Consider the following 57,671-nt stretch of genomic DNA (forward strand, 5'->3'; position numbering starts at 1 on the left):
TTTGGCTGTCTTCAGGATGCACGCTCTTTTGGCCGTGATTTCTTCTCCTGGTATAACCATGAACATAAACATGTGGGCATAAGCCTTTTAACCCCGGCTCAAGTCCACTATGGTCAGGCTGAACAGGTTATCTCCTCCAGAAATCAAGTTCTGAACAAGGCATATATGAAAAACCCCATGAGGTTCAAATACAGACAACCGCAACATTCCCAGCTTCCTTCTGAGGTTTGGATCAACAAACCCAGTACTAAAGAGAATGTTGCTTAAACTATTGTGAAATGTGTCTCACTTTCATTGACACGTTCCGCTGGAGGAAACATAATACAAAATACAAAGAAAAAAGACAGTTTTAGCCGCTGATAAGAGGTTTCTTTTGCCTTTATCTCCGTCAAGCTATGGAGATCTGGGGTTAAATCTCTTCTGGCTTCATTCTTAAGGCATCAAGGGCAAAGAAAGAAGAATTTTGACGCTGATTGGGCTGATTCCCACTGATAAATCAAAGTTCATCTTCGATCAGGTTGTCAGACATCAGCACCCTTTGCCACTTGAGCTTGTCCGGGTTTCCAAAATTTATCACATAGCCAAGAGCCAGGCCGGTGGCTTTGAGATAATTCAGGACCTGGGACAGGTGTGCATCATGAATTTCTTTTTGAGCCTTAAGTTCAACCAGTATGCGGTCATAACAGATCAGGTCGGCAACATATTCATGTGCCAGAGTATGCCCTCGGTAATATACATGCAACGCCTTTTCCGACTCAAAAGGTATACCTTGCTCTGCAAGCTCAATTTTGATGGCATCATGATAAATGACTTCCAGAAAACCTGGACCAAGTTCATTATATACGTCCATGGCAGCACCAATGATGGCGTAGGATTCCTTTTTGTACAGATAATTAGACATGATGTATCTTTATCCGCTAATGGCTTATAAATCAAAATGCAAAGATCAAAGACAATAAGATTTTTTTGCCGCTGATGGCGCTGATTTGCGCTGATAAGAGATTCTTATTTCTTCCATCTGCGGAGATCTGCGAAATCAGCGGTTAAACCTCTTCTGTCCTTAAGATCTTCCGCAGAGCATAAATGCCCTGCTGCTGGAGGAAACATAATACAAAATACAAAGAAAAAAGACAGTTTTAGCCGCTGATTGGGCTGATTCTCGCTGATCAAGAGGTTCTTATTTCTTCCATCTGCGGAGATCTGCGAAATCAGCGGCCAGACTCTTCTGCTTTACTCTCCAAGCATCAAGGCAAAGGATAAGAGTTCTTTTGTCGAGCCATTCAGGCAATGGTCGCCAGATGCACATTGTCCTGAGATCCAGCCAGATTCATCATGGCTTCTGTAAAGCCGGACTGGCTGAAGAAAACATAGTGCTTCTTGGAAACCTCCGGCAAAATAACGCTTTTGGCCTTTTCCTTCAAATGCCAGTAAACATCTGCATCCACAGGTCCTGCAGTATATTTGCACTCACCAAATACAGCATGTTCCAGGTTCTCACTGATGCCTAACAGATCTATCTCCACATCCCTGCTCCACCACCTGCCCGCCTGGATCAGCTGAATGTGCGGCAAATCCCCAAGCCCCTGCTGCATAAGCCACTGCCTGCATATGTCTTCGTACACAAAACTGACATGACTTGACCGGAATTGATCTTTGATCTTTTTAATAACTATTTCAGTATGCTCCATCTCCAGATAGCTTCTGTAGGGATGAACAAACTTGAACCAGAAGCTGATAAAATTGTCTGTAATCCGGTACAGGCCTTTTTTGCTTTTTTCCGGATTCTTTTCCGTGACCGGAACTTCTCTGACAATCAGATCCAGTTCCTGCAGAGTTTTGAGATATTTTGTCAGCCCGGACTGGTTAAGACCCAGGGCAGAAGCGATCTTGCCCAGCTTTCTGTTCCCAGCTGCAATGGTTTTGATCAGGGAAAAATAGGTTCCTGTTTCACCAAATTCTTTTTCCAGTAAAAACACCGGCTCTTCAAATAAAAAACTCTGCTTGGACAGGATATTTTTTTCCATGGCCTGAAAAATGTCCGGGTCTGGTGAAAACAGTTCAATATATTTGGGCACCCCCCCGGTCACAGCATAGTATTCAATAAGGTTGATGTCCTCGGACTGCCTGAAAAAAAGTCCATAATCCTGAAACCCGATCTGATCCAGCCTGATCTGCCCGGTCCGTCTGCCATACAGCGGACTGGAATAGGAGAGGGTCTGCTCGACCATCATGCCCACGAGAGAACCGCAGAGAATGACCATGACCCTGGACTCGGCCAGCATCTGATCCCAGATTTTTTGAAAAATCGAAGGAAAGGATACCCTGGCCTTTCCCAGGTATTGAAACTCATCAATGGCAATAATCTTCTTTTTATCCGGCTGATGCTTGTTAAGTACGGAAAAGATCTCATCCCATTCCAGCAGGACATCTTTTTTCAACAAGGGATTATGGGTGAAATCCGAGACTGCGTGCTGGAAATTCCTCCTGTTTTCCCGCTCTGATTCTTCTGTAGCCACAAAATAAAAAACATTCTTTTCCTGAATGAACTGCTTGATCAGGGTGGTTTTTCCTATCCTTCGACGACCATAAAGGATTACCAACGAGGCCCTGTCCTGGGCAAACTCATCCTCAAGAAATTGAATTTCCTTGTTTCTGCCAACAAAATGAGTCATGTCAAAACCATACTCACCCACATTGCCCCTGTCAATTATTATAATTTAATTTATTATAATGAAATTTATCTTTACCGGTGTTGGGCTGGATCGACTCTTGCCTTGGTAAAAAAAGCTCGGTTCCTGAGCATAGGGATACGTCCAGCCAGCCGCAGCTGCCAGGAATGGTGGTTTTCATGGTCAGACCTACAGGCCCTCAGGGCAGGTCCAAAATACTTTGGCACCCCCATGAAATCCCCTGGAGGGGACTCCGGCTCCATTAAGGTGACCATAGGGTGACCCCAAGTGGTTCCGTATCAGTGCCCGGTGACAGCTGCGCCTCACACTGCTAAACAAGGCCTGCTCAAGGCTGCTACTCATGCCAAAGGCAAGGCGTCTTGAAATATTTGGCAGATAATGGAACCTCTTATCAGCGTCAATCAGCGTGATCTGCGGTTAAACCTCTTCTGTCCTTGAAATCTTCCGCAGAGCATAGGTGCCCTGCTGCCGGGAATAGGAAAAAAGCAAAGAGCAAAGAAATTTTTTGCCGCTGATGGCGCTGATTCCCGCTGATCATCCTTATTTCCTATGAGGATTTCCTAATACCAGTCCACTGGGTAAAAATTATGATTTTAATAGATAAAAAACCAACAAAAAAACTTGTCTTTGTAACTCATTTTTCTTGTCTTTGTAACTGCCAATTACTTGTCTTTGTAACTCCTCTGTCTTTGTCTTTGTAACATAACCGTTTGGCTAAAAAATTAGAAAAACTGAAATCTCTTATTTTTTGCCAAACAAAAATTACTTTTTGAGCCACAAAATTTGCATCAACTATGATGGTCTAAATTGGTTCATTGTGCTTATAGCATAGTATTTAATGTGTAAACTAAAAATTTGAAATGGTTTATAATATGTTCATAAAATCCACTTTAACCGCCCTTGCTTAAATTCTCACATGGTCAATGTCTCACTCTCATTGACACAGAGGGCTGGAGGAAACATAATACAAAGAAATAAGACAGTTTTAGCCGCTGATCAAACTGATCTACGCTGATAGGAGAATTCCTTCTGGCCTTTATCAGGGTCAGCCTGTGAGATCAGCGGCCAGCTTCTTCTGTATTGGCATGGGGGTCAGACCCGCATAAGCTACTCATTTACCTTTCTTCTTGATCGTATGCTTGAACTTGAGCACCGCGAAGTTCAGCTCAACGACTGTTTCCGTATCCGTTGTCTGGAGTTCATCGTCAAGAATCTCGGCAATGATTTCTCCGCTTTTACGCATCAGGGACTGCTGTTCGGCCTTGTCCTGAACAGAGGAAAGGGTCTTGATGTTCCGGGAGAATTCCCTGATCTTGGCAAAAGTTTCAATGATGGCGAACGTTGTCTGGACTGCTTTGGGGCTTTTCAGAATCGTGGCCAGCATGTACAGGCCTTTTTCGGTAAAAGCCTTGGGCGGTACTGATGAGTGCTTAAGGCGTTTGAACCGGTCGAAATTTTCGACCAGTTCACTTTTCTCTTTGTGGGACAGCTCAGTGATGTAGTCCAAAGGAAAGCGGTCGGGATTATTCTTGACAGCCTCGTTGATCCGTTTGGTCTCCACGCCGTAGAGTTCCGCCAGATCACTGTCCAAAATGACCTTGACACCCCGGATTTCCAAAACTTTCGATTCAACGTGCTCGAATTTTACCATGTCCATGCTGATTCCTTCTATGTTAACTCTGCTGCTCAAAGGCTATTGCAGGTTCGGCCTGAGATGCATTCCCTCTGGCCTTTACCAGGGTCAATCAGCGTGATCAGCGGTTAAACCTCTTCTGTCCTTGAGATCTTCCACAGAGCATAGATGCCTTGCTGCTGCTGGAGGAAACATAATACAAAGAAATAAGACAGTTCTAGCCGCTGATGGCGCTGATTCCCGCTGATAAGAGGTTCTTATCTCTTCCATCTGCGGAGATCTGCGAGATCTGCGGCCAAGTCTCTTCTGGCTTCATTCTTGAGGCATCACGGGCAAAGAGTAAGATTTTTTGCCGCTGATCGCGCTGATTCTCGCTGATCAAGAGGTTGCTTGTGCCTTTGTCAGCATCAATATGTCGAGACCTGCGGCCAGACTCTTCTGGCTTCATTCTTAACACACTGAACAGAAAGAAAAAGAGCTATAATCTCTGACAGCACTGACCTGTAACGATCAGGATATTTTAGTTATTCTTATCAGCGTCAATCAGCGTGATCAGCGGTTAAATCTCTTCTGGCTTGAGATCTTCCGCAGAGCATAGGTGTCCTGCTGCCGCTGGAGGAAACATAATACAAAATACAAAGAAAAAAGACAGTTTTAGCCGCTGATGGCGCTGATTTGCGCTGATAAGAGATTCTTATTTCTTCCATCTGCGGAAATCTGCGAGATCAGCGGTTAAACCTCTTCTGCCTTGAAATCTTCCGCAGAGCATAGATGCCCTGCTGCCGAGGATGAAGACATAAAGCAAAAGCATTTTTGCCGCTGATCGCGCTGATTCTCGCTGATCAAGAGGTTGCTTGTGCCTTTGTCAGCATCAATATGTCGAGACCTGCGGCCGGAACCTTCTGGCTTTACTCTCCAAGCATCAAGGGCAAAGAAAGAAGAATTTTGACGCTGATTGGGCTGATTCTCACTGATAAAAGGACTGTATTTCTTCCAGAACAATTTTCCAGACCAAAGAACCAGTTTTCAGGCCGGATAAGCCAGGCTAGAACATCAGTACCACAAGGGCTGCCACAAGAAAGACCATGAATTTTTTGTAAAAATGAGAATTCCTGCGCAGATATGCCCTGTTGAGCAGGAACAGAGGAAATGTCTGAAAAAAGGCAAGCTGCATCAGTCTTCTGAATTCCTGGTCTACATATACTGTGTAGTGCAGGATGATGGGAGCGGTCAGGGCCATGCCCAGCAGAAGGATCTCAAGACTTCCCGGCCAGAGCACCCTGAGTCGCCTGGTGAACATGACCCTGGCTCCGACCAGGACCAGGGCAGCGCCGGAAAGGACTGACATTGCCGGGGTAAACCAGGTCCCAGGACCAAATGCAAGATTCAGAACCAGGATCAGAGTGTAGGTCAGAAAAAAAAGGACTGCATGATTGATCCCGGCCTTGGCTGTGTTCCCTCTCCAGGAAAAAAACAGCAGACCAAAGAGGATGGTGAAGACAATATAGTATTTCAGTTCCAGGGCCAGGCCAGGGGCTGCCAGGCACAACCCGAACAAAACACTCCAGAAGATCAGATAAAGGAGCCTGCTGTTCCGGGAAGTCCAGCCCATGACCTTTCTGCCTATTCTGGATGCCGGGGCAAGCCGCAAAATAAGAGTCAGCTTTCTGTTCTGATTAACACTTAGCTTTTCCACCAGGTAAAGGACCAGATACAAAAATCCATAAATGCCCAGCACCAGGTAGAACTGACTCCATTCAGGCCAGGGCCTGACAAACCAGGCCAGGATGCCCATGCCGAACATCAGGGCGTAGATACTGCTGACCGTAAGCTGATGGCTGAGTCCCATCTTCAGGAGGCGGTGATGAAGATGTTCCCGGTCCGGCCGGACCGGGCTGCGTCCCTGCAGAATCCTCCTGAACATCACATACAGGGTATCGGCCACAGGCAAACTCAGGATGATCAGGGCGGTCACCGGGCCGTAGTCATAAATGGCAGATGCCCCCTGCCCCTGAGTCAGGACGACGGCTGTACAGGCCATGACAAAACCGAGCAAAAGGCTCCCTGAATCGCCCATGAACAGCCTGGCCGGATGGGTGTTGAAGCGGAGAAACCCCAGAATTGTACCCAGAAGGGCAACCAGAATCACCAGGTAATTCCAGTTTTCCTGGGCATAGGCAAAGGGAATAAAAAAGATGCAGGCAATGCCGGCCAGACCCGCAGCCAGGCCGTCCAGGCCGTCGGACAGGTTAAAGGCATTAATAACACCGGTCATGGCTACTATGGTCAGCGCAGGAGAGAACCATCCCGTTGCAATGGAGCCTGTTCCCAGGATGTCCCCCAGATTGGTCACTGTTTTGCCGCTGAGAAGCATGAATACACTAACCGCAGCCACCTGCAGCAGAAACTTGCTCCTGGGCGATATTCCGGACCGGTCATCCATGACTCCGGCCAGAAAGACCAGGCCGGCCCCGCAGATAAAGGCCGCCCCATGGGAGTCCCACCTGAAAAAAAAGACCAGGATGGGGAAAAAGGCGGCTGCCATGGCCAGACCGCCCAGGCGGGGAACGCAGCCCCTATGGACCCTTCTGGAGCAGGGTCTGTCAATTGCGTTCATTTTTCTAGCCACCCGGACCGATACAGGACTAAGGACAAGGGTCAGGCAGAGGCTTGAAAAAAAGACAACTGTCAGGGCAACTGCGCCAGGCAGGGACTGGACCTGGTCAATCACGGCTTTCGCTTCCCTGTCTGAGCTGGAAAACGTACTGCCAGGACCATATCTTAAGCCTTCCTAAGACAAATGACTTTTGTGTTCCCAACATAGCCATTGCATATTTCATCTTAAGTGTGATTACAATGGACCAGGAACCTAAATTTTGGCTTATCCCTCTCCACCGGATGATCAGGGACAGACCAGAGCAGGAAAATTAAAAAGTACCAAAGTACCAAGATCCAGGTCTTTCATACATCCAGGGGCCTGGACAAGGCAGACATCCTGAAGAGGAAGGCTTGATTTCTCAAGACATAAAAGACAGGGAAAAAGAGATTTTAACCTTTCTTATCAGCAAAGATCTGCGTGATCTGCAGCCGGATTTTTCTGGGGCTTCGTTCTTAACACATCAAAGACAAAGAAAAGAGTTTCTTGCCGCTGACTGCCCTGATTCACGCTGATAAGAAGGCTAATTATTCTGGTTCCTGGACATTAATCAGTGGTTTTGACCAAAACCCACGGCTAACGTCGAAGGGCCCAGTCTTTTCAGCCGGCCAGGCAGAATAAAAACCTGGACCCTGGTTTAAGGCCCGTCCTTGATTCTCTTTCGGGCATTGGACACGAACTCAGCCAGAAAGACCCCGAAAATGCCCAGCATCCCGCCTAAAACCATGGACAACGCCAGGACAAGATGGACCCTTGGACTAACTGGCTGCTCTGGATAACCCGGCATGGTCAGGACAAGACTGGGGTAAGCGCGAACTGGATCCAGACCCAGTTCAAAATTCACCTGTAACCCGTTCAGGCTGCTCAGCTCTGTTAGCAGACGGCTCTTTTCCAGGTAGGCCAGAGTTGCTTCCGGACCTGAGAGCGATCCAAACTCAGCAATGGAGTCCAGCATTTCCTGGACCAGCAGGATCTGCTGGCGAACAAAATCCAGCCTCTCCCTGTGAGGCTTTATAAGGCGGTCAAAGATATCCTGATGCTCTTCAAGGGTCTGATTCAATAAGCTCTGGATCAGCTGATACACCTGGTCCTGATCCCTTCCCTGCACCTTGATGGCAAAATTATTCCTGCTTCTGCCTTCCAGACCGGCAGAAGCCAGAAAAGCCTTTTCCATGGCCAGCCCAGAGGCAGACTCTGCAAGCCGGGAAGAGAGCTTGACCCCGTCTTCCATCAGGGTCACACCCCCTGACTGACCAGCAAAAAATTTTTCATCAATCTGGCCGATCATGATTCTGGCTTCTGCTTCATAAATCCTGGGCGCAGCAGCCAGGTATGCCCCGGCCCCTGCAACAGCCAGGACAAAGATCATGACTCCCAGCCACCTCCTGCGCCATAACACCATGACCAGCTCCATCAGGTCGATTTCATCATCATAACTGACTGGTCCTGAGTTTTCCTTACATGTCATCCGAGTTCCCGATTTTTCCATTCCTGCTCCTGATTTGGCAGCAAGTTACAGTCCCGGCATCATTCAGAACTGTTTGCCAGCCTGTCTCTAGTCTTGACCAAAAAATTTAAACGTAATTTTAAGCAAAGAGTCCTCTCTGTTGCGTAAAGAACCCTCTTATTTGACCTGTCCAGGCTTGGGGCTGCAGGACAGAAAAAATAAAAACCCGGGAAAGAGATATAGTATTCATATCCATCAAGCCGGGGTATATAGAACAACCTGCTCGCCTCAGGGAAGAGGCCCTAATTTCATTCCTGCAACCAGTGGGAATGAAAAAATACCTTTTCCCGGTCTCTGTGGCGAGAGAAATCCCAACCAAGCCGTTTGTATGATTTTAGGCTTTACTTCCCTGGCATGAACATGTGAATCCCAGGAGCCTTGTTTAAAAATATTCAAGTTTTTTTTCAAGCAGTATTCAGCCGTTATAGTTTCGCTCTGACCTCTTTTCACCCATCTGTACCCTATCACTGGACAGATGGGGTTTCTACCGGTTCAGATGGATGCCGGGTTCACAATGACAAAGAAAAATCGCTTCAATTCAGGATCAAAATTCCCTGGGTTCAGGACCAAGAAGGACATCTCAAGAGCCATTTGTTAAGTAGCATGAAATTCGGGCCAATGTATGGCACAAGCCTAAGCCCCATTACCCGAGCCATCAGTTCACTCTTTATTCTTGTACAATCAGGTCATTTTTATTATGAGCATCCTAGTTGAATGACTAAAGCTGATCATCAGGTCTCTTTTTTGCCGATACATCAAGAAAAGGAATAATCGCCATGAAACATGAACTCCTGGAAAAGCTGAACAGCGGTCAGGCCAAGATCGGGATCATCGGCCTGGGTTATGTGGGACTGCCCCTGGCTCTTCGCTACCTGGAAGTGGGATATCCGGTCCTGGGGCTGGACATAGACCAGAACAAGGTGGACATGATCCTGGAGGGTCAGAGCTATATCAAGCACATCCCGGCCCAGCCCATTGCCAGGGCGGTCCAGGCCGGAACCCTTGAGGTCTCCACCGACTTTTCCAGGGCTGCAGAGGCTGACGCCCTGATCCTTTGCGTACCCACCCCCCTGGACAAGCACCGGGAGCCGGATTTAAGTTATGTTATTTCTTCCATGGAGGAGATCCTGCCCCACTTAAGGCATGAACAGGTCATTTCCCTGGAGTCCACCACCTATCCCGGGACCACTGAAGAAGAACTGAGACCCCGGCTGGAGCAGATGGGCTTTGTGGTGGGGCAGAACATCTATCTGGTCTATTCTCCGGAACGCGAGGACCCGGGCAACCCGGACTTCAACACCCGGACCATCCCCAAGGTCTGCGGCGGTTCCACTGTGGACTGCCTGGAAGTGGGCCTGGCCCTGTACGGCAAGGTCATTGACCGGGTCATTCCGGTCTCTTCCACTGGCACGGCAGAAGCAGTCAAGCTCATGGAAAACATTTTCAGAAGCGTGAATATCGCCCTGGTCAATGAGCTTAAGACAGCCTTCATGAAGATGGACATCGACATCTTTGAGGTGGTCAGGGCCGCTTCCACCAAGCCCTTTGGATACATGCCCTTTTATCCTGGACCAGGCCTTGGCGGACATTGTATACCCATTGACCCCTTTTATCTGACCTGGAAGGCCAGGGAGTATGATGTGGCCACCAGGTTCATTGAACTGGCCGGTGAAATCAACACCTCCATGCCCTACTTCGTAGTCCAGAGGGCCTCGGAAGTGCTTAATGAAAATGCAAAACCCCTGAAAAACTCCCGCATTCTGCTCATGGGCCTGGCCTACAAGGCCAATGTAGATGATGACCGTGAGTCCCCCACCTACCGGATCATGGAACTCCTGGAACAAAAGGGAGCAGAAGTCTTCTACAACGACCCCTTTGTCCCGGTAATAAAGCCGTCCAGGGAATACGCCCGTTATGCAGGACGAAAATCCGTGCCTGTGGACATCAGCGGATACGACCTGATCATTCTATGTACTGCCCATGACCAGTACCGGGACATCCAGGCCACCAGTTTCAAGACCCCGGTCCTGGACACCAGAGGCTTTTTCCAGGAAATACCCGGCCTGATCTTCAGGGCCTAGCAGGAGGCAGAATCTTGAAGTGTCCCAACACCGTCCCTTACCGGGGAAATATCAATTGCAGCCGCAGGGAGGATCTGCTTAACCAGAAAAGCATGGTCCTGTGGTTCACCGGCCTGTCCGGATCAGGCAAATCCACCATTGCCCATGCAGTTGAGGAAAGGCTGCACCAGCTGGGCCGGCTGACCTATGTCTTTGACGGAGACAATGTCCGCCAGGGGCTTTGCAGTGACCTGAGTTTTTCCCCTGAGGGCCGGGCTGAGAACCTGCGCCGCATTTCCGAGATGGTCAAGCTCTTTCTGGATGCCGGAATCATCTGCCTGACCGCCTTTATCTCGCCTTTGCAGGCAGACCGGGACCGCTGCAAAAGCCTGATCAATTGTGCCAAGTTCTTTGAAGTCTATGTCAAATGTCCCCTGGAAGTCTGTGAACAGCGGGATGTCAAAGGACTCTACAAGCTGGCCAGGCAGGGCAAGATTAAAAACTACACCGGCATTTCAGCTCCTTATGAAGAGCCGGATAGCCCGGACCTGATTCTGGAAACCCATAACTGCTCCCTGGATGAGTGCGTGGATCAGGTGGTGAACTTTGTGCTTAACGCCCAGGACAGCCCTGGATCCGGAAATCAGGGGCAGCCAGCCGAACTCTGATCCCTGACCACCCTGCGGATGACCCTGATCAGCTCTGTCAATGGATAGGGTTTGGCCAGGACCTCCACAAAGCCGTATTCCAGATATCCAGCCATGACCGGATCATGACTGTACCCGCTGGATACCACTGCCTTGACCCCCGGATCCATCTCCTTGAGCCTGGTCATGGCTTCCAGTCCTCCCATACCCCCCGGGACCGTCAGATCCATGATCACCACCTGATAAGACCGGCCCTGGTTCAGGGCTGCTTCATACTTTTCCACAGCCTCCAGTCCATGGGCTGCCACATCTACTTCAAACCCTTCAGCCTGCAGCAGTTCCTGCACAGACTCCCTGATCATCTCCTCATCATCCATGAACAGGACCCGGGCCGTAGTATCCTTCATATCCTGGTCATCCAGCCCTGGTTCCTGGATTTCCGGGCCAACCCCGGCAGGAAGATACAGGGTAAAGGTTGCTCCCCGGCCCTGTTCAGACCAGACCCGGACATGGCCGTCATGCTGCTTGACAATGGAGTAGACAATGGACAGGCCCAGGCCTGTGCCAGTGGCCCTGGTGGTGAAATAGGGGTCAAATATCTTGGAAAGATTAACCTCCGGAATACCCTCACCACTGTCTGTCAGAGACAGAGTCACATACCTGCCGGGCTTCAGAGGGATATCCTTTTGGGTTCCGGTCAGATCCAGATTGGTCCCCTGAACCTGGATGGCTCCGCCATCTTCCATGGCCTGGACCGAATTAAGGACCAGATTGTTGATAACCTGGCTGATCTGGCCTGGATCAACATGAACCATCCACAGATCCTCGGGCAGGGTGAAATCCGGCTTGACCCTGGTCCCGGCCAGAATGAACTCTACTGATGAACGGACCAGATCTCCCGGAGAAACCCAGCGCCTGACCGGAGCACCGCCTTTGGCAAAGGTCAAAAGCTGCCTGGTCAGATCACTGGCCCGCAAGCAGGCCTTTTCAGCCTGATCAAGTTTGGCCAGGGTATTTTCCAGTCCATGGGGCAGATGAATCCTGGCCAGATTGATGTGACTGCCGATGGCTGTGAGGATGTTGTTGAAGTCATGGGCCAGTCCCCCGGCAATCAGACCCAGAGACTCCAGCTTCTGGATCTTCAGCATGTCCTGTTCCATTTTGCGCTGTCCAGACACATCCCTGATGATCAGGATGCTCCCTTTGATATCTCCCTGAAAATCTCTGATAGGGGCACAACTGATGGCCACAAAGACCTCTTGACCGTCCTGATGGATGATCCTGGTGTTTCCAGCCATCTGAACCACATCGCCTGCGGCCAGGGCCTGAAGGGCCGGGTTTTCAACAGGCTGGCCGGCATCGACGTCCAGGGTCTGCAGGACTTCTTCCAGGTCCCGGTCTTCTGAGTCAGCCTTTGTGACCCCGATGATCTCTTCAGCCGCCGGGTTGATCAGCACCACCCTGGCCCGGATGTCCGTGACTATGACCCCGTCCCCGATGGAGCGCAGGGTAACGTCCAGCTGCTCCTTTTCCATGGCCAGCCTGGCCTCTGTCCGCTGCCGTTCCAGAACTTCCTGCTTCAGCGCCCTGTTTTTATCCAGAATCTCCCGGGTCCGGTTGATTACGGTTTCTTCAAGCTCCCGGTTGAATTCCTCAAGCCTGATCCTGTTCTCTTCCAGTCTGGCTGAATATCGATTTTTCTCTTCAATGGCCCGGTTCAGGTCCTGATGCTTTTTTTCCAGTCTGGAGGTCATTTCATTAAAGGCTCCGGCCAACTCACCCAGCTCGTCCTTCCTGTTGATGTCCACCCTCTGGTGCAGATCACCCTGGGCCACGGAACCAACACTGCTGGTCAATCTTCTTAGCGGGTTGATAAATGAAGCGGCTGTGACAAAACCCATGAGCAGGGCCACACCAAAGGCGGCCATGGAACTCAGGGTAATAAACCTGATTCCTTGAGATATGTTCTGGCTGATTATGGACGGGTCCAGGCTTACAGCCAGCAGGGCCAGGGATTCATCCTGGCTGCTTTTCAGGTCTGAATAGGCTACGGCCAGTTGGCTGCCGGCCAGCTGTTTGTAAAAAGGCCCCCTGTTTCGGTCCAGGGCAGACTGATCTGGTTCATCCCTCCAGAACCGGGTCACAAAAACACCCTGCTCATCCTGGAGGGTGCTGACCATCAGGCCCTGTCCGGACAGAGGAATGATGCTCAAATCCGTCAGAACCTGCTCCTTGATTGACTGCAGAAACCGGACCGTCACCGGAAAGGTGACCACCACCGCTCCCACGGGTTCCATGGTCCCGGGCTCAATCACTGGAACTGCGGACTGGACAGCCAGGCCCTTGCCCAGCAGACGCAGATCGGTCTGGACATTGAGTTCCAGGACCTCCTTGAGCAAGGGATCAGCCCTGGACAGAAAATATTCATCAATACCTGCCTGCTGAGCAAAACTCCGGCCCAGAAGAGCCCTGTCCCTGTCAAACACTTCCACCAGGCCCAAAAACCAGAAATCCCGGGAGGCATCCAGGAAACCCTGAATCTCTTCCTCAGGCATGGTTCTGACAATTGTCGCCAGATGCTGGGCCAGGGTTTCAGCCTGTCTGATATGCCTGATCAGAACCAGCTCAGCCTTGTGCAGGGAATTGAGCAGGTCCTGGTGCAGCACCTCCCGGTCCCGCTCTACATACATGTGCATGCTCCCCAGGCTGACCAGGGCCATGGGGATGATAACAGCCAGCACCAGGGTGATGGACAGCCTGGTCCGAATGGACAGCCTCCTGGAGTATTTCCAAAAATCCCTGATCACCCTTACTCTCCAACCGGCTTGATTGCTGCAGAATGGAGCCGCAGAATGCCATTGGGCTGGACAATGATCCCTGTCACGTTTCCGTGGGCAGCCACTACCAGGTTGGGATGGGCCAGGGGAATCAGGGGAATTTCCTGGCTGATCAATTCCTGCATGGCGTAAAGGAGCTGGGTTCGTTCCCCCGAGTCCAGACTGGCCCTGGCCTGATCCAGCAGTCTTCCCATTACAGGGCTTTGCCAGAAGGTGACATTGGTGGCCCTGCCTGGCGTGGTATTGTCCGGACCCAGGTTTGAATCCAGAAAATGAACTGGATCCCCTGTCTGGGGACTCCAGCCCAGCAGGGCCAGGTCATGCCTGCCTTCAACTATGCCCTGCACAAAAGACACCCAGTCCATGGCCATGATCTGGACCTGAATTCCGGATTCAGCCAGGCCTGCCTTAATAAGCCTGGCCGCTTCCACCGGCCTGGGCAGATACGGTCTGGCCGAATCCATGACCCACAGATTAGCCTTAAAACTCCCTGGCAGTCCTGCCTCCATCAGGAGTTCCCGGGCCCCGGCCGGATCATACCCGTTGCCCTCCAGATCCTGGCGGAAGCCCTCCATGGACGGGGGAAGCAGTCCAGAGGCAGGAACTCCGTGGCCCTGATAAAGGTATTTAACCAGGCCCTCCTTATTGATGGACCGGCTTATGGACCTGCGCACCAGGATATTGTCCAGGGGCGGCCTGTCAACATTCATGACCAGAAAGGATGTGCTCATGCCGGGTCTGGTGAACAGACGGATATCCGCCAGCCTGGTCAGGCGGGGCATATCTGTAGGTTCGATTCCGTCCAGCACGTGGATATCCTGGTTTTTAAAGGCCAGGAAACGATCCATGTTGTCCGGAAAAAATCTGTACACTACCCGGTCCAGGATGGGAGCCGGACCCCAAAAGGATGGATTTTTTTCCAGGATGACCTCCCCCCTGTCCAGGCCGTGGACATGCCTGAAGGGGCCGGTGCCCACGGGACTGGAGCCGAAGTCCGGGCCATGTTTCTCCACAGCCCCGGGACTGACCATGGCAGTCCCGGGATGAGCCAGATCGCTTAACACCGAGTCTGACGGATCATGGAACTCCAGGAGCAGAGTCAGCCGGTCCAGGACATTGATCCTCTGGATGTTTTTTCTGATTCCAGCCTCCAGGGCTGAGTCTTCCAGAAAATAAGGATGGTTCGGATCTGTCAGTCTGGCCAGGGAAAAGGCTGCAGCTTCAGCGTCAAACTCTGTTCCGTCATGAAAAAAAACTCCCGGCCGCAGAAAAAATATCCAGCTCCCCTTTTCTGGAGTGACAGCCCAGGACTGGGCCAGCCCCGGCTCCAGCCCTGTCCCGTTGTCCTCAACCCTGACCAGGGTTTCAAAAATATGGCTGCTGATCTGGGAGGACTCCCTGTCTCTGGCCAGGGCCGGGTCCAGGCTGACGGGCCGGACGCTCCTGCCCATGATCAGGGTCTGCTGGGGATCAGACCCGGCCTGAACCGGCAAAGCCGGCAGGACCAGGAACATGCAGAGGATCCATACAGCTGAATTCTTTTTCAATGGTCTCACCTGCTCACCGGTCAAGCCAGGCCTGGTAGTAGCGGTGCACCCCGGTGGGATGATAAACAATGTCCCTGGCCTCGGACCTTCTGGCCAGGACCTGGCGGGCATAAGCCAGGGGAACCCACGGGGCCTTTCTGTGGATTACTTCCTGCAATTCCCTGTAGTATCCGGCCCGGATCTCCATATCCATATCTTCTCTGGCCAGGGCCATGAGTTCCTGAGCCCTGGAATCCTCAAAAAAGGAAATATTGCTGGCCCTGGGCGGGACAGCATTACGGGCGTCAAAAAGGTTGTAAAAGAAATTGTCCGGATCCCCTGTGCCGATCCAGCCCAGCAGGGCCAGGTCATGCTCTCCATTGTACAGTCTGGCCAGATACTCGCTCCAGTCAAAGGTCCTGATCTCGGCCCTGATCCCCACCACGTCCAGGTTGGCCTGGATAACCCGGGCGGTCCTTTCCGGATCAGGCATATAGGGCCGGGCCGTTCTGGTGGTCCAGATGGTTGTGGCAAATCCCTTTTCCAGGCCTGCCTGGGCCAGAAGAAGCCCGGCCTTTTCCGGATCATGCTCCCAATCCCGGATCTGGTGGTTGTATCCCCACATGGTGGGAGGTATAGGATTCCGGGCCGGTTCGCCCAGGTCCCGGAACAAAAGCCTGACCAGGGCCTGCTTGTTGATTGAGTGATTGACAGCCTGCCTGACCAGGGGATTGCTCCAGGGATGCCTGGACGTATTCATGGCCAGATAACCCACGTTCAGCCCGGTAACATAGTCCAGCTCAAGGTCTGGCCTTCTTGTCAGATCCTGGACATCTTCAGGATTAATTCCGTCCATGCAGTGGACGCTTCCGGTTTTCAGAGCCAGAAGGCGATCCCTGTTATCGGGCATGACCAGGAAAACCACCTGATCAAGATAAGGCCTGCCCCTCCAGTAATCCGGGTTCCGGCTCAGGGTGATTCTTTTGCCCTGTTCCCAGTCCTGGAACACGAACGGACCTGTGCCCACTGGGTGGCGGTAAAATTCATCTCCCAGTTTTTCTACGGCTAACGGGCTGACAATAAAAGATGAATGCCTGGCCAGAAGATCCAGAAACGGAGCATATGGACGGTTCAGAGTCACCCTGACTGTTTTTTCATCCAGAGCCTTGACCCTGCTCACCACCTCCCAGGCAGTATCCATGCGCTGGAAGTCTTCACTGAAATAGGGATGCTCAGGATCAATCTTGCGCAAAAAGGAAAATTCCACAGCCCGGGCATTGAAATCAGACCCGTCGTGAAAGCGGACTCCGGAGCGCAGGTGAAAGATCCATTCCAGATTGTCCGGAGATCTTTCCCATTTTTCTGCCAGGGCCGGCTCAACCGCTGTCGAGTGGTTGGCATAGCGGACCAGACCGTCAAAAATGTTTTCAATGACCATGGCTGACTCATTGTCCAGGAACCTGGCCGGATCCAGATAAGTAGAATCCGCACTCCTGGCAATGATCATGGTGCCTCCGGGCCTGGGCTTGTCACCGGCCAGAACCCAGGATCCCAGAAGCCCGACCAAAAAAACATGGACCATCAGTTGAAATATGATTTTTTTCATAGCCAGACCATATAAACCCGTTTTAGTTCAACTTGCAACAACCCCTGATGCGTCAGCAAGTTTACCCCCCAGCCGACTGACAATTCTTTCCAGGTCCCGGAACAAAACAGGTTTGGCCAGATATTCGTCCATGCCTGCCTCCAGAAATCTCTCCCTGTCTCCGGCCATGACATGAGCTGTCAGGGCCACAATGGGCACCCGGGCTTTACCAGAAGGGTTTTGTTCCCTGATCCTTCTGGTGGCTTCCACCCCGTCCATGACCGGCATTTGTACATCCATCAGGATCAGATCAAAGTCCTTTTCCTGCAAAGACTTTAGCACTTCCACTCCGGTCCGGGCCAGACTGACCCGGTGACCGGCCTTTTCCAGGAATATTTTAAGGGCTGCCTGGTTGGCCGGGTCGTCCTCAGCCAGGAGGATATCAAACTTTGAACCAGCCTTAATGGTTTTTGTTTCCAAACCTAAATCCATTTCCTGTCTGCCAGCGGGTCTGTCAAACCCCAGGACAACATGAAAAGTACTTCCCTGGCCCGGGCTGCTCTCCAGGCACATATTGCCCTGCATCAGCCTGACCAGCCGTCTGACTATGGCCAGGCCCAGTCCTGCTCCCTGGTAGCGTCTGGTATGGGAACCGTCTGCCTGGACAAAGGGCGAAAACAGCCTGTCCACCATGTGTTCGGGAATGCCCGGGCCTGTGTCTTTGATGCTGAACATGAGTCGCAGATCCCGGCCTCTGGCCGGGGACAGGGCCTGGATCATCAGCTCGACTCTGCCCTGATCCGTGAACTTGATTGCGTTGCCCACCAGGTTGAAGAGAATCTGGCGGATCCTGGTCTCGTCTCCCAGGACTTCCTCCGGAACCAGAGGGTCAATCTGAAAATCAAGCTCAAGGCCTTTTTCCCTGGCCGCGACTTTAAACAGGTCCGTCATGGAATCCAGGACATCCCTGATCCTGAAATGAGCTTCCACCAGTTCCATCATCCCGGCTTCCACCCTGGAGATATCCAGAATATCCGACAAAAGTCTGTTCAGCCTGGATGCGGACTGGACAGCCAACAAGGCGTACTGCTCCTGTTCCAAATCCAGGCTGGAGTCCCTGAGCAGCTGCAGCATGCCCATGATCCCGTTCAGGGGCGTCCTGATCTCATGGCTCATATTGGCCAGAAACTCGGACTTGGCCAGGTTGGCTGCTTCAGCTTCCTCCTTGGCCCTGACCAGGGACTCCTGGTTCATCTTGCTCTGGGTGATGTCTTCCCGGATCAAAATCCCCCCGGCTACCGTGCCATTCTGAATGACAGGCACTCCCCGGATGCTGATCCAGCCGGAACCACCGCAGGCAAACTCAGGTATATAGACTTCACTCCGGTCATAGCTTTCTCCCTCCAGGATCTTCATGACCTCTCCGGCAATACCCGCCCTGACCAGGCCGGGCAGCTGATCAATGGACCGGCCCAGAAAAAAAGACTTGTCCAGACATCCTTTGGACAACTTCTCCAGATGCCATTCATTGACAAAACTCACCCGGCCCTGAGGGTCAAAGAGCATTATGGAGATTGGACATTTTTCCGCCAGGGTCTTGAACCTGGCCTCTCTTTCCCGCACAGCAGCCTCGGTCTGCTTGCGGAGCATGGCCTCTCCAATCCGGCCGGCAATGTCCTCCAGGGCGTAAATGGCTTCGCTGCTGAACTGGCCTGTTTTATGGTGGTTGACCTGGAGAATTCCGACCACTTCGGTTTTTCTGCGGATGGGCACCAGAGCCACTGATCCGTACCCAAAATGGACGCACTGGTTTCTGGGCCTTGATCTGGGATCTTCTGTTTCAGGCAGGTTGAGCACTGCAAAAGAGTCATTGGTCCAGCAGGTTCCCCTGGAGGTGAGCATGGGATTGGAAGAGACCTTCTGTCCGCCGATAACCAGGCCGCAAGTACACTCAAGATCCGGGGATCCGTCCGGGTTGCGACAGATGTCTCCGGATCCATCCCTGGTCAACAGGGAGTTTTCTTTTTGCAAAAATTCCCGGGAAAAACCCAGGTGAACCAGATAGGGATAGTCCTCACCCTGCTGAAGGCGGATACCTGCTGCATCACATCCTGTGATTTCCTTGACTGCAGCAATGATCTTTTGCAGTGAATCTTCCAGGCTGGAAGGCTGGTTCAACAGTTCCAGCACCCGGCTGGTCAGATCCCGGTAGGCCTGGGCCTGCTTCTGCCAGGTAATGTCCCGGCACAGTCCCATGAAACGGTCTCCGCGAATGGCCACTGCTTTCAAGGCCACCTGGATATCCCTGCCATCCTTTGTCCGGATAATGGTTTCCATCTCCCTGGTCCCTTTATCCTTGAGCGAGCCCAGGATGGCTGAAGCCTGACCGGGTCTGGTGGGCGAGGAAAGATCATGGATACTCATGCTCAGAAGCTCATCCCTGGCATATCCGGTCATCTGACAGGCAGCAGGATTAACATCAATATAATTGCCTGATCCATCAGTAATGAATATGCCCAGGGGTGCGTTTTCCACGTAAACCCGGTATTTCTCTTCCGACTCCTTGAGAGCTTCCCTGTCCCTTTCTCTGGAAAGCCTCCTGGCCATCAGGGTTCCCAGAAAGGCGGTTGCAGGAGGATAAATAAGCAGCACTGGCAGGGCTATGCCGGACAGGACCGGTCCAGCGATCTCTCTGGGCAGGGTCAGCATCAGGACCAGCATCAGGACATGAACCACCAGGCCGAACAAGTACAGTCCGGCCCAGGAAAGTCTTTCCAGGGAAGTCTTTTGCCTGTAGCGCCAGGCCAGGCCGACCCCTCCCGAACTCAGGATCACCAGGAGTCCTGTGACCACCCCTTCTCCCCCCTGAAAAACCCGGAAAACCGCTGCCATGAACATGGTGATCAAGGTTGGAATGGTCCCGAAAAAAAGACCGCTGATACTGATCAGGATGGAGCGGGTGTCAAAGACCACTCCGGGCAGCATGGGCCAGGCCGAAGCCATGAGCAGGATGCAGATCCCGCCAAGGGCCAGTCCTACCATCACTTTATGCAGTATGGTCCGGCCCGGACGCCAGCTCAGGGCAAAGAAGTCAAACAACAGAGCCGCCGCCAGAAGCAGGGCCGCATTCTGTACCAGACCGCCGAGACTGCCGGCTAAATCCATTATTTTCCCTCCACCGGGTATTTAGGCTGGCGGACAGACCTGGGTTTCATGAAGGTATCATCCCTGTTTTGACCTGTGTCTGGCCAGCGTCCGGATAAGATCTTCCATTTTCAGAGGCTTGGAAAGGTAGTCATCCATTCCGGCCTGCAGAAACCTTTCTCTGTCCCCCACCATGGCGTGAGCAGTCAGGGCGATGATGGGCACATTCTTTTTATTTCCTGGAAAGGAAGATTCCCTGATGATTCTGGTGGCTTCCAAACCATCCATTTCCGGCATATTAACGTCCATGAGGATCAGATCAAAGTCCCCTTCTTCCATGGCTTTCAAGGCCTGAAAACCGTTTTCCACCACCTGGACTGCATGTCCGGCTTTTTCCAGGAGGGTCCTGATCATGAATCGGTTGACCGGATCGTCTTCAGCCACAAGGATCCGGCTCCCCGGATCCAGAACCGGATCATTTTTGGCCTGGATCTGCTCCGGCAGGCAGGACATGGCAGGACGTACCGGGATCATGACCCTGATCAGGGTTCCCTTTCCCGGTTCACTCTCCAGGGAGATGTCCCCTTGCATCAGGTCCACCAGGCGCTGGACAATGGCCAGGCCCAGGCCCACCCCCTGATGCCTGCGGGACAGCGAACCCTCCACCTGGAAAAAAGAGCTGAAAATCCGGTCCTGCTCATGCTCAGGGATGCCAATCCCTGTGTCCCGGATATTGAACCTGACCATCAGCCTGTGGTTCTCAGTCCGATCCACCATCTGGACCTCCAGGGAAACTCCACCCTGATCCGTAAACTTGACCGCATTGCCCACCAGGTTGAACAGAATCTGCCTGATCCTGGCCTCGTCACCCCTGATTATTTCCGGCAGATTCCGGTCCATATGGTGGCGGATTGCAATGCCTTTTTCCCTGCAGACCACATGAAACAGCTCAGGAACCGATCTGACCAGGTCGTGGAGGTTGAAATCCTGCTCCAAAATCTCCAGCTTGCCTGCCTCCACCTTGGAAATATCCAGGATATCAGACAACAGCCTGGTCAGCCTGTCTACGGATTCCACTGCCAGGGAAACAAACTCATCTTGTTCCTGATCCAGAGAAGTGGACCTGAGCAGCTGCATCATCCCCATGATTCCATTCAAGGGTGTCCTGATCTCGTGACTCATATTGGCCAGAAACTCGGACTTGGCCCGGTTGGCTGCTTCAGCCTCTTTTTTGGCCTGCAGTATTTTGTCTTCAGCTTCTTTTCTGACCGTGATGTCGGAAAAAATGCATGCAAACCTGCCTGGAGACGGACAAAACGCAGTGACCTCAAAATAGCAATCCAGTTCACCGGAAAAGTTCTCAAAGGACATGCCCTTGCCGGTCAGCGCAACCCGGCCGTAGCGGTCGATCCAGTCAGCTTCCGTGCCTGGCAGAACCTCCAGGACTGTCCTGCCCACAACATCTCCGGCCTTGAGTCTGGTCAACCTCTCAAAAGCGGGATTCACATCCAGAAAACGGTAGTCCACGGGCCGGCCCTGTTCATCGCAGATTATCTCGTGCAGGGCAAAGCCGTCCAGCATTTCGTTAAAAAGGGACTTATAGCTTTTTTCAGCCTTGGTCCGCTGGACCATTTCCTTTTGAAGCTCACTGTTCATCCTGCTCAGTTCTCTGGTCCGGTCAAGAACCCTTGCCTCCAGCTCCCTGCGTTCGGCCAGAAGCCTGTCAGACATGGTGTTAAAGGCCTTGACCATTTCTGCCAGTTCCCGGCCTATGGGAAGATCAATCCTTTGTCCCAGACAGCCAGGATCCTGAGCAATATTCCAGGCCTTGGCCCTGATTGCAGCCAGGGGTCTGAACAGGCTGCGCCTGCTCAGAACAGTTATTGAAAAATAAAGTCCAGTCAGGATGATTCCCATGACTGCAGCCAGCAGCCAGGAAAGCTGATTAGCGGTACTGTAGGCATCACCCAGGGGAATGCGTATGGAAGAAGCTGAGACCACTTCTCCCGGAAATCTGTTAAAGCTCCTGGAAGGGCCATAGATCTCCACCAGTTCCCTGGGCGCATATTCAGGCAGACTGTGACAGGACAGGCACGACTCTTCCATGACCTCTCCCCGGCGCAGAACCGTGAAATAGGGCTGGTCATCAAAGTACCGGATCATGGAGGTGAACTGCAGTCCCGGGTCCTGATTCAGGTCCCTGATGAACTGCTTTTCAAGTGCATCAGCCTCATTATCCGGATGCCTGGCATTGATGGCTGCTTCTTTGTAGTAGAGCCGGGCATCGCTCAGATCTTTGTAGTATAGGTCCATTTCCCTGACTGCAAAAGTCGAGGACATCCAGACCGGTTCAAATCGGTCAGGGTCACCATCCCTGGCGGAAGACTCAAACAGGAACGGCTTGAGCTGATCTGTGAAATAGGAGTGGACTGCCAGCCTGCTGTTCAGGATGATGGCGGCCTTGTCCCTGGCTTCGCTCAAGGCGTGTTTCTTCATCTGCCAGTTGACAAACAGGATCATCACCAGTCCGGCCAGGACAAAAATGACCCCGATCATCAGAGATAAACGGCTGCTGATGCTCATCAGGTTCTCCGGCTGAAAAAATGATCAAAAAACATCACAATAATTCCTGGCCCTGAATATGCCTGACCAGGGAAGGCTCAATTCAGAGCACTTTTAACAACCATTACAGAAATACCCTTAAGAAGCAATATGCACACTTTAACAACATCCAAAGGTGGCCTGACCCAGCTTTGATCCATTCGGCTGAACCGTGCAAACAATTTGAACAGGCTGTTGGCTTAAAGAAAAGAATATCCAGACCCGGACTGGGCAGGACCCAGGGCTTAAGGCAGGCCAGAAAAAAGAAAATGCAGCGTTTTTGAAAAAGGGGAAGGGAAATGTCTTAAGCTCTAGCCCGGCCTGATGGTGTGAATGGTTTAATGCTTTGTTCTCTGGCAGGCAGGACAGGGCAAAAAAAAGCCCCCAGATCTCTCTGGGGGCTGTGATTTCTGGCTCCCCGGGACGGACTCGAATCACGCCAGGGCGTGACAAGCCGCCAATCACGCCAGGGGCGTGATTAACAGCCACCACCTTCCAAAAACCTGCCTATGCCCCGTTTTTTGATCTTGCGCTCGATCTGAATGGCCTCGGACCGGCTGGAAACCAAAGTACTCCAGACCAGATCCCAAGGACCCTTGTGACGTTTGGTGGTCAGAGTCAGGTTTTGTTCACCGGAATTGTGCTGGGCAATACGCCTGGTTAGGTCTTCTGTCTGGCCGCAATAATAACGTCCTGTTGACCTGCTTTGCAAAATATATACGGTAAACGCCATACAAACAAAAAAGCCCCCAGATTTCTCTGGGGGCTGTGATTTCTGGCTCCCCGGGACGGACTCGAATCACGCCAGGGCGCGACAAGCCGCCAATCACGCCAGGGGCGTGATTAACAGCCACTAACCTCCCTCAGAGATCAGCTTCTGACAAAATATATCCTGGTAAAGTAAAAAGCCCCCAAATCTCTTTGGGGGCTGTGATTTCTGGCTCCCCGGGACGGACTCGAACCGCCAACCTAGTGGTTAACAGCCACCCGCTCTGCCGATTGAGCTACCGGGGAACATCTTGAGTAATCTTCCGCAAGGCTGTGAATACCGAGCGGAAGTGCAGATGTTTATGTTAGTTTGATCTGGAAGTCAATACTTTTTATTGACCTGCCTGACCTGCTATCTGCCAAGCCACTGGTTGACCAGTTCAGGGTTGTCGCTGATGAAGGTCTTGGCGCTTTCATAAGGATCAGCACCCCTCTCCTGGTTCATGACCATAACTGTGGCCATCTGCTCCTGGGTCCAGTAGAAATTATCCAGGAAGCTGTATACTTCGGGCATATCGTCACTTAAGCCCTGGCGGACGATGGTGGCGATATGTTCTTCTTCACCGTAGACGCCCTTGGGATCATCCAGGTATTTCAGGCTCCAGCGGCCGAACTTCCAGTGAGGGGACCAGCCGGTCACAGCCACCCACTCCTCATTCTGGATGGCGTCCTGCAGAGCAGCAGCCATGGTGGCACCGCTGCCTTCCACCAGTTCGATATTGTTCAGCCCGTAATCCACAATGGCTTCCTCGGTCCTGGACATGATGCCTGCTCCGGGATCAATGCCCACAATCCTGCCCCTGAACTTGTCAGCATTGGCATTCATCTCCTCAATGGAGCTGATGGTGACGTAGTCAGGGACCACCAGGCCGATCTTGGCACCATGGGCCAGGGGACCGAGATTCTCAAACCTGCCTTCCAGCTGTTCAAAGTACCCGGCATGGGTCACCGGCAGCCAGGCAGTCACCATCCCGTCTGCATCCCCGGTTGCCACAGCCTGCCACATGGCAGCCGCACCCACAGGCAGAACCTCGACATTGTATCCCAGTTCTTCCTGCAGAACAGCCTGTACAACATAAGTGCTGGCCACAGCGCAGTCCCACTCAACATAAGTCAGGGTGATATTACCTCTGGCCTCGGCCTTGGCCGGTGAAAAACCTACAAGTAACGCCAGCATGGAAAATACCAGCAATCCTTTCTTAAACATAACAATCCTCCTGTTTTTTACAATTAATCCTATTGCTTGGCCAGTTTTTGCAAAACACGGTCCAAGACAATGGCCACAATAACAATACCTATGCCGGCCTCAAATCCGGCTCCGGGCTGAAGCCTCTGAATGGCCCGCCAGACCTCGCCTCCAAGCCCGCGCGCCCCGATCATGGCTGCAATTACAACCATGGACAGAGCCAGCATGATGGTCTGGTTCACCCCGCCCATGATGGTGGTCTTGGCCAGGGGGAGCTGGATCTTGAAGAGCTTCTGCCAGCGGTCCGCCCCAAAGGCGTCAGCGCATTCCACCAGTTCTCTGGGAACCTGCTTGATGCCCAGGGTGGTAAATCTGATGGCCGGGGGCATGGAAAAAATCACTGTGGCGAAAATGGCCGCCACCCTGCCCAGCCCGAAAAACGGAATGGCCGGAATAAGGTAAACAAAAGCCGGCAAAGTCTGCATGAAGTCCAGAATAGGCCGGACCACCTTATATGCATAATTATTCAAGGCACAGAATATCCCGATGGGGATTCCAATGGAAATGGCAATGAGGGTGGCCACCAGGACCAGGGACAGGGTGCTGACCGTTGCCGACCACAGTCCCAGATTCCAGATAAGTCCAAGACCCAGAAAGGTGAACACCGTCACCCCCCGCTGTCTGGTCAGATAAAACACAATACCGGTCATGATCACGATCATCAGTACCGGATGCACTCCCATCATGGCGGTTTCCATGACCCTGATGCCCTGATCAGCAACAGCAGAAAAAGCCTTGGTGGCAAAGGCCAGATGAGTGACCAGAAAATCCAGGACCGCTTCTATGCCGTCTCCCAGGGGTATTCTTGGAAGTTCGAGATTCATATGTTTCCTCCCCGCTCGGCAATGGCCGCCATCAGAATACCTTTGACGATGATGCCTTTCAATTTGTTGTTTTCATCCACCACAGCCACAGGATAAGAAATATCCTGCATGACCGCGAAAAGGTCCGAGGCTGAGGTGTCCGGGCTGACCGTTGAAATATCCCGGTGGATTACTGAGTCCAGATTTTTTTCACCCTTTTCAATGAGCTTGGCCACTTCATTGGCAAAGACAATCCCCTGCAGGCTGTTGTCCTTGTCCAGAACAAAAAGGGATGCAATGGCGTTGTTCTTCATCTTGCGCATGGCCGTCCTGGGACCGTCGGCAGTCAGATAGGCCACGTCCTGGGATTTTTTCATGATGGTTTCTGCAGTCAGGACCTTGGTGATGTCCACTTCTTCAACAAATTTGGCTACATATTCATTGGAAGGGTTCATGAGGATGTCTTCAGGCGTTCCGATCTGGACCACGGCCCCGTCCTTCATGAGCACAATCCGGTCACCCAGCTTCAGGGCCTCATCCAGATCGTGGCTGATAAAGACAATGGTCTTGCGCATGGTCTGCTGCAGGCTGATGAGCTCATCCTGCATATCCCTCCTGATAAGGGGGTCCAGGGCGCTGAATGCCTCATCCATGAGCAGGATGTCCGGATCCAGAGCCAGGGCCCTGGCTAGACCAACCCGCTGCTGCATCCCCCCGGAAAGCTCAGATGGAAACTTTTCTCCCCAGCCTTTGAGACCTACCAGTTCCAGAGCCTGTTCTGCTTTTTCCCGGCGCAAGCCCTGCTCAGCTCCCTGGATTTCCAGGCCGAATTCCACATTATGAATTACTGTTCGATGGGGAAACAGGGCGAAATTCTGAAAAACCATTCCAAACTTCTCCCGTCTGAACTGACGAAGCTGGTCTTTGCTCAGCTTGCGCACATCCTGGCCATCCACCAGAATCTCGCCTGAAGTAGGCTCAAAAAGCCTGTTTATGCAGCGCACCAGGGTGGACTTTCCGCTTCCGGACAGGCCCATGACAACGACTATTTCACCTTCCTTGACGTCAAAGGAGGCATTATTGACTCCAACCACAGCCCCTGTCTTGGCCTGGATCTGATCCTTGGACTGGCCGTCCTTGAGCATGGCCAGGGCCTTTTTCGGGCTGTCACCAAAGATCTTGCATACATTCTTGAGTACAATTTTTTCCATTAATAATCCTGCTTGTTAAGTGGATGATACATCTTCTCCTAATCTCGATTGTATCTGTTTATCATAAAACAGAGTAATGTCAAGAATCGGTCATCCGACGCTCAATACTCTTGCAAATGATATGTATCACTTTGTGACGGCAATCCCAAATCAATGGTTATTATTGTCTTTTTTCAGCAATACATCTTCAACAATATAGTACTAATATCCATGATCAACAGTCACACTTTGCCCGGTCAACAACAAATGCTTGTAATTTGAATAACCATCAGCCTCTGAAGCCCGTACTGCGTCAAACAGACGCCTGTTTTTGATATTCACTTGGCACAACCCCCAAAATACCCTCGAACAACCCCGGTAAGCCGCCCTTTTCTTGACGTCTTGACTAAATTTCAATATCTAGTCAGTTTCCTGTCTGGACAGTCTCATCCTGAGCACGGCCCTTGGGAGGTTTTCACAACCCTCCTGCCCAAACTTTACGGCATCATGAATCTTCCGGGCGGAAAAAGAACCAGACCTTATTTAAGGATTTCAAGTTGAACAAACAAAACCAGAACGATCAAAGCGAAAGCCAGGTTATTCAGCATCGCAGACAAAAAGCCAAGTTCCTGGCCGACAACCAGGTCCCTCTTTTCCCTAACACCTTTCGCAAGGACACTGATATCTTTTCAGTCATCTCTGCCAGGGGGGACGCAAGTGCAGAAGACCTTGAAAAGGATCCAGGGGAGTACAGTGTAGCCGGACGGATCATGGCCCTGCGCTCTTTCGGCAAGGTCACCTTCATCCATATCCAGGACCATACCGAAAGAATCCAGGTCTTTGTTCAACGCGATGTTTTGGGCCAGGAACATTACCAGATATTCAAGAAATTCGACATTGGCGACATCGTAGGCGTCAAGGGAGGCCTGTTCAGAACCAGGACCGGCGAGCTGACCATCAAGGCTGACCACATCATGCTTCTGTCCAAGTCCTTTCGTCCCCTGCCGGAAAAGTATCACGGCCTGAAGGACGTTGAAACCAGGTATCGCCAGAGATATGTGGACCTGCTGGTCAATCCGGATGCCAAAAGAATTTTTTCGGCCAGAACCAGGATAGTCCGGTTCATAAGGGAATTCCTGGATCAAAAGGGATTCATGGAGGTGGAGACCCCCATGATGCAGGCCATACCCGGCGGAGCAACAGCCCGGCCCTTTCACACCCACCATAACGCCCTGGATATGAAACTTTACCTGCGTATCGCGCCTGAGCTGTACCTGAAAAGACTCCTGGTGGGCGGTTTTGAAAAAGTCTATGAAATAAACCGCAATTTTCGCAATGAAGGGATCTCCACCCGGCACAATCCTGAATTCACCATGCTTGAATTTTACTGGGCCTATGTGGATTTCCAGGAACTCATGGCTTTTACCGAGGAGATGTTCTCTTCCCTGGCCATGCATATGTTCGGCCAGACCAGAATCATTTATCAGGAGAACACCATTGACCTGACCCCCCCCTGGACCAAGTTGTCATTCCACGAGTCCCTGGAAAAGATCGGCGGACTGGCCAGGGAAGACTTCCAGGACCCGGAAAAGGCCACCCGCCTGGTCAAAAATCTTGGCGAAAGCGTCCAGACCGGGGAAAAACTTGGCAAAATCCAGGCCAAGCTTTTCGACATCCTGGTGGAGCCAAAGCTGGTCCAGCCCCATTTTATATACCACTACCCCACGGACATATCGCCTTTGTCCAGAAAAAACGAACAAGACCCCTCCATCACTGACCGCTTTGAACTGTTCATCACGGGCCGGGAAATGGCCAATGCCTTTTCCGAACTCAATGACCCCATGGATCAGAGGGAACGGTTTGAGGACCAGGTTCTGGAAAAGGAAGCTGGAGACGACGAAGCCCATTTCATGGATGAGGATTATGTCCGGGCCCTGGAGTACGGAATGCCTCCGGCTGGTGGCGAAGGCATCGGTATTGACCGGCTGGTCATGCTCTTTACTGATTCACCATCCATCCGGGAGGTGATCCTCTTTCCCCTTCTCCGGCCGGAGGTGTCAACCGGTTGATGACTTTTGAGTTTTTCATCGCCCTGCGCTATCTAAGGGCCAAAAGAGAACAGGCCTTTATTTCAGTCATTTCCCTTGTATCCATACTGGGGGTAGCCCTGGGTGTGGCCTCACTGATCATTGTCCTGGGAGTGATGAACGGATTCAGCCAAAACCTGAGGGACAAGATCCTGGGTATTAATGCCCACGTGCTGGTGGGCAGCTATACCGGAGGAATCCCTGATTATTTCCACCTGGCCGGCGAGCTGGAAGAGATCCCTGGTGTCAGGGGAGTCGCCCCCTTTATCTATACTGAAGTCATGCTAAGTTCACCCGGTGGGGTCAAGGGCGTGGTCCTGAGGGGCATTGACCCTCAGCAGGCCTCCAATGTCCTGTCCCTGGACCGGGAGATGATATCCGGACGGGTCCAGGATCTGGAAGAGGAAAGGGATTTTCCCGGGATCATCATTGGCCGGGAACTGGCCACAGGAGTAGGGGTGGGCCGGGGGGACACCGTGAACATCCTTTCTCCTTCCGGGGGCAGGTCTTCAGCTGGATTCACCCCCACGGTCAGCACTTTTGAGGTCCGGGGAATATTCAGGACTGGAATGTATGAATACGACAGCTCCTTTGGATATACCTCCATATCTGCAGCCCAGTCCATTCTGGGCTTCAGAGAAGATCTGGTCACCGGGCTGGAGCTGCGGGTTTTTGATGCTGACCAGGCCCACGTGGCAGCCGGACGGGTTGGAGAATTTCTGGGCGGATATCCGTTTTATGTACGCCATTGGATGGAAATGAATCAGAACCTGTTTGCAGCCCTGAAACTGGAAAAAATCGCCATGGGAGTGATTCTGGCCATGATCGTGCTGGTGGGTTCCTTCAGCATCATCACCGCCCTGGTCATGCTGGTCATGGAAAAGACCCGGGATATTGCAGTGATGATGTCCATGGGGGCCACCAGGGCCACCATCCGCAGGATATTCATCATCTTAGGGATGATGATCGGGACCGTAGGCACTGCCCTGGGATTTGCATTTGGTCTGGGAATAAGTCACTTACTGAAAAAATACCAGTTCATCCGCCTTCCGGCTGATGTCTACTATCTGGATCATCTGCCGGTTCTTCACCAGACCGGAGATCTGGTTTTAATCGGTCTGGCCGCCATGCTCCTCTGTTTCATGGCCACCATTTATCCGGCCAGAAAGGCTTCGAACCTGAATCCAGCCGATGCACTGCGATATGAATAACAATCTGTACAAACTGGAAAAAATTTCCAAAACCTTTGCCGGAACTTCTGAACCGGTGCATGTGCTTAAGGATATCGACCTGACCATAGAACCTGGACAGTCCATTGCCATCAGAGGGGCTTCCGGGTCGGGCAAAAGTACACTTCTGCACATCCTGGGCACTCTGGACACCCCCACTTCCGGCAGGATATTTCTGGGGGATGCCGAACTGACATCCATTTCTCCAGAGGATAAGGCCCTGCTTCGAAGGACCAGGATCGGTTTCATATTCCAGTTTCACCATCTCCTGCCTGAATTCAGCACTGTGGAAAATGTGTCCCTGCCGGCCATCCTTTCCGGGCTTGACAGGAAAAAAGCCCAGGAAAAAGCCCTGATTGCTCTGGAGCAGGTGGGGCTGGCTGACAAGGCCGGTCAGGCCGTGACCACTCTGTCCGGCGGAGAATCCCAGAGAGTGGCTATTGCCAGGGCCATTCTTTCCGGACCCAGGGTGCTTCTGGCTGACGAACCCACCGGCAACCTTGACGTGGACAGGGGCAGGGAGATAGGAGAACTATTGCTCAGACTGAACCGGGAAATGGCAATGACCCTGGTGGTGGTCACCCACAATCTTGAACTGGCTTCATTCATGAACCTAAACTATGAACTGAAATCGGGAAAACTATATGTTGTCAACAACTAGGCTCTTGCCGTCTTTATTTTTTTTCTTCCTGGTGTGGGGGCTTTGGGCGGTTTCCTTTGCCAGTCCGGCCATTTCCGCCCAGAAAACCGCTGTTTTGCCCTTTGAGATCAACGCCCCGGAAGACCTGGCCTACCTTGATACCGGACTGCCCACCATGCTCATCAACTCCCTCCGGGACAAAGGGCTGGAAGTAAACGACCTGGAAAGGGTCAAAAATGTCATCACCAGAGAAGAGATCGAATATCTTGATGTATCAACCTCCAGAAGACTGGCCCTGATGCTGGACAGCAGATATGCTGTCTACGGAAGCTTCAGCCAGGTGGAGGAATACATAAGCCTAGACGTCCGACTGGTGGACGGATTCGGTGAAAAAGAAACCGTTCCCTTTTACATAGTCAAGGAAGGGGTCATCAATATCCTGCCTGCAGTGGAAGAACTGGCCCAGAGAATATACAATGAACTCCTGCAGGAGGACCGCATCGCCAGCATCAACATCCAGGGAATCAACATCCTGGATCCCGACGTGGTTCTGCTCCGCCTGGGGATGCAGGAAGGGGACATCTTTGAGCCGGAAATGCTTAACCAGGAACTAAGAAGGATTTTTGATCTGGGCTACTTCGACGACGTCCACCTGGAAGTAAGTGATACTCCCCAGGGCAAGGAAGTGACCATCATCGTGGATGAAAAGCCGCTGATTCAGAACATCAACATCCAGGGAGCAGACAAGGTCAAGGAAAAAGACATCCGGGAAGCCCTGACCACCAGGACCGGAACCGTTGTCAACCCAAGGATCATCAGCGAGGACCTGGGCCGGATCAGGGAACTGTACCGGGGCAAGGGCTATTACAACGCCACTGTGGATTACAATGTCACTTCCATAGATGACCGCACTGCCAACTTAAATGTCCGCATTGAAGAGGGCAACCGACTCTTTGTCCGGGGGATCGAGATCCAGGGGGCGGAAAGCATCAGTCAAAGGCAGCTGCGCAAAGAAATGGCCCTGAAAAGAAGGGGCATGTTTTCCTGGCTCACCGGCCGGGGCATCCTCAGGGAAGAGCTTTTGGACCGGGACGCTGCAGCCATTGAAGCCCACTACGCCAACCAGGGTTTCATTGACGCCCGGGTGGGCCAGCCTGTGGTCAACTATGAGGAGGACGGGATCTATCTTGTTTTTCACGTGGAAGAAGGACCCAGGTACAAAGCCGGGACAGTGGACTTCCGCGGCGACCTTTTGGTCAGCGTGGAAGAGCTGCTGGAAGTAACCAGGGTGGACGATCTGGGCAGAGAAGGAAAGTATTTTGACCGGTCAGCCATGCATGGCGACATCCAGAACCTGGCTGATTTCTACACTGACTTTGGCTACGCCTTTGCTGAAGCAGACGTGGATATGGATGTGGACACGGAAAATCGGGTGGTCAATGTGACCTACATCCTGGACAAGAGTGACAAAATCTATATCCGCAGGGTCCGCATCGAAGGCAACGACAAGACCAGGGACAATGTTATTCGAAGGGAGATGAGGCTATCCGACGGCGACCTGTTCAGCGGCACAGCCCTGCGCAGGTCCAACGAACGCCTGAACCGGCTTGACTACTTTGAAACCGTTGAGATTGAACCTGTACCCACAGAATCCGATGAAGAGCTGGACCTGGTGGTCCGGGTGGCTGAGCAGCCCACTGGAATCCTTTCAGCCGGGGCTGGCTACTCTTCATATGACCGGGTATTTTTCACAGGCATGATCCAGCAGCGCAACCTCTTTGGAAAAGGCTACAGCCTGGGCTTCAGCGGATCATTCGGTCGAAGAACCACCAGTTATGACCTGAGTTTCTGGAACCCCTATTTCCGGGATTCCAACCTGGGCCTGGGTGGTGACCTGTACTGGATCGACGACGAATACTTCACCTATGACAAGAAAACCAGGGGCGGCAGAGTCAGGTTTTCCTACCCTCTGGGTGAATACACCAATCTTTACTGGCACTACCGCCTGGACAAGTCCACCATTGACAACCTTTCCAGAAATGTACACCGGGATATCCGCGAGCTGAAGGGTGACCGCTGGGCCAGCTCGGTTTATGTGGCTGCGTCCAGGGATACCACTGACAGGAGAATGAATCCCTCCAGGGGAACCATAAACACCTTGTCTGTGGAGCATGCCGGGGGAATCATCGGCGGAGATGACAACTTTGTAAAATACATCTACAAATCTGATTACTACCGCCCCCTGTTCTGGCGGACAGTTTTTCACTGGCGCGGTCAGGCCGGTTACATCATGAAGAATACCAGTGAAAAAATACCCAATTATGAATTGTTTGCCCTGGGTGGAATAAACAGCGTTCGCGGCTACTCAGCCAGGAAAATTGCACCCAGGTATGAGGATAACGAGGTCAAGGGCGGGGATAAGCATTTTTTCACCAACTTTGAACTCATTTTCCCATTGAATGAGGATATCGGCCTCATGGGGCTGGTCTTTTTTGACGCCGGTGAGGTCTGGGATGTTGGGGAACGGGTTGACTTTGACCTGTATAAAAGTGTGGGAACCGGTATAAGATGGTATTCCCCCCTGGGTCCCATCAGGGTGGAATACGGCTACGGACTTGACCGGCTGGATGGGAAAAGGCATAGCAGAGTGGAGTTCAGTGTTGGACAGATTTTTTAGGATGCTTAGACTAATTCCGGGCGCCTAAGATTAACCGGCCAGCTTTCCCAAAGCTCCAGCTTCCAACCAGGCATAAGCTGGGGCCTTGAAAACCCGGTCCCAGGCCAGACTCAATAAATTGATCAACAACCTATCAGGGAGAATAAAATGAGAAAAATCGGAATCTTTTTCATGGCCTTTATCCTGTTTTCCGGCCCAGCCTGGGCTGAAGACAAAATGGCCTACGTGGAAGTCCAGAGGGTTCTGGAAACTTCAGAGCCGGGCAGGGCCGCCCTGGGCACCCTTACCCAGAGATTCGAAGACATGCGGGCGGAACTTGACCGGGAAAGGGCTGACCTGGAAAGGCTGCGTCAGGAAATGCAGCAGCAAAGCCTGGTCCTCAGTCAGGACGCCCAGCAGGATCTTGAATCCGAACTCAGGGCCAAGGTCAGGGAATTTCAGGAAATGTTTCAGGCCTATCAGGCCAGGATGCAGCAGGAAGAGCAGGAACTGTCTGATCCTATCATTGACGTGCTTTTTGACGTCATCAATGACTATGGGGAAAAAGAGGGCTACACCATTATTTTTGACGCCCAGTCCAGCGGGATCATCTATGCTTCCGACGCCCTGAACATCACAGAGACCATAATTGAAGAACTGAACAAGGCCTGGGCAGCTAAAAATTAATCCCGGCAGGTAACAGGATTTTCACTACTGAATCATTACCGCCCCAGGGCGGGATAAAGGGGAGCTACATGCTGCTTTCAGAGCTGGCCCAAAAGCTGGGTCTGGAATTCACTGGACAAGACTTCCTGGTCCAGGGGGTCAGTACCCTGGACCAGGCTGGACCGGATCAGATTTCTTTTCTGGCCAATCCAAAATATGTCCATCTTCTGGAAAAATCCCAGGCAGGGGCAGTGATCCTGGAAAAAGAACACGCCTTAAAAGTCCGGACCGCTCTCATCAGCCCCAATCCATACCTGGACTTTGCCCGGACTGTAAAAATGTTTGACCGGCCCCAGGGACTGGAACAGGACTGTTCCAGCCAGGCCTATATCCATGAATCTGCCTTTATTGATCCATCGGCCATCATCCACCCCATGGCCTTTATCGGTCCCGGGGCAGTGGTGGGCAAAAACACCAGGGTATTTCCCTTTGTCCATGTCGGAGAAAGGGCGGTCATCGGCCAGGACTGCATCATTTACCCCAACGTCAGCATCATGTCCGACACAGTCATTGGAAACCGGGTCATCATCCATTCCGGGGCAGTTATTGGCTCAGACGGTTTCGGCTTTGTCCAGAACGGTCAGGTCAGGGAAAAGATCCCTCAGGTGGGTGTGGCTGTCATCGAGGATGATGTTGAAATAGGGGCCTGCACTACCATTGACCGGGCCACCCTGGGCAAAACTGTGGTCGGCAGAGGAACCAAAATCGACAACCTGGTCCAGGTGGCTCACAATGTCTGCATTGGAGAAAACAGTGTCATTGTCTCCCAGGTGGGGATCTCCGGCAGCTCAAAACTGGGCAGAAACGTCATCCTGGGCGGACAGGTTGGCGTGGCCGGGCACCTGGAAATTGGAGACAATGTGCGCATCGCAGCCAAGTCCGGGGTAGGCAAGTCCATTCCAGCGGATACCGACTGCGGCGGCATCCCTGCCATGGACCATGGATCATTTCTGAAAAACGCCGTCCTCATGCCCAGGCTGCCCCAGATGTTCAAACGGGTCAAAAAGATAGAAAACCAACTTAAAACAATCCAAGAAAGACTTGATCAAGGAGAAGACCGGTGAAACCTCCGATCCAGGGTGAAATAGTCAGCAGGGACATTCTGGACCTGCTTCCCCACAGGTATCCTTTTCTGCTGGTGGACCGGGTTCTGGAATTCGAACCCTTCAAATACATCAAGGCTGTTAAAAACATCACCCTGAATGAACCTCATTTTCAGGGACACTTTCCCATGTATCCGGTCATGCCCGGGGTTCTGATCCTGGAGTCCATGGCCCAGACCGGCGGAATACTGGTGGTCAAAAGCGTCCAGGAAAAAATGGACGGCAAGATCTTTCTCTTTGCCGGCCTGGACAAGGTCCGTTTTCGCAGGCCGGTTTTTCCCGGGGACACCATGATCCTGGAAATTGAATATGAACGGCACAAGCTGAATCTCTGGAAGATGCAGGGCAGGGCTTCAGTGGACAACAAAGTGGTGGCCCAGGGCATACTCTCGGCAGCCATCGTAGACAGGGAAGATCAGTAGTGGCTACAGAGATTCATCCAACCGCAATTGTTGATCCCACGTCTGAACTTGGTGTAGACGTGATCATCGGCCCGTACACCATTATTGAAGCCAGCACCCAGCTTGGGGACGGAACCAGGGTGGACGCCTTTGCCCAGGTCAAAAAATTCACTTCCCTGGGCCGGAACAACCATATTTATTCATATGCCTGCATTGGGGAAGCACCCCAGGACATTAAATACCAGGGTCAGGAAACCTGGCTCAGACTGGGAGACAACAATAAGGTCCGGGAATACGCTACCCTGAACCGGGGAACACCCGACGGCAGAGGAGTGACCCGAATCGGCTCCAACTGCTTTTTAATGGCCTACACCCATGTGGCCCACGACTGCATCCTGGAAGACAATGTGATCATGGCCAACAGCGCCACCCTGGCCGGACATGTTCATCTCGGTCAAAGATCTGTGGTGGGAGGGTTGTGTGCTGTACATCAGTTCGTGCGCATCGGAGAATACGCTTTTATCGGGGGGAAAAGCGGAGTGGCCCAGGACGTGCCTCCCTACATGCTGGTGGCTGGGGAACGGGCCAAAATCTACGGTCCCAACCTCATCGGTATGCGCAGGGCCGGGTTTGACCGCCATGAAACCTCAGCCGTGAAAAAGACCTTTCATTTGATCTGGGGCTCGGGCCTGTCCAGGGACCAGGCCATTGAACAGGTTCTTCAAGATTTTGGACAGTTTAGGACAGTGCAGAAGCTGGTGGATTTTCTGAAGTCCAGCTCCAGGGGGATCGTATCCAGAGACAAGTCCAGGAAGGATGATGGAGACTAAGACCCTGGGTCTTATTGCCGGGGGAGGCCAGTTTCCTCTTCTGGTGCTAAAAGGTGCTCAGCAGCAGGGCTATACAGTTGCTGCAGTGGGTTTTGATAAAGAAACTTCCCCAGCTGTTGACCAGGCAGCTGACCAGTCAATCCGCATCAAACTGGGCCAGCTCGGAAAAATGATCAAGTTCCTGGCAGGCCAAAAGGTCACAGAGGTCGTTTTTGCCGGTCCCATCAACAAGCCCGGGGCCTTTGACATCCGGCCGGACCTCAGGGCCATTAAGCTCCTGCTGAATCTTGGCAGCCGCAACGACAACTCTCTTCTTTCAGCCGTGGCCAGGGAGCTGGAAAAAGAAAATCTAAAAATAGTTTCTGCTTTGAACTTCGTGCCGGACCTGGTCTCACCTTCGGGTGTCCTGACCCGCAGAAAACCTTCCCAGGGCGAAAATCAGGACATAATTTTTGGCTGGCCATTGATCAAAAAAATCGGGTCCATGGACATCGGCCAGTGTCTGGTGGTCAAGGAAAGGGTGGTGGTGGCAGTGGAGGCCATAGAGGGAACCGATGCAACCATTCTCAGGGGAGGGGAACTGGCCAGGGAGGGATTTACGGTAATCAAGACCTTTAAACCCGGTCAGGACAACCGCATCGACCTTCCAGCCCTGGGTCTGGGAACCATTGAAACCATGATTCGGGCCGGTGCTTCATGTCTGGCCTATGAATCCGGGAACAGCCTTTTCTTTGACCGGACAGAAGCCATCCGACTGGCTGACAGGCATAAAATCGCTGTGGTGGGGATAAGTTCTGATCAGCCAGGAGCCATGGCCGGGTCCTGATCAGGATTCCAGGTCTTTGCCAAGGCCCAGCTTTTCTCCGGCGGTCTGCAGAACAGCCCGCTTGGTCCAGAACTGACACTTTTTCAATTCTTTTTTCAGCTCTCCCAGCTCCTTTTCCAGACGAATTTCCAGGTCTGCCTGTCTTTTTTTGATCTGGTCCAGTTCTGCTTCAAGATTCAATTCTCCTGGCTGCTTGTACCCCAGCCGCTTCTGCTCCTTCCACAGCAGAACCAGGGCCTTCTTCATCCTGGCGCAGCCTTTTTGCATCTGGCCCAGCTCCTGCCTGAAGCCCCGCTCAAGTTTGATGGCTTGGGCCATTTTTTCCAGGGCCATGGCCTGACTGGAGATGATCGCACCGGGAAAAGAAGGCTCTGGTTCGCTGTATATATCCGGCACCGGGCCGGATATGAACTGTTCCTGCCTGTACACGCCTGCAGGCTGCCGGGTAAATTTCTCCTCCAGCACAGCCTGAATCTGCTCCGATGAAAGACCCTGCTCAAGTCCCTGGGCAATTTTCTCAAAGACGTCCATTGCTGCCGGCAGAAACCTTTTTCTCCGGCCCGATCCCACTGAAGGAAGATAGCTTTGAAACTTGTCCCGGTAATAACGGACATTGCTTTCAGGCAGGTTTATCCTGCGGGCGATTTCCTTGATGGTCAGCAGATCATCAGCCATAAATCCCTGGACCTCTGCTTGATGGATTGCATTGCAGGCCGGCGCACAAAAAAGATGTACCGCTGGAGTCAGGCTTTCTTGCCATACCTGCAGTTTATGATTACAGTAAGTAGCAAATCTTTACCCAAAAAGCCATGCCTGGCTTGAAGCAAAAAAACCGGCAGGGAGGCGGACGATGCAACCCATATTCAGTGCAGGGGCCATGAAAACCTTTGCCCAGTCCCACAATCTGACTGCTCACAACCTGGCCAATCTGAATACAGACGGGTTCAAAGCCAGGGAACTGCACCTGGAAACCGGACCTGACGGAAAAGGGGTCGAACCTGCAGGCGTATTTGAGGACCAGACTCCTGGGCCGGCCATCCAGAAGCAGGAATTGGTGGAGAATGATCAGGAAAGGATGGAGCAGCAGGAAATCGTGGCCGAAGCAAGCAATACAGAGCCGGCCAGGGAAATCGTCCGGATGATTGCTGATGAACAGGCTTTTCAGGCCAATGCCCAGGTGGTCAGGACCTATGACCGGCTGGCAGGGAATATTATTGACATCCTGGTCTGACCAGGATGGCCGGGAAACTTTTTTTCAGCCCTTTTCAGGCCGACCTCAAACCCTTTCTCTGAATCCGTTGGAATCAATTTCCAGCCGGCGCAATATTTTCTGCAGGGCAACCCTGCTCATTCCGGCCAGCTTGGCTGCGTGGGAAATATTCCCTGAAGTCTTGGACAAAATTTCCCGGACATAGTTCTCAGTAAACTGGTTGACTACCCTGGACTTGGCTTCAGCATAGAGTTCAGCCCCATCCAGACCAGACAGTCCATTGCTGGATGACCGGGAATGATTCTGGTTGTCCACTGCCTGCAGGGTTGCCATATCCACCTGGTCCCCGGCAGAAAAGACCACCATCCTTCGGACAAAATTCTGCAGCTCCCGGACATTGCCGGGCCATTCCCGGCGCATCAGGGAGTCCAGAACAGGGGTGGAAATTTTTCTTGGTTCCGAACCAAGCTCTTCTGCAACTTTTCTGTTGAAATGATGGACCAGAAGGGGAATGTCTTCCATGATCTCCCGCAGAGGGGGGGTGGAAACACTGACCACATTCAGCCGGTAAAACAGGTCCTCCCGGAAGCTCTTGTCTTTTATCTTTTCCTCGAGATCCTGATTAGTTGTGGAAAGAATTCTGGCATCCACCCGGAGGTTTCTGCTGCTGCCCAGCGGTCTTATCTCCTGCTCCTGCAGGGCTCTCAGGAGCTTGGTCTGAATGGTCACCGGGATATCGGCTATTTCATCCAAAAGCAGGCTTGACCCGCTGGCCTCCACGAAAAGCCCCTTGTGGTCCTTAAGGGCTCCGGTAAACGAGCCTTTTTTATGTCCGAAAAGCTCGCTTTCCAGAAGGTGTTCAGGTATGGCCGGGCAATTGACCGTAACCAGAGGTCTGTCGCTTCTGCTGCTAAGGGAATGGATGGCCCTGGCCACCAGTTCCTTTCCTGTGCCTGACTCTCCTCGGATCAGAACAGAATAATCGGTATGGGCCAGAGATTGGATGGTTTCGTACAGCCTTTTCATGGGTGGGGTCTGCCCCACAAAGTCCTCAAATACCGATTTCTCGGATATTTTCTTTCTGAGGTCCATGTTCTCCCGGATCAGGGAGCTCCTTTCCAGGCCCTTTTTGATATGTCTGACCAGATCCGGGATATCAAAGGGCTTGGTTATGAAATCGTAGGCCCCCATTTTTATGGCCTGAACAGCTGTTTCAATGCTGCCGTAGGCGGTCATCATGACTATGGTTGCATCCGGATCCACCTGCTTGACCTTTTCAAGGAGCTCGATGCCGTCCATTTCAGGCATGCGCACGTCCATCAGAATCAGGTCGAACTGATTCTGCCTGATCAGCTCCAAAGCCTTGATGGGGTTGGACGAGACCTTGATCTCGGTTTGATCCAGCTCATAGGGCAGTATTCTTTTCAGCCCGTCAAGCATGTCCTTTTCATCATCCACGATGAGCATGTTCAGTTCCTGCATAACCTTATACCTCATTAACCTTGTTTGGGGCTGCCAGATACCGGCAGCTTGATCTTGAATTCAGTCCATAGGCCCTGCTCGCTCCTAACCTGGATATCACCGCCATGGTCCTGGATGATCCCGTAGCTTACCGACAGGCCCAGTCCCGTGCTTTCTCCGGTCTTCTTGGTACTGAAAAAAGGATCAAATATCTTGTGTCTGACTTCCTGATCCATGCCCTGGCCACTGTCCCAGAAAGTCACTTCAACTGTATTACCTTCTTCAATATACTGCGATTTTATCCGGATCTCGCCGCTCTTGCCCATGGCCTGGCAGGCGTTCATGATCAGGTTCACAAAAACCTGTTTCATCTTGTTTTCATTGAAAAATACGTCAGGCATTTCCCTGTCCAGGCTGAGATCAAGACCTATCTTCTGTTTCTTGAGCTGGTGTTTGAAAATCTGGGTTACCTCTTCAATGGTCCGGTTCAGGGACTGATACTCTTTGGCGCTCTCCTGCCCCCGGGAAAAGTGGAGCAGGTCGGTGACTATCCGCTTGCAGTTGAGGGTCTGCTTTTCAATGACATGCAGGTCCTTTAGTCCCTGGGGAAAATCAGCCAGCTGCCTTTTCAGCAGTTCAGAGTAACAAAGGATGATGCCCAGGGGATTGTTTATTTCATGGGCCACTCCTGCAGCCAGCTGACCCATGGCCACCATCTTCTCGGTCTGCTGGATCCTCTGCTCCACCTTTTTCTGGTCGGTTATATCCCTGGCATACCTGATAATGCTTTCCAGCTCCCCCTGTTCGTTAAGAATGGGATAGAAATGCACCAGATAAATCTCTCCTGTTCCGCAGACAGACTCGCTGACAACAGGCCTGCCGGACTGGACAACCTCTTTCAGAGTGCAGTGGGGGCAGGGTTTCCTGAGCCCGGAATGGGCCTCGTAGCAGGGGATGTCAATAACGTCTTCAGGAGCAACCCGAAACTTCTGCAGGTAGCCTTTGTTGACCATCTTGATCCGGAAATCCTTGTCCAGCAGGACAACCAGATCAGTTATCCCGTCAAACACCGACTGCAGAAGCTCCTTGCTCTGGATGAGCTTCTGCAGGCCGTTCAGACTTTCAATGGCGATTCCGATCTGCCTGCCGATGGAAAGGAGAAGCTCTTTTTGTTCCGAAGATATCTCGGAAAAATCCACCCAGATGAAACTCATCACCCCCAGGACCTTGCCCCGGCAGTACAGGGGAACATTCAGACAATGGCCGAAGTCAGCGGAACTGAAGCCGTTCATGTCCCCACCCATGGCCTGACACATGGATGTCTGAAAATCCTTCCGGACCAGTCCGGTTGCCTGCTTCAGACAGTCTACACCAGAGGGCAGGTCCTGGGCGTTCTGCTGGTATTTGAGTTCAAGAGATCCTGACCTTTCATTGAGCAGATAGATTCCAACTCCGTTGGCCGGGATAAGAGACAGAGTCCGGCTCAGGGCCTGGGGCCAGATATCGGCCAGTCCCCGGGCCTGGGTAGTCAGCTCGGCAATGAAATTCAGGGCCTTGAGCTCCTGGTTTCGGGCCAGGACTTTCTCATTGAGAAGCTTTTTTGAATGGCTCAGGGCCTTGGTTCTTTCGGCAACCTTCACCTCCAGGTCCTGGGCATGACGCTTGAGTTCCTCCCTGGTCTGCTTGAGGTGGGTGGCCATGGTCTGGGCCGCAGTGGACAGGGTCTCCAGTTCATCAGCCGACCTGGACTGTCCAAAGATCTCAGGCAGACTCTTTTCCTCCACCTGTTCCTGGAAAAGCCCCAGCACTCCCCGCAGATTGTTGACCACTATCCAGTTGAAAAAAAAGGTCAAAAGGAGATAAAATACTGACACCCCGAAAAAGACCACCAGAAAAACAGACGTAGCTTTCTCCTGAATGGCCGAAAGGGCGCTCTGGACTGGAATGCCCACGGCAATCAATCCGGCCAGCTCACCAGGGTAATGGCCGAAGCCCCGTTCGTCCCCGTATAAAGTGATGAGCTTTTGAGGAGCATCAGCCGGTTCCCCGTGGCAGGACATGCAGGACTCGTCAAAATAGACCGGTCTGAACCGCATGTACTGGGCCTCACCCTCCATATCCACAAGACCCTGCCAGTTATGATCCTGGGCGCTGTCCCTGAAATACTTGATCATGCCCCTTTCCATCTCATCAGCCTCGGAATCAGGGTTTCTGGCATTAATGGAAACCCGGCGATAGCTGTACTCAGGCAGGTTGACCTTTAATTTGTCCATGACTGCCCGGCCCACATAAGAGGTCGACATGGCCTCAAGCATGAAAAAATCCTGGCCGAAATTTTCCATCATCCTTGGCCGGAGCTCATCCCGGACATACATCCTGCTGGCTTCAACCGCTGCCATGACCAGCTCGGTCTTGGCATAGGCCGATTCCTCCAGCAGGCTTTTCTCCCGGTAGTAGATAATAAACGCGCTGATAAAGCAGACAACGATCAGAATAATGGCCGTGCCTATCAGGAATTTGGACCTGAGACTCAGGGACAGGCCGGGAAAGTGAGGCCCCTGGCCTTCATTATACGGGCTTAGGGATTTATTTTTATTCATGATTATCTCCGGATATAATAATGGCTGGAGACTGAAAGCGTCTCTGTCAGCTGAGCTTTTCCTGTCCGGCTCTGAGCCGGACGACCAGACCGGACTCGGTGTAATAGAATGTTTGCACCAGTGCAAACAAAAGTTTGCGCTCAAAATGATTTTTTTACCCTGGGATCTGACAATATAACATACCATCCTGATTTATATAGAAATATTTTTAAGCCAGCCGCCCTGAAAAAATGGTTCGTTTTTTGCTATTTTTTTCACGTTCATTAATCTCAATCAGCTTGTTCCGGCAAAAGACCTAAACAATCAAATGAGTTATTCATGTCCTGTTGGGTCGTCTCCCGGAACAACCTGATCCAATTTTTAACCGAAAATCATGTAAAAGGAGTAGTCATGGCTGAAAACACGCAGAAACAACCTGAATACGTAGTAGACCGGGCTGGATGGGAATGGTCCGAACTCTACAAAAAAGAAGATTGGTGGGCCATCTGGCTGGGCTTCATCATCCTCATTGTGGGTATGCTCATCTTCCTGCCCAGGCCCCCGGCGGAAATGGATCAGAAGATATCCCAGGCCCAGGCCATTATGCAGGCTGAAGAGGCCAGAACCGGCACTGCCTTTGAAACCATTGAGTGGCACAAGGCCAACGATACCATGTCCGGGTTGCGGGCCAGGAGCGAACCCCATGGCCGGACCATTGCCAAATGGCTGGGAACTCCGGGCAGGTGGGCCTCCAATCCCATGGAAGCCCTGATTCTGACCGAAACCAGAGCAGCTGAGATCCGGGCCAATGCCCAGCCCAGGCATGCCGAGGCCCAGGAAAAGACAGCCACTGCCCTGGCCAGGGCAGAAGCAGCCCAGGCCGCTGCAGCTGAGGCCAACTTCCAGAACAGTGATCTGAACAAACAGGCAGAAACAGCCATAGCAGAATGGCGTTCCGCCAGGAGCGCTGAAAGCAGCGCCCGCTCCAGAGCCAATACCCAAGCCTACAACAAGATTCCTCACCTCATTGGGATCATGATCATCTTCATGCTGTTCTTTGCCTTTGGAACCAGGTTCATGAACATCAACACCTCCAACTTTATCAAAGGGTTTGCCTTTGTCTTCCTGCTGGCCATTGTGGCTGAAGTCATCGGAGGCAATTCCACCCTCAGGAGCTGGGGATTCGGACCATTGATCTGGGCCATCCTGGGCGGCATGCTCATTGCCAATACAGTGGGTACGCCGAAGTTTATCCAGGACGCAGCCCAGACCGAATACTTCATCAAAACAGGTCTGGTCCTGCTGGGTGCTGAAATTCTGTTCGGCAAGATCCTGGCCATTGGTGTGCCTGGTATCTTTGTAGCCTGGGTGGTCACTCCAACAGTTTTGATCCTGACCTACATCTTCGGACAAAAGGTTATCAAAATTCCTTCCAAGACCCTGAATATTACTGTGTCGGCTGATATGTGCGTCTGCGGTGTATCTGCAGCCATTGCTACTGCAGCTGCCTGCCGGGCCACCAAGGAAGAGCTGACCATTGCCATTGGTATGTCCATGCTCTTTACAGCCGTTATGATGATCGCCCTGCCCACCTTTATTGTTGCCGTTGGTATGCACCCGGTACTGGGTGGAGCCTGGATCGGCGGCACCATTGACTCTACAGGCGCGGTTGTGGCAGCTGGAGCATTTCTGGGTGAAACCGGAATGTTTGTTGCGGCCACCATCAAGATGATCCAGAACGTCATGATCGGAGTCATTGCCTTTGGTGTAGCTGTTTACTGGTGCACCAAGGTGGACTGCGTACCCGGCCAGCAGGTCAGCAAAATGGAAATCTGGTACCGCTTTCCCAAGTTCGTGCTTGGGTTCCTGGCAGCCTCCATTCTGTTCTCCATCATGCTGGAAGCCATGGGTCCCCGCGGCGACGTAATGCTTGATCAGGGCGTACTGCGCGGGTTCAGCCGTCCCTTGAGGGAATGGTTCTTTATCCTGGCCTTTGCCTCCATCGGTCTGACCTCTAACTTCAGAGAGATGGCCAAGCACTTCAGAGGCGGCAAGCCGGTCATCCTCTATGTCTGCGGTCAGAGCCTGAACCTCATCCTGACCCTGACCATGGCCTACATCATGTTCTTCCTCGTATTCCCCGGAATCACCGAGACCCTGTAGGCAATAACTCCAAACCAAACCGGGCAGCCCTTGACACCAGGGGCTGCCCGGTTAAAATTTAAGATAAGAAAAATAAACCTGACAGCCTCACTCCGAAAAACCCCAGGTGGATGAAAACCATACTTTTTCATTTTTTCATCCATCCGGAGTTCTTCGTGAATAAAGCTAGGAACTAAACTTAACTTCAAGGAAAAAAGAATGACTCAAGCAAAGAAGAAACGCCTGTCCGGCTTTGGTAAACTCCTGGTGGGCATGGCCATGATCTGGATGGTCATGTTCGTGGTCCTGCCCTGGGCCAAAACCCTGCCGGTCATCAAACCCATCATGGATATAATCACTGAGGCCGACCTTGACGCCAACCAGTACTTCTACACTCAGTCCGAAGAAACTTACCAGGCTGGCTCACGCATCCAGTTCCGCCTGGAGCAGGCCAGAAAATAATATTTTCCTGCCACACACCCCAACACGCAAAAGCCCCGGCTTGATGATTAGATCAGCCGGGGCTTTTGCGTGTTGGAACGTTTAGAACCGATCCAAAACCTGTGAGAACCGTTTAAAAATACTTTCTGAAATCCTGTTCCCTGAACCTGTCCACGATCCCCTCCATCTTCCTGGTAATTTCTTTGGCCCGGTCAGTTGTCTGGAAATGCTTCAGCACATAGCGGTTGACCTCATTTTCAGCCTCGGCCAGCCTGTTCAGAAAGAGCCGGTAATCTCCGCCCCGGCTGTATCCGCTTTTGAGCAGGGATTCGTAGGTTTTGCCCCGGCCCCCCAGCAGCTTGGCATAGTGTTCAAAAAGAACTTCTATTTCCTTGAGCTGCTTCTGGCAGACCCGGACTTCCTTGTCATTGGCTGAATCTACCTGGGGAAAGCAAACCTCCAGGGAAAGCTCTTTTTTCTCCCCGGTCTTCTGCTGTTCAAGGGCCAGGGCCAGAGCTCTGGTCTTGGTGTTCAGATAGTTATTGGCAAAATCATGGATGCTGTTTTTATATTTCTGAATATTGAACATGTGATAAACAAACAGGATGGGCAGCAGAATCATCCAGACTGATGCTGCTGGCTTGTTGATCATTTCCTTGGCCAGGGAATAGGCAAATATCTTTTCCTGATTAAGAATCAGATCGTGTTTTTCATCAAGGGTTAAAGACAACTTAAACTCTCCTTATGATTTATTTTTTGCTTGAGGACCACCCAGGTCGTCAATGAACCGCTTGGTGCAGTTCAGGCAGGGTTCAACAAGGCTGCCCTGCTCAAACCTTTGGCGAAATTCCTGGTATTCCTGGCCGGTCCATATCCGGCCCAGATCCTTTTGTCCGATACTCCCGAATTCAAGGGTGGCCAGAGGATGTCTGTTTCCGTTCAGAAATTTGAAGTGGCCATGGGGGGCCAGACCGGCAAAGTCGGTGTATACGCAAGGTCTGATGGTCCCGTCAACACTCATATAGCAGGCCTTATGAATGTTTTCCGAACAGGCGGATCCATCCAGGTAGGGGTTGAATAGGTGAAAAAAGATCCTCTCAGGTTCATCAGCTGCTCGTTTCATATCCCTGAGTTCACTTTTCAAGACTGCAAACTCTGGTTTGCTCCCGGCCAGATACATTTCCTTTTCCATCTCAGGACTCAAAGCCAGGGTAAGGCTGCTGACTACAATCTCATCCAGTCCAAGTGAATTGAAAAAACCGGGCATGGCTTCAAGCTCACCCAGTCCGGACCTGAGGAGCATGTAAGCCAGGTGGATCTGGGGGCCTGAACCGCCCCTGGAAATCCTGACCTTGTGCAGATTTTCAATGGCTGTGATCACTTTTTTCAGGCTGGTTCCCGGCCTGATCCGGTTGTTGGCTTCTTCTTGAGAACCGGCCACAGAAAGACAGATCACATCCAGTCCATGGTCAGTCAGTTTTTTTATGGTGTCCAGATCCAGCAAAGTGGCATTACTGGTCAAGCCGACCCTGGCCCCCTTTTTTTTGACCAGATCGAGCATCTGAAAAAAATCAGGGTGCAGCAGGGGCTCGCCCCAACCCTGCAGATAAACCAGGCCTATGCTGGAGAAACTAGTAGAAAGGCCTTGAAACACTTTCAGGGGCATATCCTGGCCTTTCCAGCTCTTTTTCAGCCCGTGGTGCGGACAGTAAACGCAGCTGGCATTGCACCTGGAGGTCACACCCACCTGAATCCAGTCCAGATGGGGACAGGCCCTGCCCAGAAGTTTATTCAGCAGTTTCATGGTATGATTTATATGCAAATAATATGCTTTAGGGTCTGCAGTTCAGGCCTGGCTTTCAAGTGTTCAATAAAAATCTGCAAAAAGATGGGGCTGGTCCACTTTACATTATGGAAAATATTTTGATAAGTTATTAATGGAGTTCATAAGCAGATATATATTAAAAAAAACATAATCAAATCAGGAGGGACATCCATGGCCAGACTTCTTCGCATCAACACCCGAACCAAAAAGGTTACCGAGGATACCCTGGCCGGTGACTATGCCGGTCTGGGAGGCAGAGGACTCACTTCCCGCATCGTCCGCAAGGAGGTTCCACCGACCTGTCATCCTTTGAGTGCAGCCAACAAGCTCATTGTTGCGCCCGGACTGCTCACCGGAACCACTGCAGCCAATACCGGCCGCCTTTCGGTTGGAGGCAAGTCGCCCCTGACAGGAACCATCAAGGAATCCAATGCCGGAGGCACGTTTTCCCAGAAACTGGCCAGACTGGATATAATGGGACTGGTCCTTGAAGACAAGCCTGACCCTGATGCGGCCTTTCAGGTCATATTCATCAGCAAAAACGGGGTCCAGCTCACTGAAGTTCCCGAAATTTCCGGCCTGGGAACCTATGACGCCTCAACAAAACTTTTTGAAAAGTTCGGCAGCAAGGTCGGCATCATGGTTATTGGACCGGCAGGGGAAAACAGCCGGCTGGCTTCTTCAATCCAGTTCACCGACCCCAAAGGCAATCCCAGCCGGGCTGCAGGCCGGGGAGGCCTGGGCGCCCTCATGGGATCCAAAAAAATCAAGGCCATTGTCATCGATTCCCAGGATGCCAAGGCACCTGAGGTGGCAGACAAGGAAGCCTTTAAGGCTGCGGCCAAAAGATGGGCCGAGATCCTGGTCAGCCATCCCGTGACCGGCCAGGGACTGCCATCATACGGGACTTCGATCCTTATTAACATCATTAACGAAGCCGGCACCCTGCCCACCAAGAACTTCCGGGATGGACGCTTTGACAAGGCTGCGGACATCAGCGGAGAAAAAATGGTTGAACTCATAAACCAGAGAAAGGGAGTGGCCAAAGAGGGATGCCATGCCGGATGCGTTATCCAGTGCTCCCAGAAGTATTGCGATGAAAATGGCCAATACCTGACTTCAGGCTTCGAATATGAAACTGTCTGGGCCTTTGGCTCCAACCTGCTCATCAGCAACATGGACCATATCGCCCACCTGGACCGGTTATGCGACGATCTCGGACTGGACACCATTGAAACCGGGACCACCGTGGCCATGGCCATGGAGGCCGGGGTGATCCCCTGGGGTGACGGTCTGGCCGCCATTGACCTGTTGAAAAGAATTTACGATCCCAAGGACTATCTGGGAGCCATTATCGGCAATGGCACGGCCTTTACAGCCGAAGCCTTTGGAGTGGACCGGGTTCCGGTGGTCAAGAAACAGTCCCTGCCGGCCTATGACCCCAGGGCTGCCAAAGGGGTCGGGGTAACCTACGCCACCACACCCATGGGGGCTGATCATACAGCTGGATATGCCATCTGCCAGAATATCCTCAAGGTCGGAGGTGATATTGATCCCCTGGGCAAGCAGGGCAATGTTGAAGTCTCAAAAAACCTGCAGATCGCAACCGCTGCTGTGGATGCCACCGGATTCTGCCTGTTTGTGGCCTTTGCCGTGCTGGATACCGACGATGCCCTGGATACCATTGCCAAGCTGATCAGCTCCAGGTTCGGTATCAGTTTTACAGCCGATGACATCGGCAAAACCGGCATTGAGATCCTTAAGGACGAATACTCCTTCAACCGGGATGCAGGCTTTACCAAGGCCCATGACCAGCTCCCCGACTTCTTTATCCAGGAAGAACTGCCGCCCCACAAGGTCAAGTGGGATTTCACGGTTGACGAACTGCAAAAGGCTAAAGTAGAAATCTGATCTGGACTGGTCCTTTCCCTGCCAAGTCAGGGAAAGGACCATGAACAATCCCAGCACATCGGCGGCCCTTTGTATGAAGATCCAAGTCACCTGCTTTGCCACCCTGGCCAGGTATTCCCCTCAAGGGGGTGTTTTGGAGGTAAATCCCGGAGCCACCCCTCAAGACGTCCTGGATTTGCTTGCAATCCCTGGAAATGAAGTCAAGATCGTTTTTGTCAATGGACAAAACTCCGGCAGAGATGTCCTGCTCCAGGAGAATGACCGGGTAGGTATCTTTCCGGCCATTGGAGGCGGCTGATCCATTGCCTGACCACAACTTCATCCGCAGATTAAAAGAAAAATCCCTGTCCTCTCCGGAGTATCCCTTCAGATTTATTTCCGGATCAGACCTGGCCCGCCTGGCTTCAGACCACCACCTTTCCCTGTGCAGTGCCCAGTCAATCTGCCTGAACAATCGGATAAACCTGAAAAGATACCTCAGAAATCACAGTGTCCTGAGCCTGGAAGAGCAGTCGCTGCTAGCCGGTTCCAGAGTCCTGATGGTCGGCCTGGGCGGGCTGGGGGGATATGTTCTGGAAATCCTGGCCAGGACCGGGATCGGCAGTTTCATCCTGGCCGATGGAGATCTTTTTGAGGAAAGCAACCTCAACCGGCAGATCCTGGGCACAACCAGGAGTCTGGGCCATTCCAAGGCTGAGGCTGCCCATGAAAGGCTGGGCCACATAAACCCATTTTGCGAATCCAGAATCATTCCCGACTTTGTGTCTGAAGATACTCTGCCTGGACTTTTAAGCCAGGTCGACCTGGTGTTGGACGCCTTAGGCGGCATAAGTTTCAGACCAGTCCTTCTAAGGCAGGCCAGTCTTGCCCGGATACCCCTGGTCACCGGCTTTGTGGCCGGAACCACTGGACTTACCTCCACCGTCCTGCCCCAAGGAAAGTCCCCAGAAGCTTTCTGGCAGGGTCGGGACGACCAGGGGGCAGAAATAACCCTGGGCAACATGGCCACCATTGTCAGCCTGACAGCCTCGATCCAGGCCCAGGAGGCCATCAGAATCCTGACTGGGAAAAAACCCTGTTTATCAGATAAAGTTCTCCTGGCCGATCTTGAGACCTTGACCTTTGATTTGCTTGAATTGTAAGAAAAGCCTCATCATCAGGAGAAAAACAGAGAATCTTAAACTTACGTTTCCGCCTGAGCCTGTAAACCCTTTAACTTTAATCCAGCGATATGACCTTAAAAGACAAACAGATAATTGTTCTGGCATCCAGAAACAAAGGTAAAATCCAGGAAATCAGTCAGATCCTTAAATCCGTTCTTCCGGACATCCAGGTCAAGGGACTTGATGAATTTCCCGGAATCGGAGACATCCCTGAAACCGGGACCACCTTTGAGGAAAATGCCCTGATCAAGGCCAGAACTGTGGCCCGGCTGACCGGACTCCCTGCCATTGCAGATGATTCAGGGATTGCTGTCCCGGCCCTGGGTGGTGATCCAGGAGTTTACTCAGCCAGATATGCCGGAGAACAGGCTACCGACCAGGAGAACAATCACAAGCTTCTGGAAAAAATGAAGAACACCTCAGGAAAAAACCGTAGAGCCGCTTTTGTCTGTTCCATGGTTGCAGTAACTCCTGATGACCACATCCTCTCGGTCCGGGGGGAGTGGCCCGGGCTGATTGCTGAGTCACCCAGGGGCACAATGGGATTCGGCTATGATCCAATTTTTTTTGACCCGGAACTGGGTCTGCATGCTGCTGAGATGACCCCGGAACAGAAAAACAGCCGCAGCCACAGAGGAAAGGCCCTTAAGCACCTGGCTGCAGACTGGCCCGGGTTTGCCCAGAAAATCCAAAAGACTGAAAAATAAAACTAAAACCAGGAGTTCAATATGTGCGGAATTATCGCCTATTCCGGCCACAGGCCTGCTGTACCCGTGATCATCCAGGGTCTGAAAAGTCTTGAATACCGTGGATACGATTCTTCCGGACTGGCCTTTGTCCACCTGAACCGGATCCACCTCTTCCGGGCCTCAGGCAAGCTTGAAGCCCTGGAGGCCAGGCTTGACTCCGGTCATGTCATCCATGCCACCTCGGGCATCGGCCATACCCGCTGGGCCACCCACGGCCTGCCCAATGAGCAAAATGCCCATCCCCACCTGGACGTTAACTCAGACCTGGCCCTGGTCCATAATGGAATAATTGAAAACTTCCAGGAACTCAAAGACATGCTCTCAGGCCAGGGCTGCACATTCCGCTCTGAAACCGACACCGAAGTCCTGGTCTGTCTGATTTCTTTTGGCCTGTCCCAGAAAGGAGATCTGCGCCAGGCTGTCTCGTGGGCACTAAGTCAAGTTGAGGGTTCTTACGCCTTTGCCATGATTTCCCGGCACCACCCCGGAACTGTCTGGGCCGCCCGCCAGGCCAGTCCGCTGATCTTCGGCCTGGGAACCGGGGAAAACTTCATAGCTTCAGATATTCCGGCGTTCCTGCCTTTTACCAGGGATGTGGTCTTCCTGGAAGACAATGAACTGGTGGAAATGACTCCGGAAAAATGGACGGTGTTCAATGCCCGCACCCTGGAACCGATTGAGAAAAAGACCCAGACCATTTCCTGGGATGTTCAGGCTGCCAGGAAAGGTGGATACAAACACTTTATGCTCAAGGAAATCTTTGAGCAGCCCAAGGTTATCCGGGACTGCCTGGCCGGAAGAATCCAGCGCCATAAAAACAGCATTTCCCTGCCGGAAATAAAGGATCTCCCAATACCATCCAGGCTGCACATTATTGCCTGCGGCACCTCATACCATGCCGGGCTATGGGGAAAGTACCTGCTGGAAGCTCTGGCCGGGATACCTGTTGATGTGGAAATTGCTTCTGAGTTCAGATATAAACCCCTGGTCCCGGAAAAGGACAAGGTATACCTGACCATAAGCCAGTCCGGAGAAACCGCTGACACTCTGGCTGCTTTGCGCCTGGTCAGGGAGCATGGATTTCCGGTTCTGGGGCTGTGCAATGTGGTGGGCTCCAGTCTGGCCAGGGAGGCTGACCATGTCATCTATACCCAGGCTGGACCGGAGATAAGCGTAGCCTCAACCAAGGCCATGTGCAGCCAGCTGGTGCTGATCTTTCTCCTGGCCCTTTACTGGGCTGAAAAGAAAAGGCTTTTGACCGGAAAAGATCTTGAAAACGCCATTACCACCCTGCTTTCTCTGCCTGAAGCTCTGGAACTGGAGCTCCCGGATATGAGGGACAGAGCTGCATCCATCTGCAAAGAATACTCAAATGCCCAGAGCTTCTTTTTTTTAGGCCGGGGGCTTTTCTATCCCCTTGCCCTGGAAGGGGCTTTAAAGTTAAAGGAGATCTCATACATCCACGCTGAAGGCTACGCTGCAGGCGAGCTCAAGCATGGTCCCATAGCCCTTATTGATCCGGAATTCCCCACTTTTGCCATTGCCCCCTGTGACGGACTTCTGGGTAAGGTCAAGTCCAACCTCAAGGAAATCCAGGCCAGGAAAGGCAGGATCATTGCCTTGACCCAGCCGGGATCAGGATTAATGGTAGATAATGAGTGGAAAATACCCGGCCAGGAAGGACCTGCCAGCACCTTTTTTATTTTACCGGCCCTGCAGCTGTTTGCCTATGAAACAGCCGTATATCTGGGCAAGGATGTTGATCAGCCCAGAAATCTGGCCAAGAGTGTAACTGTAGAGTAAAAATTATGAGATTATTATCCTGCATGGCCTTTTTGTTGTTCCTGGCCCTGGTGGGCAACCCGGCCCCGGCCAGTGCATCAGACTATCAAAAAGGGCTGCAGGCCTTTAATGCTCTGCTCAAAAACGATGACCGGGCCAAATTCCGGTCTCACTGGCTGGACATAGCAGAGACTTTCACCAAAGCCTACAAAAGCAGCCCCCGGGGTGAGGCTGCCCCAAAGGCCCTGTTTTATCTTGGAAGAACCTATGAAGAGCTGGGCCAAAGATCCTTTTTAAGGTCGGATTTTGAAAAGGCCGAACAGTACTACACCCAGGTCGTCCGGGATTTTCCCTCCCATGCCTGGGCCGATGACGCTCAGTTCAGAAAGGCCGGAATTCATCTCCACCACTTTAATGATTCAGCCCAAGCCTACATCGAATACCTGCGGGTGGTATATAATTTTCCCCAGGGGGACATGCGGCCCAAAGCTCAGGAGGCTCTCAAAGAGCTCGACCAGGCAAACCTTGAAAAAATCAGAAATGCAACTGGTGGTTCTCCGTCCGTTCCCGCACCTGAATCAAGGCAGGATCCCCAGCCCATGGAATCAGCAACCATTCTTGAAGAGCTGCAGGACCAGGCTCCTGCCCCGGCCCAGGCTTCAACTCCACCGCAAACAGCTGGCAGAGCCGAGCTGGTCAACATCAGGCACTGGAGCAATGATGAATACACCAGAGTGGTGCTGGATCTTAATTCCCAGACTAATTATTTTCACAAGCTCTTAAAGCCTGATCCGGAACTGGGCACTCCTCACCGTCTGTTCATCGACCTTGACGACACCCTGGTCTCCAGGGATTCGCCCAGAGAGGAAAACGTTGCCGACGGGATACTGAGAAGGATTCGGTCGGCCCAATATACCCAGGACAAGTCCAGAGTGGTCCTGGACATCCAGGAGCTGGACAACTTCAGGGTGTTTGCCCTGGAAAATCCATTTCGGATTGTGGTGGATGTCTATGCACCGGAAAAAAGAATGCCTGTCCAGACCAGTATCGGTCCTCCCCAAGTCAGCCTGGACCCCAAGAGCAGGGAACTTACCGCCCAGAGCCTCATAGAACAGCTTGGACTCAAGGTCCGGACAATCATGATCGATCCAGGGCACGGGGGCAAAGACCCCGGCGCAGTTTACAACAATATCAAAGAAAAAGACATTGTCCTGCGCATGTCCAGAATCCTGGGCCAGAAGCTTGAAGAAAAGGGGTTTAAAGTCCTTTATACCAGGACAACCGATGTTTTTGTCCCCTTGGAAGAAAGAACCGCCATGGCCAATTCTAAAAATGTTGACCTGTTTATTTCTGTTCACGCCAATGCCCATCGCAACAGAAATGTCCGGGGGTTTGAAGTTTATTATCTGAACTTTGCTCAGACCCAGGACGCCATGAGGGTTGCAGCCAGGGAAAACGCCGTCTCAACTCAGAAAATTTCTGATCTTCAGTATATTTTGACTGACCTGATGCTCAGCTCAAAAATCAACGAATCCAGAGAACTGGCCCACAAGATCCACGGGGTGACCATTGATCATCTCCGTTCCAGGTATTCGGCAGTCAATGACAACGGCATCAGACAAGCCCCTTTTTACGTGCTCATGGGGGCCAAAATGCCGGCCATCCTTCTGGAAATGGGATACATGACCAATGAACAGGATCTGAAGCTGCTTCTGTCTGACGATTTTTTGCGGCACATGGCCGGGGGGCTGGTTCAAGGGGTTGTGGCCTACAAGGACAAGATCGAGCAGTTTGCCAGGCTGGACTGATTCCTTTGTGCTCCTACTGAAAAAACATACTCAGTCAAATTCAGGGCTGGATCAAGCTTCAGCATTTCCGGTCCTTTCCCTGGGAATGGTTGTCCAGCCCGCCGATCCTGTCTCCATCCCAGGAAGCCCTGTCCTCCAGGGGCTCAACATGAATGGTGACCTGGGACTTGACCAGCTGCCTTTCAACATCCCTTTCAATTAAACAGCAGACCTTATGAGCCTGGCTGATGGTCTTGTGACCGGGCAGAAGCAGGTGGAAATCAATGAAACGTCTGGAACCGGACTTTCTGGATCTGAGCCCGTGATACTCAGCTCCCGGACCGGCATGCTCCCTGATGGCACTTTCAACTGCCTTCAGCTCATCATCAGGAAGAGAAACATCCATCAGACCCTTCATTGATCGCTTGATCAGGCTGAACCCTGACCGGGTTATATTCAGGGCCACAAGGATGGCTATTATGGGATCCAGAATGATCCATTCTGGCTTGAGCATTATGATCCCAATGCCTGCAATGACCCCGGCCGAGGTCCAGACATCAGCCATCAAATGCCTGGCATCCCCTTCCAGGGTTATGGAGTCGAAATGTCTGGCCGCCTTGAGCATCACCCTGGCCACCACCAGGTTGATTAGCCCTGCCACCAGGGATATTGCAATGCCCCAGCCAAGGTTCTCCAGAGGGACCGGGCTGAAAAGTCTTCCTGCTGCCGAATACACGATGCTGGCAGCAGCCACCAGGATCAAACCACCTTCCAGTCCGCCGGCAAAATACTCGGCCTTGTCGTGTCCATAGTTAAATTTTTGGTTGGCTGGTTTGAATGCTATAGTCAGAGCGACGACCGCCACGATGCTGGCAGCCAGGTTGACAAAGGTCTCCATGGCGTCTGAAAGAAGACCTACTGAGCCGGTAATCCAGAAGGCCCCGAATTTGAGACCTAGAGTTACCAGAGAAGCCAGGACCGATAGTAATGCTACATTTCTGGGCATTGATATCTACCTTTACAACTTGTTTATCCCGGATTAGACTTAAAAATAAACCGGCTAAGCCTTAACAGGCACAGGGCAGCCTCTGGGAGAATGGTGCCTGACCAGCCGGCACCACTTTTTTCAGCAACAATACAACCAAAAAACCTGAGTTCTGAGCATCATGTCCAAGTCCTGGGTTAAATCAAAACTTCCCGAATTTGTCCGGGATGTTCTGCGCGATTTTTGCCTGGTCAGTCAACACCTGTTTTCAGAATTTTCCAGGTATGAGCAGACCGGCCAGATCAGTTTCACATTCTTCAAGGACCTCCTGGGGGAGGAGATGAACAAGGGCCAGCTCTGGAGGCTCAAGGATACTTCGCACATTCTTTTCAGGTCTGAAGCTCAGCCCGACAGGGTCGGCTTGTACCTGGACTGGTGCATCGGATATATTTTTCACGAATGCATGAAGCTCAGAGAGGATGCCTATCAGCAGGAAAATTACCGCCCCTGGTTTGAGATGATGCATTCTCAGCCCGCCCTTCCGCCTGAGGAAAAGCTCATCAGTAAAGAACTGTTTACTGTCCTTGAGCAGACCAATGAAAGCATAGAGCGGGAGGTATCCCGGATCAAATTTATTCTTTTCCACTGCAGACGCCTGTTTGCCATGTTTCTGCCGGCCCATCAGGACAACCCCCTTCTGGCCAGGTTTCTTTTCGCCCAGGAGTCCCTGGTCAGAGAAGTCTTCAAATCGTCCTACAAAGAACTGATCCAGGCCATCTATCCTGGCCAGTCCCAAAAAATGTACACCCTTGCTGCCCAGAGCCTTGAGCAGGGGGGGTGGAACAAGGAAGCTGCCCAGGCCCGGAAAAGAGTTTGACTTGACTTTTTTTAAGAAACATGACTAAAATTAAATTTATAAAATTACGCATTTAACTTTTCAACTTTACAACGGAGGAAGGAATGAAACGCTACTTGCTCTTGGCAATCCTACTGCTGGCTATGGTCGGCTTTGGTTGCGCCAAAAAACCGGTTACTCCAGAACCGGAACCCCCTAAGGAAGAGGTAAAGGTTGAAGCTCCGGCTCCAACCCCGGCTCCGGAGCCTACCCCTGCCCCTCAGCCCACAGCCAGAGAGATTTATGAACGGAATTACTCCATGTTGCCCACCAGCCACACCGTGGTCAAGGGTGAATGTCTCTGGTGGATTGCTGAGTACCAGCAGATTTATAATGATCCTTTTATGTGGCCTTTGATTTACAAAGCCAACCGGGACAAGATCAGAAATCCCGACCTGATCTACCCTGGTCAGGTTTTTCAGATTCCCAGAGCCTTTCAGCTGGACGAGGTTAAAGAAAGCCGCAGATCAGCCGGTGCACCCAGACCATATCTCCCGCCACAGGCAGCCACACTGCCCGCGGACATAAGGGCTGAACTCGGCTGGAGCTTCTAAATCTCAAAAACATTGCCTTTTAAAGCCCCGGCCTCTCGGTCGGGGCTTTTTTTTACCTGCCTTCTTTTTTTAATTTCCTTGCTCCGTTTTTCAGGACGCGTTACAAGATTTCACGTTAAATGCCTGTGGAGGATAATTCATGTTTGATTCTTTATTTCACAGAAACCCGGCTAAGCAGAAGTATTCCATTGATGAAGTGGAAAAGCCTGAGCTTATCCGGGAGCTCTATCCATACAATAAAATTTGCAGGGTGGCCTTTGATGACTCGTTCATTCTGCCTCACCCTCCAGAAGAAATATTTATAACTGATACAACCTTCCGGGATGGTCAGCAGGCCAGGCCTCCTTTTACTGCTGATCAGATAGCAGACACCTACGAACTGATGCACAAGCTTGGCGGGCATTCCGGACTTATCCGTCAGTGTGAGTTTTTTCTTTACTCGGACAAGGACAAGAGGGCAGTTGAAGCCTGCCTGGAAAAGGGTTTTAAATATCCAGAAGTCACCGGATGGATCAGGGCCAACAAGGATGACCTCAAACTGGTCCGGGATATGGGGTTAAAGGAAACCGGGATGCTGACCTCGGTTTCTGATTACCATATTTTTTTGAAGCTCGGCAAAACAAGAAAGCAGGCTGCAGAAGATTATCTGGCTCTGGTAGAGGCGGCCCTTGACTGGGGCATTGTTCCCAGATGCCATTTTGAGGACATCACCAGGGCTGATATCTACGGGTTCTGTGTGCCCCTGGCTCAAAAGATGATGGACCTGTCCAGGCAAAAGGGATTGCCGGTCAAAATC

Annotated in this window: 44 protein-coding genes and 1 tRNA gene (1 of these 45 running past the window's edge); 24 read left to right on the forward strand and 21 right to left on the reverse strand. The window is 52.0% G+C overall.

The window, feature by feature from the left end; translation table 11 throughout:
* Positions 1–496: 496 nt before the first annotated feature.
* The 4 genes from P771_RS0101175 to P771_RS18050 all read right to left on the reverse strand — a co-directional run bounded on the left by P771_RS0101175 (position 497) and on the right by P771_RS18050 (position 7,054).
* Positions 497–901 carry a GxxExxY protein gene (locus P771_RS0101175; RefSeq protein ID WP_028573692.1) on the reverse strand — a complete coding sequence of 135 codons (405 nt, stop codon included), beginning with the start codon at positions 899–901 and terminating at the stop codon, positions 497–499.
* Positions 902–1,280: 379 nt separating this feature from the next.
* Positions 1,281–2,672, reverse strand: a complete 1,392-nt coding sequence (locus tag P771_RS0101180) for an ATP-binding protein (protein WP_028573693.1) — start codon at positions 2,670–2,672, stop codon at positions 1,281–1,283.
* A gap of 1,129 nt (positions 2,673–3,801) precedes the next feature.
* Positions 3,802–4,347 (reverse strand): ORF6N domain-containing protein, encoded by a 546-nt coding sequence (locus P771_RS0101190; protein WP_028573695.1) that lies wholly within the window; start codon positions 4,345–4,347, stop codon positions 3,802–3,804.
* A 1,021-nt stretch (positions 4,348–5,368) separates the two neighbouring features.
* Positions 5,369–7,054 (reverse strand): glycosyltransferase family 4 protein, encoded by a 1,686-nt coding sequence (locus P771_RS18050; protein WP_051617026.1) that lies wholly within the window; start codon positions 7,052–7,054, stop codon positions 5,369–5,371.
* Positions 7,055–7,332: 278 nt separating this feature from the next.
* Here P771_RS18050 and P771_RS18875 point away from each other — a divergent pair, with 278 nt between their 5' ends.
* Positions 7,333–7,494, forward strand: a complete 162-nt coding sequence (locus P771_RS18875) for a hypothetical protein (RefSeq protein WP_153304073.1) — start codon at positions 7,333–7,335, stop codon at positions 7,492–7,494.
* A 122-nt stretch (positions 7,495–7,616) separates the two neighbouring features.
* Here P771_RS18875 and P771_RS0101215 read toward each other — a convergent pair whose 3' ends face one another.
* Positions 7,617–8,468, reverse strand: a complete 852-nt coding sequence (locus P771_RS0101215) for a Wzz/FepE/Etk N-terminal domain-containing protein (RefSeq protein ID WP_028573697.1) — start codon at positions 8,466–8,468, stop codon at positions 7,617–7,619.
* A gap of 794 nt (positions 8,469–9,262) precedes the next feature.
* Here P771_RS0101215 and P771_RS0101225 point away from each other — a divergent pair.
* Both P771_RS0101225 and cysC read left to right on the forward strand, forming a co-directional pair.
* Positions 9,263–10,567 (forward strand): nucleotide sugar dehydrogenase, encoded by a 1,305-nt coding sequence (locus tag P771_RS0101225; RefSeq protein ID WP_028573698.1) that lies wholly within the window; start codon positions 9,263–9,265, stop codon positions 10,565–10,567.
* A gap of 14 nt (positions 10,568–10,581) precedes the next feature.
* Positions 10,582–11,214, forward strand: a complete 633-nt coding sequence (gene cysC / locus P771_RS16035) for an adenylyl-sulfate kinase (protein WP_035243761.1) — start codon at positions 10,582–10,584, stop codon at positions 11,212–11,214.
* Here cysC and P771_RS18055 read toward each other — a convergent pair.
* The 10 genes from P771_RS18055 to P771_RS0101285 all read right to left on the reverse strand — a co-directional run bounded on the left by P771_RS18055 (position 11,190) and on the right by P771_RS0101285 (position 26,914).
* Entirely contained in the window at positions 11,190–14,000 is a 2,811-nt protein-coding gene (locus P771_RS18055; protein WP_051617027.1) for a hybrid sensor histidine kinase/response regulator, read from the reverse strand. The two genes, cysC and P771_RS18055, sit on opposite strands and share 25 nt — an antisense overlap.
* A gap of 2 nt (positions 14,001–14,002) precedes the next feature.
* Entirely contained in the window at positions 14,003–15,577 is a 1,575-nt protein-coding gene (locus P771_RS0101240; RefSeq protein ID WP_028573699.1) for an ABC transporter substrate-binding protein, read from the reverse strand.
* 13 nt (positions 15,578–15,590) lie between these two features.
* A complete protein-coding gene (locus P771_RS0101245) occupies positions 15,591–17,162 on the reverse strand; it encodes an ABC transporter substrate-binding protein (RefSeq protein ID WP_028573700.1) in 1,572 nt (523 codons plus the stop codon).
* 27 nt (positions 17,163–17,189) lie between these two features.
* Positions 17,190–20,306, reverse strand: coding sequence for a PAS domain S-box protein (locus tag P771_RS18060; protein ID WP_051617028.1), 3,117 nt, complete (start codon positions 20,304–20,306; stop codon positions 17,190–17,192).
* A gap of 57 nt (positions 20,307–20,363) precedes the next feature.
* The gene (locus P771_RS18065; RefSeq protein WP_051617029.1) at positions 20,364–22,868 is read right to left on the reverse strand and encodes a response regulator; all 2,505 of its coding nucleotides are present in this window, start codon (positions 22,866–22,868) and stop codon (positions 20,364–20,366) included.
* A gap of 496 nt (positions 22,869–23,364) precedes the next feature.
* The gene (locus P771_RS0101265) at positions 23,365–23,619 is read right to left on the reverse strand and encodes a GIY-YIG nuclease family protein (RefSeq protein ID WP_028573701.1); all 255 of its coding nucleotides are present in this window, start codon (positions 23,617–23,619) and stop codon (positions 23,365–23,367) included.
* Between the two features lie 205 nt (positions 23,620–23,824).
* Positions 23,825–23,900: transfer RNA gene (locus tag P771_RS0101270), tRNA-Asn, on the reverse strand.
* Positions 23,901–24,006: 106 nt separating this feature from the next.
* A complete protein-coding gene (locus P771_RS0101275; protein ID WP_028573702.1) occupies positions 24,007–24,861 on the reverse strand; it encodes a glycine betaine ABC transporter substrate-binding protein in 855 nt (284 codons plus the stop codon).
* Between the two features lie 29 nt (positions 24,862–24,890).
* The gene (locus P771_RS0101280; protein WP_028573703.1) at positions 24,891–25,724 is read right to left on the reverse strand and encodes an ABC transporter permease; all 834 of its coding nucleotides are present in this window, start codon (positions 25,722–25,724) and stop codon (positions 24,891–24,893) included.
* Positions 25,721–26,914: a quaternary amine ABC transporter ATP-binding protein gene (locus P771_RS0101285; RefSeq protein ID WP_028573704.1), complete on the reverse strand. Its 1,194-nt coding sequence runs from the start codon at positions 26,912–26,914 to the stop codon at positions 25,721–25,723. Before P771_RS0101285 ends, P771_RS0101280 begins: the two co-directional genes overlap by 4 nt.
* A 536-nt stretch (positions 26,915–27,450) precedes the next feature.
* Between P771_RS0101285 and lysS the strand changes: the two genes are divergently transcribed.
* The 9 genes from lysS (at position 27,451) to P771_RS0101335 (ending at position 37,391) form a co-directional block, all read left to right on the forward strand.
* The gene (gene lysS / locus P771_RS0101290; protein ID WP_028573705.1) at positions 27,451–28,962 is read left to right on the forward strand and encodes a lysine--tRNA ligase; all 1,512 of its coding nucleotides are present in this window, start codon (positions 27,451–27,453) and stop codon (positions 28,960–28,962) included.
* Positions 28,962–30,191: a lipoprotein-releasing ABC transporter permease subunit gene (locus P771_RS0101295; RefSeq protein WP_028573706.1), complete on the forward strand. Its 1,230-nt coding sequence runs from the start codon at positions 28,962–28,964 to the stop codon at positions 30,189–30,191. Before lysS ends, P771_RS0101295 begins: the two co-directional genes overlap by 1 nt.
* The gene (locus tag P771_RS0101300) at positions 30,184–30,870 is read left to right on the forward strand and encodes an ABC transporter ATP-binding protein (protein ID WP_035243763.1); all 687 of its coding nucleotides are present in this window, start codon (positions 30,184–30,186) and stop codon (positions 30,868–30,870) included. The genes P771_RS0101295 and P771_RS0101300 overlap by 8 nt, the downstream gene beginning before the upstream one ends.
* Positions 30,854–33,526, forward strand: a complete 2,673-nt coding sequence (gene bamA, locus P771_RS0101305; protein WP_035243765.1) for an outer membrane protein assembly factor BamA — start codon at positions 30,854–30,856, stop codon at positions 33,524–33,526. Before P771_RS0101300 ends, bamA begins: the two co-directional genes overlap by 17 nt.
* Before the next feature lie 147 nt (positions 33,527–33,673).
* A complete protein-coding gene (locus P771_RS0101315) occupies positions 33,674–34,192 on the forward strand; it encodes an OmpH/Skp family outer membrane protein (protein ID WP_028573709.1) in 519 nt (172 codons plus the stop codon).
* 68 nt (positions 34,193–34,260) lie between these two features.
* Positions 34,261–35,295: a UDP-3-O-(3-hydroxymyristoyl)glucosamine N-acyltransferase gene (gene lpxD, locus P771_RS0101320; RefSeq protein WP_028573710.1), complete on the forward strand. Its 1,035-nt coding sequence runs from the start codon at positions 34,261–34,263 to the stop codon at positions 35,293–35,295.
* Positions 35,292–35,756, forward strand: a complete 465-nt coding sequence (fabZ, locus tag P771_RS0101325; protein WP_035243767.1) for a 3-hydroxyacyl-ACP dehydratase FabZ — start codon at positions 35,292–35,294, stop codon at positions 35,754–35,756. The genes lpxD and fabZ overlap by 4 nt, the downstream gene beginning before the upstream one ends.
* Positions 35,756–36,565 (forward strand): acyl-ACP--UDP-N-acetylglucosamine O-acyltransferase, encoded by an 810-nt coding sequence (gene lpxA / locus P771_RS0101330; protein ID WP_028573712.1) that lies wholly within the window; start codon positions 35,756–35,758, stop codon positions 36,563–36,565. Before fabZ ends, lpxA begins: the two co-directional genes overlap by 1 nt.
* Positions 36,552–37,391, forward strand: a complete 840-nt coding sequence (locus P771_RS0101335; protein WP_028573713.1) for an LpxI family protein — start codon at positions 36,552–36,554, stop codon at positions 37,389–37,391. Before lpxA ends, P771_RS0101335 begins: the two co-directional genes overlap by 14 nt.
* Here P771_RS0101335 and P771_RS18070 read toward each other — a convergent pair whose 3' ends face one another.
* Complete coding sequence (locus P771_RS18070) at positions 37,392–38,066, reverse strand: MerR family transcriptional regulator (protein WP_028573714.1); 675 nt, start codon at positions 38,064–38,066, stop codon at positions 37,392–37,394.
* A gap of 175 nt (positions 38,067–38,241) precedes the next feature.
* Between P771_RS18070 and P771_RS0101345 the strand changes: the two genes are divergently transcribed.
* Positions 38,242–38,622, forward strand: a complete 381-nt coding sequence (locus tag P771_RS0101345) for a flagellar basal body rod C-terminal domain-containing protein (protein WP_051617030.1) — start codon at positions 38,242–38,244, stop codon at positions 38,620–38,622.
* 45 nt (positions 38,623–38,667) lie between these two features.
* Here P771_RS0101345 and P771_RS0101350 read toward each other — a convergent pair whose 3' ends face one another.
* Together P771_RS0101350 and P771_RS18075 are read right to left on the reverse strand one after the other, a co-directional pair.
* A complete protein-coding gene (locus P771_RS0101350; protein WP_028573716.1) occupies positions 38,668–40,083 on the reverse strand; it encodes a sigma-54-dependent transcriptional regulator in 1,416 nt (471 codons plus the stop codon).
* 14 nt (positions 40,084–40,097) lie between these two features.
* Entirely contained in the window at positions 40,098–42,662 is a 2,565-nt protein-coding gene (locus P771_RS18075) for a c-type heme family protein (RefSeq protein ID WP_051617031.1), read from the reverse strand.
* A gap of 390 nt (positions 42,663–43,052) precedes the next feature.
* Here P771_RS18075 and P771_RS0101365 point away from each other — a divergent pair, with 390 nt between their 5' ends.
* Both P771_RS0101365 and P771_RS0101370 read left to right on the forward strand, forming a co-directional pair.
* Positions 43,053–44,804 (forward strand): YeiH family protein, encoded by a 1,752-nt coding sequence (locus tag P771_RS0101365; protein WP_028573718.1) that lies wholly within the window; start codon positions 43,053–43,055, stop codon positions 44,802–44,804.
* Positions 44,805–45,002: 198 nt separating this feature from the next.
* A complete protein-coding gene (locus tag P771_RS0101370; RefSeq protein WP_028573719.1) occupies positions 45,003–45,245 on the forward strand; it encodes a hypothetical protein in 243 nt (80 codons plus the stop codon).
* A gap of 112 nt (positions 45,246–45,357) precedes the next feature.
* On the opposite strand, the gene P771_RS0101375 is transcribed toward P771_RS0101370, so the two are convergent.
* Complete coding sequence (locus tag P771_RS0101375) at positions 45,358–45,954, reverse strand: NF038143 family protein (protein WP_028573720.1); 597 nt, start codon at positions 45,952–45,954, stop codon at positions 45,358–45,360.
* 12 nt (positions 45,955–45,966) lie between these two features.
* Positions 45,967–47,028, reverse strand: coding sequence for a radical SAM protein (locus tag P771_RS0101380; protein WP_028573721.1), 1,062 nt, complete (start codon positions 47,026–47,028; stop codon positions 45,967–45,969).
* 192 nt (positions 47,029–47,220) lie between these two features.
* Between P771_RS0101380 and P771_RS0101390 the strand changes: the two genes are divergently transcribed.
* The 6 genes from P771_RS0101390 to P771_RS0101415 all read left to right on the forward strand — a co-directional run bounded on the left by P771_RS0101390 (position 47,221) and on the right by P771_RS0101415 (position 54,462).
* On the forward strand, positions 47,221–48,960 hold the full coding sequence (locus P771_RS0101390) for an aldehyde ferredoxin oxidoreductase family protein (protein WP_028573722.1): 1,740 nt from the start codon (positions 47,221–47,223) through the stop codon (positions 48,958–48,960).
* A 73-nt stretch (positions 48,961–49,033) separates the two neighbouring features.
* Positions 49,034–49,258 carry a MoaD/ThiS family protein gene (locus tag P771_RS0101395; protein WP_028573723.1) on the forward strand — a complete coding sequence of 75 codons (225 nt, stop codon included), beginning with the start codon at positions 49,034–49,036 and terminating at the stop codon, positions 49,256–49,258.
* 4 nt (positions 49,259–49,262) lie between these two features.
* Positions 49,263–50,102, forward strand: coding sequence for a HesA/MoeB/ThiF family protein (locus P771_RS0101400; RefSeq protein ID WP_161635930.1), 840 nt, complete (start codon positions 49,263–49,265; stop codon positions 50,100–50,102).
* An 89-nt stretch (positions 50,103–50,191) separates the two neighbouring features.
* A complete protein-coding gene (locus P771_RS0101405; protein ID WP_028573725.1) occupies positions 50,192–50,830 on the forward strand; it encodes an XTP/dITP diphosphatase in 639 nt (212 codons plus the stop codon).
* Between the two features lie 21 nt (positions 50,831–50,851).
* Positions 50,852–52,675 carry a glutamine--fructose-6-phosphate transaminase (isomerizing) gene (gene glmS / locus P771_RS0101410; protein ID WP_028573726.1) on the forward strand — a complete coding sequence of 608 codons (1,824 nt, stop codon included), beginning with the start codon at positions 50,852–50,854 and terminating at the stop codon, positions 52,673–52,675.
* A 5-nt stretch (positions 52,676–52,680) separates the two neighbouring features.
* Complete coding sequence (locus P771_RS0101415) at positions 52,681–54,462, forward strand: N-acetylmuramoyl-L-alanine amidase (RefSeq protein WP_028573727.1); 1,782 nt, start codon at positions 52,681–52,683, stop codon at positions 54,460–54,462.
* Positions 54,463–54,520: 58 nt separating this feature from the next.
* Here P771_RS0101415 and P771_RS0101420 read toward each other — a convergent pair whose 3' ends face one another.
* The gene (locus P771_RS0101420; protein WP_028573728.1) at positions 54,521–55,447 is read right to left on the reverse strand and encodes a cation diffusion facilitator family transporter; all 927 of its coding nucleotides are present in this window, start codon (positions 55,445–55,447) and stop codon (positions 54,521–54,523) included.
* A 160-nt stretch (positions 55,448–55,607) separates the two neighbouring features.
* Here P771_RS0101420 and P771_RS0101425 point away from each other — a divergent pair, with 160 nt between their 5' ends.
* The 3 genes from P771_RS0101425 to P771_RS0101435 all read left to right on the forward strand — a co-directional run.
* The gene (locus P771_RS0101425; protein WP_028573729.1) at positions 55,608–56,303 is read left to right on the forward strand and encodes a hypothetical protein; all 696 of its coding nucleotides are present in this window, start codon (positions 55,608–55,610) and stop codon (positions 56,301–56,303) included.
* Between the two features lie 83 nt (positions 56,304–56,386).
* Positions 56,387–56,875, forward strand: coding sequence for a LysM peptidoglycan-binding domain-containing protein (locus tag P771_RS0101430; protein WP_028573730.1), 489 nt, complete (start codon positions 56,387–56,389; stop codon positions 56,873–56,875).
* Positions 56,876–57,014: 139 nt separating this feature from the next.
* On the forward strand, positions 57,015–57,671 hold the beginning of the coding sequence (locus P771_RS0101435) for a triose-phosphate isomerase (protein ID WP_028573731.1). 1,179 nt of this gene lie beyond the right edge of the window; the window shows 657 of its 1,836 coding nt (coding positions 1–657); its start codon is at positions 57,015–57,017; its stop codon lies beyond the right edge, outside the window.

Origin of the sequence: Desulfonatronovibrio hydrogenovorans DSM 9292 (genome assembly GCF_000686525.1) — a bacterium.
Classification (GTDB): Bacteria; Desulfobacterota; Desulfovibrionia; order Desulfovibrionales; family Desulfonatronovibrionaceae; genus Desulfonatronovibrio; species Desulfonatronovibrio hydrogenovorans.

What these genes read in the sequence shown, in the direction of transcription:
- P771_RS0101350 (WP_028573716.1), bottom strand. Translation starts at nt 40,083, where the DNA reads ATGCAGGAACTGAACATGCTCATCGTGGATGATGAAAAGGACATGCTT.
- P771_RS0101425 (WP_028573729.1), top strand. Translation starts at nt 55,608, where the DNA reads ATGTCCAAGTCCTGGGTTAAATCAAAACTTCCCGAATTTGTCCGGGAT.
- P771_RS0101430 (WP_028573730.1), top strand. Translation starts at nt 56,387, where the DNA reads ATGAAACGCTACTTGCTCTTGGCAATCCTACTGCTGGCTATGGTCGGC.
- glmS (WP_028573726.1), top strand. Translation starts at nt 50,852, where the DNA reads ATGTGCGGAATTATCGCCTATTCCGGCCACAGGCCTGCTGTACCCGTG.
- P771_RS0101295 (WP_028573706.1), top strand. Translation starts at nt 28,962, where the DNA reads ATGACTTTTGAGTTTTTCATCGCCCTGCGCTATCTAAGGGCCAAAAGA.
- P771_RS0101395 (WP_028573723.1), top strand. Translation starts at nt 49,034, where the DNA reads ATGAAGATCCAAGTCACCTGCTTTGCCACCCTGGCCAGGTATTCCCCT.
- P771_RS18075 (WP_051617031.1), bottom strand. Translation starts at nt 42,662, where the DNA reads ATGAATAAAAATAAATCCCTAAGCCCGTATAATGAAGGCCAGGGGCCT.
- P771_RS0101390 (WP_028573722.1), top strand. Translation starts at nt 47,221, where the DNA reads ATGGCCAGACTTCTTCGCATCAACACCCGAACCAAAAAGGTTACCGAG.
- P771_RS18060 (WP_051617028.1), bottom strand. Translation starts at nt 20,306, where the DNA reads ATGGATTTAGCCGGCAGTCTCGGCGGTCTGGTACAGAATGCGGCCCTG.
- P771_RS0101420 (WP_028573728.1), bottom strand. Translation starts at nt 55,447, where the DNA reads ATGCCCAGAAATGTAGCATTACTATCGGTCCTGGCTTCTCTGGTAACT.
- P771_RS0101345 (WP_051617030.1), top strand. Translation starts at nt 38,242, where the DNA reads ATGCAACCCATATTCAGTGCAGGGGCCATGAAAACCTTTGCCCAGTCC.
- P771_RS0101315 (WP_028573709.1), top strand. Translation starts at nt 33,674, where the DNA reads ATGAGAAAAATCGGAATCTTTTTCATGGCCTTTATCCTGTTTTCCGGC.
- P771_RS0101175 (WP_028573692.1), bottom strand. Translation starts at nt 901, where the DNA reads ATGTCTAATTATCTGTACAAAAAGGAATCCTACGCCATCATTGGTGCT.
- P771_RS0101180 (WP_028573693.1), bottom strand. Translation starts at nt 2,672, where the DNA reads ATGACTCATTTTGTTGGCAGAAACAAGGAAATTCAATTTCTTGAGGAT.
- bamA (WP_035243765.1), top strand. Translation starts at nt 30,854, where the DNA reads ATGTTGTCAACAACTAGGCTCTTGCCGTCTTTATTTTTTTTCTTCCTG.
- P771_RS0101370 (WP_028573719.1), top strand. Translation starts at nt 45,003, where the DNA reads ATGACTCAAGCAAAGAAGAAACGCCTGTCCGGCTTTGGTAAACTCCTG.
- P771_RS18070 (WP_028573714.1), bottom strand. Translation starts at nt 38,066, where the DNA reads ATGGCTGATGATCTGCTGACCATCAAGGAAATCGCCCGCAGGATAAAC.
- P771_RS18065 (WP_051617029.1), bottom strand. Translation starts at nt 22,868, where the DNA reads ATGAGCATCAGCAGCCGTTTATCTCTGATGATCGGGGTCATTTTTGTC.
- P771_RS0101225 (WP_028573698.1), top strand. Translation starts at nt 9,263, where the DNA reads ATGAAACATGAACTCCTGGAAAAGCTGAACAGCGGTCAGGCCAAGATC.
- P771_RS0101275 (WP_028573702.1), bottom strand. Translation starts at nt 24,861, where the DNA reads ATGTTTAAGAAAGGATTGCTGGTATTTTCCATGCTGGCGTTACTTGTA.
- P771_RS0101190 (WP_028573695.1), bottom strand. Translation starts at nt 4,347, where the DNA reads ATGGACATGGTAAAATTCGAGCACGTTGAATCGAAAGTTTTGGAAATC.
- P771_RS0101415 (WP_028573727.1), top strand. Translation starts at nt 52,681, where the DNA reads ATGAGATTATTATCCTGCATGGCCTTTTTGTTGTTCCTGGCCCTGGTG.
- P771_RS0101285 (WP_028573704.1), bottom strand. Translation starts at nt 26,914, where the DNA reads ATGGAAAAAATTGTACTCAAGAATGTATGCAAGATCTTTGGTGACAGC.
- P771_RS0101405 (WP_028573725.1), top strand. Translation starts at nt 50,192, where the DNA reads ATGACCTTAAAAGACAAACAGATAATTGTTCTGGCATCCAGAAACAAA.
- P771_RS0101335 (WP_028573713.1), top strand. Translation starts at nt 36,552, where the DNA reads ATGATGGAGACTAAGACCCTGGGTCTTATTGCCGGGGGAGGCCAGTTT.
- P771_RS0101365 (WP_028573718.1), top strand. Translation starts at nt 43,053, where the DNA reads ATGGCTGAAAACACGCAGAAACAACCTGAATACGTAGTAGACCGGGCT.
- P771_RS0101265 (WP_028573701.1), bottom strand. Translation starts at nt 23,619, where the DNA reads ATGGCGTTTACCGTATATATTTTGCAAAGCAGGTCAACAGGACGTTAT.
- P771_RS0101245 (WP_028573700.1), bottom strand. Translation starts at nt 17,162, where the DNA reads ATGAAAAAAATCATATTTCAACTGATGGTCCATGTTTTTTTGGTCGGG.
- P771_RS0101300 (WP_035243763.1), top strand. Translation starts at nt 30,184, where the DNA reads ATGAATAACAATCTGTACAAACTGGAAAAAATTTCCAAAACCTTTGCC.
- P771_RS0101280 (WP_028573703.1), bottom strand. Translation starts at nt 25,724, where the DNA reads ATGAATCTCGAACTTCCAAGAATACCCCTGGGAGACGGCATAGAAGCG.
- P771_RS0101380 (WP_028573721.1), bottom strand. Translation starts at nt 47,028, where the DNA reads ATGAAACTGCTGAATAAACTTCTGGGCAGGGCCTGTCCCCATCTGGAC.
- P771_RS0101215 (WP_028573697.1), bottom strand. Translation starts at nt 8,468, where the DNA reads ATGGAAAAATCGGGAACTCGGATGACATGTAAGGAAAACTCAGGACCA.
- lpxD (WP_028573710.1), top strand. Translation starts at nt 34,261, where the DNA reads ATGCTGCTTTCAGAGCTGGCCCAAAAGCTGGGTCTGGAATTCACTGGA.